We start from the raw sequence: 57,671 nt of genomic DNA, 5'->3' as shown, positions 1-57,671 counted from the left end.
ACCAAGTCGCCCTGATGCGTAAAAGCCGCCAGCTTCATGGCGTTAGGGTGGTGGGGCAAACTCTCTTCATGAAAATAAAGATCATTTTTCCAGTCGAAATCGACGTCTATTTGGCGGCCCAGCGGCAATAACTGGCTGTCTTTTAGCGCCTGGATGGCGGGGCCAATCATCGAAGGGTCTATCCTGTCAGGGCGCTCCCCCATTAGCCCCATAATGATCGCGTGATCGGTGGCGTGCCCGACCCCCGTCGCGGATAGCGACCCGTAAAGATGCACCTCCAGGCGTTCCACCTGATCAAGCAGGCGGTGTTCGCGCAGCGTGGCGACATAGTTAAACGCCGCCTGCATGGGCCCGACGGTGTGGGAGCTGGAGGGGCCTACGCCAATCTTGAAAAGGTCGAAGACACTGATAGGCATTGGAACACCTCGTATCGTACAAACAGGTAACCTCAGGCGTTGCCTGAAACGTTTTATGATGTATTGAGCGCAGGCTGACAAGGCATTAATTACTGAACACTACCGTACGCCCGGCGTAAAAAAACACGCGGCGTTCCAAGTGATAGCTGATCGCCCTGGCCAGGGTGAGGCACTCGATATCACGCCCCTTGGCAACCAGATCCTCAGGGTAATGGGTGTGGTCCACAGGCTCGACCCCTTGGGCAATAATCGGCCCTTCATCAAGGTCATTATTAATGTAGTGCGCCGTTGCGCCGACCAGCTTAACCCCTTTTTCATACGCCTGATGATAAGGCTTAGCGCCTTTAAAACCGGGCAGCAGCGAGTGGTGAATATTGATCGCCCGTCCAGCTAATAGCTCACACATGGAAGGTGAAAGCACCTGCATATACCTTGCCAGCACCACCAATTCAGCGTCGGTATCCGCGATGATTTCTCGTACCTGGGCTTCCTGCTGCAATTTCGTCTCGGGGCTGATCGGCAGATAGTGATAAGGCAGACCGTGCCATGTTGCCAACGGCTCCAGATCAGGGTGGTTTGAAATCACCGCTTTAATATCCAGAGGCAGTTGCCCTGTGCGATAGCGATAGAGAAGATCATTCAAACAGTGATCCGCTTTCGAGACGAGGATCACGGTTCCGGTACGTTTACCCGGCGCAGTCAGTTCAAACTGCATGTCGAATTCGCCTGCCCGCGCGGCAAAATCGGCCTGGAAGCTCTCTTCATGGAACCCGTCTAGCTCTGGGCGAAACTCGGCACGAATGAAAAAACGCCCGCCGAGCCGATCATCGAAAGAGTTGAGTTCAGTGATGTAGCACTGCTGCTCTTTTAGAAAGCGTGTGACGACGTCCACCGTCCCCAAGCGGCTTGGGCATTGGGCGGCAAGTATCCAGGTATCGCTCATTCGGCTCATAGTTCATGTATCTCGGTTAACCGCAGGTATAGCGGCCGGAACGCAGTTCCGGCCTGCCCGCTTATTGTTGTACGTTAATGCCGAATTCTGCCCCGGCATCCAGCAACCAGCGGTAGCAGTAGTCGGCAAAACTGCGCCGGATTACCAGCTCCCAGCGGTCTTCACTGGGACGACGAAGGATCGTGGTCGCCTTGGCGAAGACGGTAGTGACACCCTTGCCCACCGGGAAGTGGCTGGGATGCACGTCGTAGACCACCGTTTTCATCAGCAGCTCGCGGGCCGCCTCGCCGGAAAGCTCGATCAGGGTCTGGCCGCCGCTGACGTCGCTGATCGCAAAGTGGGCGCTGCCCAGTTGCTCGCGCAGCTTGGTCTCCAGCGGGAATTCCTCGCCGCCGGGCACTATCACCAGCCACTCGTCCGGGGAAAGCCACTGGATAGAACGTTCACCGCTGGCATCTTGCACCAGCGTCTGAGGCTGGCCGGGCAGGTTGAGCCCCAGCACGTCGCGCACCGCCTCATCGAGCACGATGGCGCCGCCACGCAGGATCAGATGCCCCAGCATCGCCCGCTCGCGCAGCTGAAGTCGGCTTGGGCCACCGGCCTGGGGCGCACCGCTGCGACGATAGCTATAGGCTAACGGGGACTCTACCGGGATAGCGGTTTCAGTACGGGTATCGAAGGTGGCCGCGTTAGACATTCTGGCGTTCTCCCTTGGGGTCATAGAAAATGGTACTGACGATTTCGGCCTCAAAGGTCTGGCCGTCCGCCATGGGCAGGTAGACCGTCTCGCCCAATTTCTGATGGCCGCCCTTGACCACCGCTAGCGCAAACCCTGAGTCCAGGATCGGGCTGTAGTAGCTGGAGGTCACGTGCCCCACCATCGGCATGGGGATCGCATGATTAGGATCGAACACGATCTGGGCCCCCTCTTCGAGAATCACCTTGGGATCCTTGGGCCTGAGTCCCACCAGCTGCTTGCGGTTCTCACGCTTGGTGTCACTGCGTGTCAGAGCGCGTTTGCCGATCCATGAGTAGGGCTTGTCGTAGCCGATCGCCCACTGCATACCCAGGTCTTCCGGCGTCACGGAGCCGTCGGTTTCCTGCCCCACGATAATGAAGCCCTTTTCAGCGCGCAGAACGTGCATGGTTTCGGTGCCATAGGGCGTCAAACCATACTTCTCGCCATGCTTGAACAGCGTCTGCCAGACGTGCATGGCGTAGTTGGCCTGGACGTTGATCTCGAAGGTCAGCTCGCCGGTAAAGGAGATGCGATAGACACGCGCAGGCACCCCCGCCACGTTCCCGGATCGCCAGTCCATAAACTTAAAGCTATCGCGGTCAAGATCGAGATCACTGATCTCAGCGAGCAGCTTGCGCGCTTCCGGGCCGGTAATCGTCATGGTGGCCCAGTGGTCAGTCACTGAAGAGAAGTAGACATCCAGTTCCGGCCATTCGGTCTGATGCCACAACTCCAGCCACTCGAGGATGGCCGCCGCGCCACCGGTGGTGGTGGTCATCAAAAAGTGATTCTCGGCTAGACAGCTGGTCACGCCGTCATCGGTGACCATGCCATCATCTTTGCACATCAGGCCGTAGCGGCACTTGCCGACTGCCAACTTCTCCCACTTGTTGGTGTAAATCCGCGCCAGGAATTCACGCGCATCTGGCCCTTGAATATCGATCTTGCCAAGCGTCGAGGCATCGAGGATACCGACCTTCTCGCGCACAGCCAGACACTCGCGAGCCACTGCCTCGTGCATCGTCTCGGTTTTGCCATTCACCTTCTGAGGATAGTACCAGGGGCGCTTCCACTGGCCGACGTCCTCGAACTCGGCGCCACGCTCCACGTGCCACTGGTGAAGCGCGGTGTAGCGTTCGGGATCGAACAAATCACGGCAGTGGCGACCGACGATGGCGCCGAAGGTCACCGGGGTATAGTTGGGACGGAACACCGTGGTGCCCACCTCGGGAATGGAGCGATTCAAGCAACGGGCGGCAATCGCCATGCCGTTGATGTTGCCCAGCTTGCCCTGATCCGTACCGAAGCCCATCGCGGTATAGCGCTTGATGTGCTCGATGGACTCGAAGCCTTCCCGGGTCGCAAGCTCGATGCCCGCCGCGGTGACGTCGTTCTGCAGGTCGACGAACTGCTTGGGGCCGCGCAGCGTGGGCTTCTCGTGAGGCACCTGGAAGAGCGCCACCGCAGGCCCTTGCTGCAGACGTTCAGCGCTCGGCAGAGTGACCGTCTGAACGGCATGCCCCATGGCGGCCGCTGCCTTGATGCCAGCCTCGACACCTTCTGCCAGCACGTCTCCCAGCGCATAGCAGCCGTTGGCACCGCCACACGCCTGAACGCCCTTCACCAGCCCCGGCACGAAGCCGAGAATATCGTCGCGCCAGGTCGGCCGCGCGCCAGTGTGGGACGCCAAGTGAATCACCGGGCTGTAGCCGCCGGAGCTGGCGATGGTGTCGCAGGCCAACTCCTGAACCGGGCCGGTCACTTTGAAAGCCTCAATATCGATCTTGGCAACCCGTGCTGCGGTGACCCGATTGCTGCCCTTCGCCTCGATAACTGCGCAGCCCGTAATAATCTTGATGCCCTGGGCGCGAGCGGCATCCACCCAATCGCCTGCCGGCACCTCGCGGGCGTCCACGATAGCGACGACTTTGCAGCCGGCCTCTTTCCAGTCCAGGGCAGCGCGGTAGCCGTAGTCGTTGCTGGTGGAGAGTACCAGCTTGCGGCCCGGTGCCACGCCATAGCGTCGGATGTAGGTCGACACAGCGCCAGCCAGTAGGTTGCCCGGCACGTCATTGCCCGCGTAGACCAGCGGACGCTCGTGGGTGCCCGTGGACAGAATCACCTGACCGGCGCGTACCCGGTGCAGGCGTGCGCGTACCTGACGGTGGCCATTTTCCACCGGCGCCGTATCGCCCAGGTGTTCGGTGCGCCGCTCATGCAGGGTAACGAAATTGTGATCGTGATAGCCGTTGGCCGTAGTACGCGGCAGCAGCGTGACGTTCTCGCAGCTCGCCAACTCGTCCAGCACCCGGGCCACCCACTGATCCGCCGGCTTGCCTTCTAGGGTTTCGCGGCTGGCCAGCAGCGAGCCGCCCATCTCTTCCTGCTCATCGGCCACCATCACCCGAGCGCCGCTGCGCGCGGCGGCCAGCGCTGCCGCCAGACCCGCGGCGCCTGCGCCGACGACCAGCACATCGCAGTGCTGATTGAAGTGATCATAGTTATCCGGATCGGCTTCCATGGGGCTGCGACCCAGCCCCGCCGCCTTGCGGATGTACTTCTCGTAGGTCAGCCACATCGAGGCCGGCGCCATGAAGGTCTTGTAGTAGAAGCCCGGTGGCATAAACTGCCCACCCAGCTTGCCGAACAGGCCCATCAGGTCGCGCTGTACGTTCGGCCAGCCATTGGTGCTGCTGGCGGTCAGGCCGTCATATAGCGCCTGCTGGGTGGCGCGTACATTGGGCACCTGGGCCGCTTCACTGCTGCCTAGCTGCACGATGGCATTGGGCTCCTCGGCGCCCGCAGCGACAATGCCGCGGGGCCGAGAGTATTTGAAGCTGCGGTTAACGATATCGATACCGTTAGCTAGCAGCGCCGAAGCCAGGGTATCCCCGGGGTGCCCTTGGTAACGCTGGCCGTTAAAGGTAAAGCTCAACGTGCGGGAGCGATCGATACGGCCGCCCGTGTTAAGGCGGTACACTTGTTGCTTGGACTGGCTCATGCCCGCACTCCTTCTTGTTGGCTTACCGCAGCGCCCTCGCGAGCCTGGCTTTGGCTGTCGGCAGTAATCGACGGCTGCTCGCCCATTTTGTAAGTCTCGAGAATCTCGTAGCTCACGGTGTGACGCGTCACGTTGAAAAACTTGCGGCAACCCACCGCATGCACCCACATTTCATGGTGAACGCCACGGGGGTTGTCACGGAAGAACAGGTAATCCCCCCACTCTTCGTCACTACACGCCTCGGGCTCCTTGGGGCGCTCGAGATGCGCCTGACCCTTGGGGTGGAATTCCTCTTCCTCACGGTGTTCGCCGCAGTAGGGGCAATAGATATAGAACATACGGATACTCCTCTCGTATAAACCCTAGTGGGCCACGCCGGCAGCGCCGTGTTCGTCGATCAGTGCGCCGCTATGGAAGCGGAACATGGAGAACGGCTCGGCGATGGGGTGCATCTCCCCCTTGGCCAGGCTGGCAGCGAATACATGCCCCGACCCTGGTGTGGCTTTGAAGCCGCCGGTACCCCAGCCGCAGTTGAAGTACAGACCCTTCACCGGCGTTTTGGAGATAATCGGACAGGCATCCGGGCAGGTATCAACGATACCGCCCCACTGACGGTTCATGCGTACCCGAGAGAAGATTGGGAACATTTCAACGATCGCCTGGAGCGTGTGCTCCACGGTGGGATAACTGCCGCGTTGACCATAGCCGTTATAGCCGTCGATGCCCGCGCCGATCACCAGGTCGCCCTTGTCGGACTGGCTGATGTAGCCATGCACCTGGTTCGACATCACCACCGTATCGAGAATAGGTTTGATCGGTTCAGAGACTAAGGCTTGCAGCGGATGGGACTCCAACGGCAAGTTAAAGCCGCCCATCTTGGCCAGCACGGAGGAGTTACCGGCAGTCACACAACCGACGGTTTTGGCTTCAATATCGCCACGGTTGGTGTGTACGCCGTAGATCTTACCGTCACGAATCTTGAAGCCGGTAACTTCGGTCTGCTGCAGAATATCCACCCCATGGGCATCGGCACCGCGGGCATAGCCCCAGGCCACCGCATCGTGGCGAGCCACGCCTGCACGGGGTTGCCAGGAAGCCCCCATCACCGGATAGCGAGCGCTCGCAGAGCAGTCCATAATCGGCACCAGCTCCTGCACCCCTTTGGCGTCTAATACTTCACCGTCAATACCATTCAGCCGGTTAGCATTAACCCGACGCTGGATATCGCGCATGTCCTGCAGGGTATGCCCCAGGTTAAGCACCCCCCGCTGGGAGAACATGACGTTGTAATTAAGGTCCTGGGAAAGCCCTTCCCACAGTTTCATGGCGTGTTCGTAAAGCGCAGCGGATTCGTCCCATAAATAGTTGGAACGCACGATGGTGGTATTACGGGCGGTATTACCACCACCCAGCCAGCCTTTCTCGATCACCGCCACGTTCTTGACGCCGAACTCTTTAGCCAAGTAGTAGGCCGTGGCCAAGCCGTGGCCACCACCACCGACGATGATCACATCGTACTGCTTCTTGGGTGTGGGGTTACGCCACTGGCGTTCCCAGTTTTCGTGGTGGCTCAGTGCGTGCTTGACCAGGCCAAAGCCAGAATAACGTTGCATAGGGGCCTCCTCTCAAGCAATGGATTCGACGGCTTCGGCGGCGGACTCAGCGTAGACAGGGTGCTGGGCACAGACATCGGCTACTTTGGCCTGCACCTCGGCTTCAATGGACGCCGTGTCTTTGCCTGCGGCCAACTCGTCCAAGATGTCGCAGATCCATCCAGCCAGCTCGCTACACTCCTCGGCATCGAAGCCGCGCGTGGTGACCGCGGGGGTTCCAATACGCAGGCCAGACGTCACAAAGGGGCTTTGCGGGTCGTTGGGCACCGTGTTTTTATTCACCGTAATATGCGCGCGGCCAAGGGCTGCATCCGCATCTTTACCGGTAATGCCTTGGCGGATAAGCGAAACCAAAAAGAGGTGGTCGTCGGTACCACCAGATACCACGTCATAGCCACGTTCAACGAACACACTGGCCATTGCTCGGGCGTTATCGATCACCTGCTGCTGGTAGCGCACAAACTCCTGGTTCATGGCTTCCTTAAACGCCACTGCCTTAGCGGCGATCACATGCATCAACGGGCCGCCCTGCTGGCCTGGGAAAACCGCACCATTAAGCTTTTTGTAGAGTGCTTCGTCGCCATGAGCGGAGAGAATCAAGCCACCGCGTGGGCCACGCAGCGTTTTATGGGTCGTGGTGGTGACCACATGAGCGTAAGGGAGCGGGCTCGGATAGAGGCCAGCGGCCACCAGGCCAGCGACGTGGGCCATATCGACCATCAGGTAAGCCCCCACCTCATCTGCGATGGCGCGGAAACGCCGCCAGTCCACCACACGAGAGTAAGCGGAGAAACCCGCGATGATCATCTTCGGCTGGTGCTCGCGAGCTAAGCGCTCAACTTCTTCGTAATCGATCTCGCCGGTTTCCGGCTTGAGGCCATACTGCACAGCGTTGTAATGCTTACCCGAAAAGTTGGGTGCAGCACCATGGGTTAAGTGGCCGCCGTGGGCCAAGCTCATACCCAATACTGTATCGCCCGGCGATACCAGTGCCATGAACACAGCGGCATTGGCCTGGGCGCCGGAGTGCGGCTGCACATTGGCATAATTGGCACTAAAAAGATGGCAGGCCCGCTCAATGGCCAAGGCTTCAACCTTGTCAACAAACTCACACCCACCGTAGTAACGGCGACCTGGATAGCCTTCTGCATACTTGTTGGTCAGCTGTGTACCTTGCGCTTCCATCACAAGTTTGCTGGTATAATTTTCGGAGGCGATTAATTCAATATGCGCTTCTTGGCGAACCGTTTCTTCAGCAATTGCTTCAGCAAGCAACGTGTCGTAACTGGCCAAACGTGCATTGGGGGAAAAATTATTCTGAAGCATTACCGCCTCCTGATGAGTCACTTTTTTATTAAGTGCTGGATATACTCTTTAATGTTGATAAACCCCGGCCGTTTTCAACCAAAGTCCCTATCAACGCTTTCTTACCGCGATACTATCGTTGGAGTCCGGGCCCAAGATGCTTGCCGACGTCACCACGCGATGTATTTGCGACATCGGCAAAATTTAGCCATTAACACGGCTGGCGCCGCCCAAAAAGCAAAGCGCCCTAGACGGGAAGTAGCCGTTTAGGGCGCTTAAAACTAGGCAGCAAGGTGCTTGACGGGGCTAAAAATCGACGACTAGATTCCCCTTAGGCCGACTGCAGCACGACAGGATGTAACCTTCTTCGACATCCTCATCGGTAATACCGCCGTTATGCTCCATTTCCACTTCTCCCGACTTGAGTTCCACTCGGCAAGTACCGCAAATTCCCATGCCACAAGCCTTGGGAATATGCAGACCCAGCTTGGCCGCCGCCGCATGAACCGTCTCACCCGCCTGGATACGCACACTTTTCCCTGAAGAGGCGAATTCGATGCTGTGCAGATCGCTGGTGTCGACATTTTCGGCGTCGACCTCTGCCTGTTCGGCCAGCTCAAGGACATCTTCACGTACCTCAACCGGCGTAGCGCCAAACGACTCCTCATGGTAGTGATCCATGTTGAAGTTGTTGGCACGAAGAATATTTTTGACGGCGTTCATGTAGGGGGTCGGGCCGCAGCAGAATATCTCCCGCTCCATAAAGTCCGGCACAATGAGTTCGAACAGCGGCTGGGTAAGGTAGCCACGGTAGCCGGCCCAGGCCTCGCCGATATCCTCTTTGTTCTCGCAAATAATATGCAGCTTGAACTCGGGAATACGCGAAAACATATGCACCAGCTCGCGGTGATAAATCACATCCCGGGGGGCTCTAGCGCTGTGTATGAACTCAACGTCAACAGCGGCGTTGGTATCAAAAAGCCAGCGTGTCATGGACATCAAAGGGGTAATGCCCACACCGCCCGAGAGAAACAGCACTTTTTCGGCAGGGAAATCGATAGAGTTAAAATTACCTACCGGCCCGTGCACCACCAGCTCGTCGCCCACCTTCAGATTGGCGTGTAGCCAATTAGATACTTTACCGCCCGGCACTTGTTTAACAGTGATGGAAAAGCTGTAAGGGATGGAGGGGGAGCTGGAAATCGTATAGGAGCGCATGATCGGCTGATTATCAATCTCAAGCTCGAGGGTCACGAACTGACCGGGCTTGAAGAAGAACAGCACGGGCTGCTCGGCCATGAAGCAGAATGTGCGCACATCCTGGGTTTCTTGGATCACCTTGACGCAACGCACCTGGTGGCGGCCGTTGGTCCAGGTTTGGGTCGTGACCGGATTGAAAAAATTAGTTGTCATTGTCGCCTCTGCCTGACCAGCCTTAATCACCATGCATCGCCGAACCATATTTGCGATACGGTCAGCACCTTTGAGCTGCATTTTGGGGACGCGCCTGCCAACCGACTTACCTGACAGCGACTCGCACTTACCTCGTGCCACTCTTTATCGTTTAGAAACCTCTTTTTTAGTCGCCACTACGCCATCTAATGTCGCGGGCAGATAATTGGCAAGACAGCGCCTGCAACACAATCGAAGCCTGACGTCAGGCCATATTTGAAATCAAACGCCAGGTTACGCAACAGAACAACAAGATACGCAATCTTGACTAACGGCCGATTCGCAGCCCTTGAGGGGGGAGCGGAGGTTTACGAGGATACTGGTAATGGAAAAAAGTGTTTCTAATCGGATGGGTGACCCACTCGCTGCAGCGCGTGAGTCAACGGTTCAGATGCTGCAAGAAAGAGGACATACCTTTTCGCTTCCACAGCCGTTTTACAACGATGCCCGCCTGTTTGCGCTTGATATGCAGGAGGTCTTCGAAAAGGAATGGCTGTTTGCCGGCATGGCGTGCGAGATCCCTACCAAGGGCAACTTCATGACATTGGATATTGGCAATAATCCCATCGTCATCGTGCGCGGCAGTGAAGGCGCGATTCATGCGTTTCACAATGTTTGCCGCCACCGCGGTTCGCGCCTTTGTGTAAAGGATAAGGGTAAAGTTGCCAAACTCGTCTGTCCTTATCACCAGTGGACCTATGAACTTGATGGCCGCTTGTTGTTTGCCGGTAGCGATATGGGCACTGACTTCAAACTCGATCAATTTGGCCTCAAACCGGTCAGCGTGCATACAGCCGGTGGCTTCATCTTTATCAACCTGAGCGATGAACCGCCGGCGATTGATGATTTTCTGCAAACGCTTGAGCATTACCTTGTGCCGTACCAAATGGACAACGTCAAGGTCGCCGTCGAGTCCAGTATCGTCGAGCAAGCCAACTGGAAGCTTGTCATCGAAAACAACCGCGAGTGCTATCACTGCAACGGTGCTCACCCCGAGCTGCTGAACTCATTGCAGGAGTTTGATGACACCGACGACCCGCGCGCAACACCCGCCTACAAGGCTCTGGTGGCCCGCAAACAGTCTGACTGGGATCGGGAGCAGGTTCCTCACCAATTGATGCGACTTGGCAAGCGCAACCGCTTAACCCGCACGCCGCTGCTGGATGGCATTGTCTCCATGACAATGGACGGTAAACCCGGCTGCAAGAAACTAATGGGCCGATTAACAAGCCCTGATATGGGCTCACTGCGCATTCTGCATCTGCCCAATTCATGGAATCACTTCATGGGCGATCACGCGGTGGTATTTCGCGTGCTACCGCTTGGCCCGCAGCAAACCGTGGTGACCACCAAGTGGCTGGTTCACAAGGATGCCGTGGAAGGCGTTGACTACGATCCCGAGCAGCTCCGCCGAGTATGGGATGCGACCAACGACCAGGATCGCCAACTCGCCGAAGAGAACCAGCGTGGCATTAACTCCAAGGCTTACCAACCCGGCCCTTACTCCGAGACCTATGAGTTCGGCGTTATCGACTTTATCGACTGGTACGCCGCCCGCATGCTCGAGAACCTAGGATATGATGCGCCGACGTTACACTTAGCCCAAGGTTAAAACTTGAAGGATCAAGGCAGCGACGTTTACCGTCACTAGGACTTAGCCAGAGTAGCTGACAACGTGTACACATAAGAGACACCTGTGTACACTTTGCCACACTATTCCTAGACTATTCTTAGAGACCTGCTCAATGCCATCCACCGATATTCCCGCTGCCAAGGGTTCTCAAGACGTCTGGCTAGATGCGGCGTTTGAGCTGCTACTGGAATCAGGCGTCGATAGCGTGCGCATTCTTTCCCTGGCCAAGCGACTAAAGCTTTCTCGAACCAGTTTCTACTGGTTCTTCAAGGATCGCGAGGCACTGCTGGAGGCACTGATCGCACGCTGGCGTGAAAAGAATACCCAAGGGCTAGTGCATCAGACCGAAGCCTATGCCGAGAATATCGTCGAGGCGATGCTCAATGTCTTCGACTGCTGGCTGGATCCTAAACTGTTCGACTCCCCGCTAGAGTTCGCCATGCGCAGTTGGGCGCTACAGTCAGCATCAGTAGTGAGTGAAATCGATGCGGCTGATGCCACCCGTATCGACGCACTGGCGCGAATGTTCCAGCGCTACGGCTATGATCCGCTGGCAGCCAACGTTCGTGGCCGCACCATCTACCTAACCCAGATCGGCTATATCTCGATGAAAACCCAGGAACCGCTCGAGGTGCGCATGCAGCGCATCCCCACCTATGTCGAAATCTTCACCGGCCAGCCACCTGGATCCAGGGAATTGCAACGTTTCCATGCCCGCCATGGATATTATTCTCCAACCGGCACTTACTAGCCCACAGCAAGCCTGATCGGCTAACACCACCTACCTCCCAGCCGTACCAGCGGTTAAACATGCTCGCCTCGAAATGTACATCAATGAACATTTAATTGACAACAATGAACATTAGCGCCTAAATTTATTAAATACACAATAAAATGGCGTCCTGTCCATGCTTAACGATCCGCTGCTGCAGCCCTTCCAGCTCAAACATCTAACCCTGAAAAACAGGCTTATGATGACAGCCCATGAGCCCGCTTACCCTGAGGATGGGATGCCCAAGGCACTCTACCGGGCCTACCACGTCGAGCGCGCCGAGGCAGGCCTTGGCCTGACTATGACTGCCGGATCCGCGGCGGTGGCCAAGGACAGCCCACCCGTGTTCAATAACATCCTCGCCTATAAGGATGAAGTAGTGCCCTGGATGCGTGAGCTGACCGACGCCTGTCACGAGCACGGCACCGCAGTGATGATCCAACTCACCCACCTGGGCCGTCGCACCCGTTGGGACAAGGGAGACTGGCTGCCAGCGGTGTCGCCTTCTCATCGTCGCGAGGCGTCCCACCGCGCCTTTCCCAAGCAGGTCGAGGATTGGGATATTGAGCGCCTGATCCGCGACTACGCCGATGCCGCCGAGCGAATGCATGCCGCCGGCCTTGATGGCATCGAGCTACAGGCCTATGGCCACCTGATGGATCAGTTCTGGTCGCCGCTGACCAATACCCTTGAGGAACCTTATGGCGGCGACCTCGATAACCGACTGCGTTTCACCTTCGACGTGCTGCGCGCTATTCGCCAGCGGGTGGGTGAAGCGTTTATCGTAGGCGTGCGCTACACCGGCGACGAGATGCTGCCGGGCGGGCTGACCTCCGGCGATGGGATGGAGATATCGCGACGCTTGAAGAGTAGCGGCCTGATCGACTTCCTCAACGTGGTTCGCGGCCACATCGACACCGATGCAGGGCTCACCGACGTGATTCCCATCCAGGGTATGCCCAGCGCCCCGCACCTGGATTTTGCCGGCGAAATACGTCGCGAGATCGACTTCCCCACCTTCCATGGCGCCAAAATCCAGGATGTCGCCACTGCCCGTTATGCCATCGCCTCAGGCAAGGTCGACATGATCGGCATGACCCGTGCCCACATGGCCGACCCGCACATCGTGCGCAAGATCGCCGAAGGGCGGGAGGAAGAGATCCGCCCCTGCGTTGGCGCAAACTACTGCCTTGATCGCATCTATCAAGGCGGTGCCGCCTACTGCATCCATAACGCCGCCACTGGGCGAGAAACCACCATGCCCCACACCATTCCCAAGGCGGCAAAGCAACGGCGAGTCGTCATTATCGGCGCAGGGCCAGCAGGGTTGGAAGCCGCTCGTGTTGCCGGTGAGCGTGGCCATTCGGTGGTGATATTCGAAGCCGCCAGCGATGCTGGAGGGCAGATACGTCTTACGGCGCAGAGTGAGCGGCGTCGCGAGATGTTGGGCATCATCGATTGGCGCCTGGCGCGCTGCGAAGCACTCGGCGTCGAGATCCGCTACAACGTCTGGGCCGAGGCCGAGGACGTGCTCACCGAAAAACCCGATGTGGTGATCGTGGCCACCGGCGGCTACCCCATGGAAGATCAGCCCGCGATGGGTAGCGACTTAGTCGTCAATACCTGGGACATTCTTTCCGGGCACGTGCCGCCGGGCAAACGGGTATTGTTGTTCGACGATGCAGGCGACCATGCCGCCCTGCAGGCGGCGGAGATCATTGCCGCCGCGGGGGCCGAGCTCGAGATTATGACGCCGGATCGCACCTTCTCCGCAGAGATCATGGCCATGAACCTGGTGCCCTACATGCGCTCCCTGCAGCGTGCCAACGTCACCTTCACCCCGACTTACCGGCTGAAGTCCGTGCAGCGCGACGGCAGCCAACTGCTCGCCGGAATCACCAGCGACTATGCCATTCATGGCCAGCAGGATAGGGATCATGAGCGGCGTATCGACCAAGTGGTCGTCAACTACGGCATCACACCGATGGCCGATATCTATTTCGAGCTAAAACCGCACGCCAGCAACCGCGGCGAGGTGAATTACGATGACCTGATCGTGGGCGCCCCCCAGACCGTGACTAGCAACCCGGATGGCCGCTTCCAGCTGTTCCGGATCGGCGATGCCGTCGAGTCCCGGAACACCCACGCGGCCATCTACGACGCGCTCAGGTTGGTCAAAGACCTTTAATACAAGCGCCGATCCACTATCTATATAGTTCCACCATCAGCGGGCAACTTTCCGCCAGAGGCAAGGCTGCAGGCCGCATATTTGAACTCCGGAATCTTGCCATAGGGATCCAGCGCTGGATTAGTCAATAGATTCGCTGCTGCTTCCCCGTAACAAAAGGGTACGAAGACCATACCCTCTGGCATGCCCGGATCCGTCCTTACTTTGAGGGTGATGGCTCCTCGCCGGGTGGTGATCGTCAGGTCATCGCCTGGCGCCATCCCAAGCCGGATAAGCTCAGCGGGCGCCAAGCTCGCCACGGCTTCCGGCTCCAGATCATCGAGCACTTTGGCACGGCGGGTCATGGAACCCGTATGCCAGTGCTCTAATTGGCGCCCGGTAGTCAGCACCGTTGGGTAGTCGTTATCTACCGGCTCATCCGGTGGCAGCGGGCGCGTGGGCGCGAATTTCGCCCGGCCGCTGGCGGTGGGGAAGGCATCGCTGAAGACTACGTCTTGCCCCGGCGCGTCTTCCGCTGGGCAGGGATAGGTCACCGACTGCTCGCGCTCCAGACGCTCCCAGGAGATATGGTCGAGTGAGGGCATGCCTTGTTTCATTTCGGCGAAGACGTCCCGTGGATGTTGATAGTTCCAGTCTAGGCCAAAGCGTTTGGCGATTTCCTGGATAATCCACCAGTCCGGCTTGGCCTGGCCCGGCAGCGGCAGCGCCGCACGCCCCATTTGCACCTGGCGATTGGTGTTGGTAACGGTACCATTCTTCTCAGGCCAGGCGGAGGCCGGCAGGATGACATCAGCGAATTGGGCGGTCTCGGTGACAAACAGATCCTGTACCACCAGATGTTCCAGCTTGGCCAGGGCGGCCCGGGCATGGGCCAGATCCGGATCGGACATCGCCGGGTTTTCACCCTGGATATACATGCCGCGAATAGTGCCCGCGGTGATGGCGTCCATGATTTCCACCACGGTGAGGCCGGGTGTGGGATCCAGTTTTGTATTCCATAGCTCTTCGAACGCCGCGCGTACCTGATCATCGTTCACCGGCTGGTAGTCCGGCATGACCATGGGTATCAGCCCCGCATCAGACGCCCCCTGAACATTGTTCTGCCCCCGTAAAGGGTGCAGGCCGGTGCCAGGGCGTCCAGTCTGACCACAAGCCAGGGCCAGTGAGATAAGACAGCGGGCGTTATCGGTGCCGTGGGTGTGCTGGGAAATGCCCATGCCCCAGAAAATCATTGCCCGCTCGGCGTTGGCATAGAGCCTAGCCACCTCGCGAATGGTCTCGGGCTCAACGCCGCACAGACCGCTCATCGCTTCGGGGGTCATGTCGACGGTATGAATTTTCAGGGCCTCGAAGCCCTCGGTATGCTCGGCGATATAAGCCGTATCATAAAGTTCTTCACTGATGACCACATTCAGCATGGCATTAAAGAGGGCCACGTCGGCGCCCGGTGAAAAGCGCACGCTCAGGTGGGCGTAGGCATCCAGCGACTGACCACGGGGGTCGATTATCACTATCTTGGTACCGCGCTTGGCGGCCTGTTTAAAGAAGGTGGCCGCCACCGGATGGTTTACCGCGGGATTACAGCCGGTAAGAATCACCACGTCGGCCTGGCTGGCCTGCATAAAGGAGGCGGTTACCGAGCCTGAACCAATACACTCCATGAGTGCCGCCACTGAGCTTGCGTGGCACAAGCGGGTACAGTGATCCACATGGTTGGAGCCAAAGCCGGTACGCACCAACTTCTGGAACAGCCACGCCTCTTCGTTGGAACACTTGGCGCTGCCGAACCCCGCCAGGGCATCAGGGCCATGGGCCGCTTTAAGGTTCACAAGCCCGCTGGCGGCAGCCTCCAGGGCTTCATCCCAGCTCGCCTCGCGGAAATGCGTCAGAGGTTTGGCGGGGTCGAAGTCTGGATCAATCCCTTTAGCGACACCTTCGCGGCGAATCAGTGGGGTGGTCAGCCGGGATGGATGGCGCGGATAGTCATAGCCGAAGCGGCCTTTAACACATAGCCGGTTCTCGTTAGAGGGGCCGTCGCGGCCCTCCACATAAAGGATCTCATCGTCCTTGATATGGTAGGTGAGCTGGCAACCCACCCCGCAGTAGGGGCATACCGAGTCGACCTTACGGTCGGCGACGGCAGAATCGCCGCGGCCCGCCTGATCGACCAGGGTGGCGGGCATCAGGGCGCCGGTGGGGCAGGCTTGAACGCACTCGCCACAGGCCACGCAGGTGCTATCCCCCATAGGGTCGTCGAAATCGAACACGATCTTGGACGCCGCCCCACGGTGAGCCAGGCCGATAACGTCGTTAACCTGTACTTCGCGACAGGCGCGCACACACAGGTTGCACTCGATGCAGGCGTCAAGATTGACGCGCATGGCAGAGTGGCTGCTGTCCTGCGCCAGGCTATCCGCCCGGGACGCCACATGGTGCACGGTGGGCGCCGCGCGCTCGTCGCGCCTGGGCAGCTTACGGCGCACCGCCGTGGCATCAATGGCCAGCTGGTCAACCATGGCCCAGAAATGGCTTGAGCTGTCGGGGCTCTCTTCCCGCACAGGCTGGTCGACCAGCAGCATCTCCATGACCATCTTGCGGGCCGTATAGGCTCGTTCGGAGTTGGCGCTCTTGACCACCATACCGGGGGCCGCTTCGCGCAGACAGCTGGCGGCCAACGCCCGCTCGCCCTCGATTTCCACCATACAGGCGCGGCAGTTGCCGTCGGCGCGGTAGCCGCTGGCATCCTTGAAACATAGGTGGGGAATGGTCTCGCCGGCGCGCTTGGCCACTTGCCAGAGGCTTTCACCTGGGTGGGCGCTGACTTCTACGCCGTCCAGCGTCAGCGTGAAGCTAGTGCCTAGAGTCTGTTCGCTCATGCTCATGTTCATCCCCCTACCCCTTGACGATTACGTTCTGGGCGGCAAGTTCACCGCGAAAAGCCTTGAGCAGCCCCAGCACCGGGTTGGGGGCCGCCTGGCCGAGCCCGCAAATGGAGGCATCGATCATCACCTGGGAGAGCTGCGTCATCAGCCCGGCATCCCATTCGTTGCGTTCGAGCAGGGTGAGCATTTTTTCCGTGCCCACCCGGCAGGGTGTGCATTGACCACAGGACTCGTCGGCGAAGAACGCCAGCAGATTGGTCGCGACCCCGCGTAGATCGTCCTGATCGGAGAGCACGATCACCGCAGCGGAACCGATAAAACAGCCATGCTCCTGAAGCGTATCGAAGTCGAGGGGGATATCGGCCTTGCTAGCGGGCAGAATACCGCCCGAAGCACCGCCGGGCAGGTAGGCTGCCAAGCGATGGCCATCGGCCATTCCACCGCAATACTCGTCAACCAATTCGTTGAGCGTGATGCCCGCAGGCGCCAAATATACACCGGGCTGTTTGACCCGGCCCGAGACCGAGAAGCTACGCAGCCCTACACGGCCGTTGCGTCCTTGGCTAGAAAAAGCCTCCGCGCCGCGCTGCCAAATCATGGGAATCCAGTAGACGGTCTCGACATTATTGACCAGCGTTGGACGGTCAAAGAGCCCCTTCTGGGCCACAAACGGCGGACGATGGCGGGGCTTGCCCGGTTTGCCTTCCAGGGACTCAATCATCGCCGACTCTTCGCCGCAGATGTAAGCACCCGCGCCGCGCCGCAGCACGATGTAACCCGGCGCCACTAGGCCGGCAGCTTCAAGCTCCCCAATCGCCTCGCGCACCACGCTATGCAACGCTGGGTACTCATCGCGTAGATAGATATACAGCGCCTCGGCATCTACAGCCCAGGCGCTGACCAGGGCCCCTTCAAGAAACTGGTGGGGTGAGCGCTCCAGGTAATAGCGATCCTTGAAGGTACCGGGCTCGCCTTCGTCGGCGTTGATAGCGCAGTAGCGGGGGCCGGTTTCCTGGCGCACGAACGTCCATTTTTTGAAGGTAGGGAAACCTGCGCCACCCAGGCCGCGCAGATTGGCCTGCTGCATCGCCTCCATCAGCGTTTCTACCGTAACGCTGCCGCTGTGGCAGGCCTGAAGCAAGGCCATACCGCCTTCGCCGCGATAGTCGTCCAGTCGCTGCCAGTCGACAGGGTCGGGGTGAAAGTGTGCCGTCTCAATCACCGACGCGATACGCGCCTGGGTGGCGAACAGCACATGATGGTGCCCTACTTCGGCTACCGGCGCCGTGTCACAGCGCCCCATGCAGGGCGCCCGCAGCACCCGTACCTGTTCGATATCCACGTTCGCTTCAAGCTGTGCTTTGAGCGTCTCGGCACCGGCTAGCTGGCAGGTTAGGGAATCGCAAACGCGAATAGTCACTGCCGGCGGCGGCAACTGATCGTCGTGGATGACGTCAAAGTGAGCATAGAAAGTGGCCGTTTCGTAGACGGTCGCCATGGGCAGGTTCATGTAAGTCGCCAGGGCACGCAAATCCGCCAGCAGTAGATGGCCCCGGGAGTCCTGAATGGTATGCAGGTGTTCAATGAGTAGGTCGCGGCGGCGCAGCGTGGCGTTCTGTCGTTCGTCGCCCAGCAGGTCACGCAACCCCTCAAGAAGACTGGGATCGAGATCACGGCCACGGGGCTTGCCGCGAAAGCGGCGCTTGGGGGTCACGGTCTGGACGGTCATGGGGTACTCATTATTATCTTGATCGGTTTTATACCGGATGAACAAAAACGGCACCCCTCGGGGCGCCGTCTAGGGTCGCACTAACCTGCCCTCAGGCAGGGATTAGGGCTTGTTGCTCAGGCCTTGTTACTCAGTACATATTAAATAAGTTATTAAGCCAAGCTGCCATGGGGGTCAATGACGAATTTCTTGGCAGCGCCGCCATCGAAGTCGGCGTAGCCCTGGGGGGCCTGATCCAGAGTGATCATCTGGACATTCACCGCATCGGCAATATTGACCTTGCCAAACAGAATAGCCTGCATGAGTGGTCGATGGTACTTCATCACCGGGCACTGTCCAGTATGGAAACTGTGTGATTTGGCCCAACCAAGACCAAAGCGCATGCTCAGAGCACCCTGCTTGGCAGCATCGTCAGCCGCGCCGGGGTCTTCCGTAACGTACAGCCCCGGAATACCGATCTGGCCGCCCGCGCGAGTCAACGACATCGCCGAGTTCAGCACGGCCGCGGGCGCTTCTTTGCCGTGATTGCAGCCACAGGCGTGGGCTTCGAAGCCCACGCAGTCGACAAAGGCATCGACCTCACGCTCGCCGAGGATCACCTCGATCTTGTCGGCCATATCGCCGTCCTGGGTCAGATCGATAGTCTCGCAGCCAAAGCTGCGTGCCTGGGCAAGACGCTCTTCGATCATGTCGCCGACGATCACACAGGCCGCACCCAGCAGTTGAGCGGAAACCGCGGCTGCCAGACCTACTGGGCCAGCACCGGCAACATAGACAGTGCTGCCGGGGCCGACACCGGCAGTTACGCAGCCGTGGAACCCCGTGGGGAAGATATCGGAGAGCAGGGTCAGATCCTTGATCTTCTCCATGGCCTGATCGGCATCCGGAAACTTCAGCAGGTTAAAGTCGGCATAGGGAACCATGACATATTCGGTCTGGCCGCCGACCCAGCCGCCCATATCCACATAGCCATAGGCGGCGCCAGGGCGAGATGGATTGACGTTGAGGCAGATACCGGTGCGGCCTTCTTTACAGTTGCGGCAACGACCACAGGCAATATTGAACGGCACAGAAACCAGGTCGCCGGGTTGAATAAACTCGACGTCACGCCCGCACTCGACGACCAGGCCAGTGATTTCGTGGCCAAGCACCAGGCCCGATGGTGCGGTGGTGCGGCCGCGTACCATATGCTGGTCGCTGCCACAGATGTTGGTGGTAACTACCTTGAGAATCACGCCGTGATCGCACTTGCGATTGCCGAGGGCGAGTTCAGGATAGGCGATGGACTCAACGGCGACCTCTCCCGGCCCCTTGTAGACCACTCCGCGGTTGGCTGCATTCATGGCTGGCTCCTGTGGCTTATTGTTCTGTTCGTGATGGTTGATTGCGCTGTCCCACCCTATCCCCTCCGCACCTTGGGACTTACCCCAAAAAGGCACTCACGTATCTATTCAAGACATCCTAACCAAGATGGATAGATAGAGGTCGCTTTCACGACACTCCTCCTCCACAACAGGGCCAACAATCCATAGCGTCGGCGATGGTGACGCATATCCGATACCTAACAAGAGCCACCAAGGAAACCCAATGAATAACAACGACGACCCGGTTCTGTCGCCCGGACAGGACAATACTCAGATCTTGGGGTTGGACTTTCATAACCCCGTCTTTCCGCTTTCCGCTCTAGCCATCCTACTGTTTATTATCTACGCGCTGGTCTATCCAGATGCTGCTAATACTCACTTAGGGCTTGCCAAAAACTGGTCGATTGAACACTTCGACTGGCTGTTTATGATTGCTGGCAATATTTTTGTGGTGTTTTGCCTTGTACTGATCTGCCTGCCACTCGGGCGGATTCGTCTAGGCGGCAAAGATGCAAAGCCGGAATACTCGCGCACCTCCTGGTTCGCCATGCTGTTTGCAGCGGGCATGGGTATCGGCCTAATGTTCTGGAGCGTTGCAGAGCCAGTAGCCTACTACACCGACTGGTATGGAACGCCCTTGAATGCACCGGCGGGGACGCCAGAGGGCGCCAGCGCCGCCATGGGAGCAACCATGTTCCACTGGGGACTGCACCCCTGGGCCATTTATGGCGTGGTGGCACTCTCACTCGCTTTCTTTGCTTATAACAAAGGCTTGCCACTGACGCTTCGCTCCGCCTTTTACCCGATCCTTGGCGACCGAACCCGCGGTTGGGCAGGCCATATCATCGATATTCTTGCCGTTCTGGCCACCATCTTTGGCCTGGCCACCTCGCTTGGCTTTGGCGCTACCCAAGCAGCTGGAGGCCTCGCCTATTTGTTCGGCATTCCCAATACCATCGGCACACAGCTGGCGATCATCCTAGTGGTCACGGTGATCGCGCTGTTCTCGGTATGGCGGGGAATCGACGGTGGCGTTAAGCTGTTCTCGAATATCAACATGGTCATTGCGGCGGCGCTGCTTCTGTTTGTGGTTATAGCGGGGCCTACCTTGATGATTCTGACAGGCATTGGCACCACGGCGCTGGACTACTTGGGCCACCTTCTGCCGCTGTCGAACTGGATTGGCCGCGAGGACGACACCTGGTACCACGGCTGGACGATTTTTTACTGGGCGTGGTGGATCTCCTGGTCTCCGTTTGTCGGCATGTTCATTGCCCGCGTATCCCGGGGACGCACGGTGCGTGAATTTCTGATCGCCGTACTGCTGGTGCCAACGCTGGTCACACTGGTATGGATGAGCGCCTTTGGCGGCACGGCACTTTTTCAAGCCTCAAACGGCGTAGGTGAACTGGCCAACGGCATTGGCGACGTTTCGCTTGCCATGTTCCATATGCTGGAACAGCTGCCCCTGACCAGCATAACGTCGACGCTGGCGATTATTCTGGTGCTGGTCTTCTTCATTACCTCATCAGACTCAGGCTCGCTGGTCATCGACAATATCACCGCAGGCGGCAAAACCGATGCGCCCAAGGGCCAACGGGTATTCTGGGCCGCACTGGAAGGTGTGATTGCCGGTGCGCTGCTTTACGGCGGGGGAAGCACGGCACTCAGCGCACTTCAGGCGGGCGCAGTAGCCACAGGGTTACCCTTTACGCTAGTGCTCTTGCTAATGTGTTTTAGTCTTTATATGGGGCTTCACAAGGAGTGGCAGCAGCTCAACGCGGTGCCAAAAACCGCCAGTTAATCACCTCTAAACCGCCCGCCTACTCAGCGGGCGGTTTTCTGCTTGTTTATCCAGGCTTTGCTGGCCAATAGACAATAAAAACGTGAGCAACCGTTCAGGCCCGTCACAAAGGGCGGGCCTGAACGGTGGTTAAAAGCCTAAAGTTCAAACAACTTCAGCGCAGCACATCCTCTTCCTTGAGCAGCTGGTAGATCGCCTCGGCGCCCTGCTCAGGGGTAACGTCGGTAAGCACCTGCCCGCCTTTACCCTCCGACTTGGAAGCTGCCGCCTTGAATCGATCTCTTGCCGACGCAGCTTTGACAATTTTCAGACGCTTAGGCCGTTTACGTGCAGGGGCCAGATGCCACTGGGCCAGCTCGCTGTCGGCTTCAGGGGTAGTCGGTGTGATCGCAAAGGTGGCTCGACGCGCCGGGCCGAAGGCGCTCTGACGCGCCGCCGGCGCTGCTTCATCCACGCTGATGATGGCGGGCAAGCGCACCTTGAGACGTCGACGCTGGCCCCTTGGCAACGCCTGAAGCAGCGTTACCACGCCGTTTTCCACCTTTTCTACCGACGCCAAGCTATTAACCAATGGCCAGCCGAGATGTTCTGCCAACGCATAGGGCAAAAGCCCAGAGCCTTCACCGCGCTCTGCCCGGGCGCCGGTGATTACTAGCTGGGGCGAGGTAGCGGCTAAATGTTTCGCCAGGGCCGGAATGGCGTCGCTGCCCTCGGGCTGCTCGAGCAGGGTCATGGACTCGAGCCCCATGCCGACGCCTGTGGCCATACCTAAGTAGCCGCGCAGAGCTGCTTCGCTGCTATCGTCCTGGGAACCCGCGTGGAGCATGCTGATCCGGGTGCCCGGCAGCTCGGCCTCTATGGCCAGCGCAAGCTCCAGGCCCCGGGCATCCTGTTCGGCGCGCCTCGCACGACCGGTGGTAGGGTGACGGCCTATGGAGACCAGCACCGCCACATCGATCCCCTGTTGTTGTTGCTTCTGCTGTAGATCAGGCTGCATCGCGCTGCCCTCCCCGCTGCTGTTCCACCATGGCCACCAACGCGGCCAGAATTTGCGTGCTGTCGCCAATCACCGCCAGATCGGCGCGCTTGATGATGTCGCACCCCGGATCGAGATTGATCGCCACCACCTTGTCGCAGCGCTGAATGCCCTGCAGGTGCTGGATAGCGCCTGAAATACCCACCGCCATATAAACTCGGGCGGTTACCCAGGTGCCGGTCGCGCCCACCTGACGATCGCGGGCCATAAAGCCGTCGTCCACCGCGACACGCGAGGCCCCTTCGGTAGCGCCCAACACTTTCGCGGCATGGTGGAAGGCGTCCCACTGCTTGACGCCGTTGCCGCCGGAGAGGATGAACTCAGCCTCGGCCAGCGCCACGCCGGCGGGATCCACCGCCACCTGCCCCAGGTCTTCAATGCGCGATAGAGTGGTGGGAATTGACGCTGCCAGGGCCAGGTGCTCGGCCGCATGCCGGGTCTCATCCACCGGTTCGGCACACTCAGCCAGCGCCAGAGCAACCCGCGGCAGAGGGCGCTGGATATCCAGGCTCCCAGCGGCGCCACGGGCAGTACAGCGCCAACCCAAAGGGGCCTCGTTATCAGCTTCCACCTGCCACACCCCGGTGGCAGCGCGTTCACCCAGGCGTAAGGCAAGCCGCCGCCCCAGATCAGCTCCGCCCAGGGGTGAGTCCGGCAATAACCAGAAGCGCGGTGTCATCTCCCGCTCGACGGCACTTAAAGCCGCCAGACGTGCCTCGGGAGCAAACCCTGCGTAAAACTCATCATCAAGATGCACGACGCGATCGATCCCAGCTTCGCCCAGCGCCTGCTCCTTAAGCTCGCCGCCCCCCTCGCCCTTATGCTCCCCAAACAGGATCGCCACCACGGCGCCGGGCTGTTCGGCGTCGGCATCCGCCACACGCCGGGCCAGGCCCAGCAGATCCTTGTCATGTCCGGAGAGACGCCCACCGGTTAGGTCGGGCACCACAACCACCAGGAAGGCAGGTTGATCAATGGTCACCGTGCGGCGGCTATCGCGGGCCGCCGTGGTGGTCGCGGTGGACTGCCCTCCTTGCTGGAGGCCACTACGATCAATCCGTTTGACGCCATTGGGGCCGATAAAGCCGATAGCACGAGGATTCTTGCGCACCACACCATTGGGGCCTAGCCACTCGCTGACGGCCCCACCGTCGCCGCCCCTGTTTACACCAAGAGCGGCAAGCACACTGGCGTGCTCAGGATGCAGACGATTCCGGGCGATCCACTCGCGACGCGGATCGCGGCGAATAATCTCACTCATAAGATCACCTCTTCAGCAGCCGTCGATGCAGTGGTTTGGCGGGATGCGCCGGACACATCGTCAGCGGAACGCTCAACCAGCGCATCGGCCACCAGTTCGGCGATATCGCGCACTTCGGCGCTGGCATCCACCACGCCTTCCAGCATGGCGGTACACTGCGGACAGCCTACCGCCACCAGCTCGGCGCCGCTCTCTTTGACATCGTTCATGCGCATATCGGGAATCCGCCGTTCACCGGGAATATCGGTAATCGGTGCCCCACCCCCGCCCCCGCAGCAGCGCGAGCGGAAGCCGGAGCGTTCCATCTCCTTGACCTCAATGCCCAGCGCCTTAAGCACGTTGCGTGGTGCCTCGTATTCACCGTTATAGCGGCCCAGGTAACACGGGTCGTGATAGGTGACGCTGCCGCCTTTCCAAGGGGCAAAGGTCAAGCGACCAGCATCAAACAGTTCGGCAATAAAAGTGCTGTGGTGGCGTACATCATAAATACCACCTAGTTCGCCGTACTCATTGCCCAGCACATGAAAACTGTGGGGGTCGCAGGTCACGATCTGCAGGAAGCGATACTGAGCCAGAGTGGCAATATTGCGCTTCGCCAGGGATTGGAACGTCGCTTCATCGCCCAGGCGCCGCGCCACATCGCCGCTATCGCGCTCTTCAGTGCCCAATACCGCGAAATCGACTTCAGCGGCGCGCAGCACTTTGACCAGTGCGCGCAAGGTGCGCTGGTTGCGCATATCAAAGGCGCCGTCCCCTAGCCATAGCAGCACATCGACCTGCTTAAGATCTGCCATGAGCGGTAGGTTAAGATCCGCCGCCCAGTTGAGCCGCGAGCCTGGATCGAAACCGCCGGGATTGTCGGTGGCGATCAAATTGTCGAGCACCTCGGCGCCTTTATTGGGCGTTTTGCCACGCTCCAGGGTAAGGTGGCGGCGCATATCGACGATCGCATCCACGTGCTCGATCATCATCGGGCACTCTTCCACGCAAGCGCGGCAGGTCGTGCACGACCAGAGCGTATCGGCGTCGACCAGGGCCTTCCCCTGCAGCGCCACAATGGGCCCATGGGGAGAGCCTGCGTGTTCACCTACCGGCTTGCCCCCAAGCCCTTGTGAAGGGTGCGGGGAGCCAGCATAGGCAGCATCGCTGCCCCCGGCCATACCCACCACCATGTCCTGGATCAGCTTCTTGGGGTTGAGCGGCTGACCGGCGGCAAACGCCGGGCACACCGCCTCGCAGCGACCACACTGCACACAGGCATCGAAGCCCAGCAACTGGTTCCAGGTAAAGTCGGCAGGCTTTTCCACGCCTAGAGGCGTCGCTTCATCCTCAAGGTTTAGCGCCTTTAGACCCGTTGAGCGGCCGCCACCTTTTTTCGTGGAGAAGCGCTCGGCGCGGCGGTGGAAGGCCAGATGTAAGGCACCGGCGAAGGCATGCTTCATGGGCCCGCCCCAGGTCATGCCGAAAAACATTTCACCCAGCCCCCAGGCCACGACGCCCGCTAATACCAGCGCCAGCAGCCAGCTACTACTGCCTTCAAGCAAACCTTCGGGCAGCAGACCTACCGTGGGCAGCGTGATCAGAAAGACGCTTATCGAAAACGCCATCAGACTCTTGGGCAGGCGCATCCAGGGGCCTTTGGAGAGCCGGGCAGGAGGGTTAAGCCGCCGCCGCGCCACGAAGAGGCTACCGACGAACATGGAGGCGCTAGCCAGTAACAGTAACCCGCCTAGCAATGGGTTGGCGATACCCAAACCGTGCACCAGGATCATCAGCACGGCGGCGGCCACAAAGCCACCGGCGGTGGCCACGTGGGTGTTGGAGATCATTTTGTCACGCCCCACTACATGGTGCAGATCCACCAAATAGCGGCGCGGCAGGGCCACCAACCCCTTAAACAGGTTCACCCGCGAGGGGCGCCCCTGACGCCACAGGCGTATACGGCGTAGAGCGCCGATTACTGCCAGGGCCAGGGCAGTAAAAATCAGTATCGGCAAGAGCGTTTCGAGCATGGTACTCACCTCATCTTTCGCGGCGGGGCTGCTCCGGCAGCAGACCTCTGCGAGGGCGCTGTAAACCCATCCCTGGGCGCTACTTTTGACATCTGCCCGCCATGGATGGCGGAAATGCCGGAATTGTTTGGAACATTTTCCGGCCCTGGCAAAAGACCCTCGCTACGGTCTGCTCCCGGCGCCCCGGCTCTCGCTCAGGTCAAAAGTCCTTGCAGATTCGCAAGGCGTCGTAAATGGCCGCATGGGTGTTACGCGGTGCCGTGCAGTCGCCCAGGCGGAACAGCAGGAAGCCATCCCCTTCGTCGCCTCTCTCCTCAACCAGGCAAGGCTGCGGCTGAATAGCGTAAAGCGCTTCCAGATCCACCTGCCCCTTGTTGCGGGACTGTTCTTTAAGTGCGTAATAAAGCGCTTCATCAGGACGTACGCCGTTCTCGACCACCACCTGATCCACCACGCGCTCTTCCAAAGCACCGGTGTACTCATTTTCGAGTACCGCTACCAGTCCGTCGCCCTCGCGGTAAACCTTATGCAGCATCAGGTCGGAGGACATGATCACCTCCTTCTCGTAGAGGCTGCGGTAGTAGGTGGGAAAGGTGGTACCGCCCACCGCCGCGCCGGGCTTGATATCGTCGGTGACGATCTCCACCTTGGCGCCCTTATCGGCGATAAAATCCGCCGCCGAGACGCCGGAGAACTCGCAGATGGCGTCATAAATCAACACGTTTTTACCGGGCGCCACTTTGCCTGAGAGAATATCCCAGGTACTGACCACCAGACTCTCCTCGGCATTCTCCGAGTAGCCCCACTCGGGGTGCTGGCTAAGGAAGGGCTGGCCACCGGTGGCTAGCACCACGATATCCGGACGCAGGTCGAGCAGCGTTTCCTCATCGGCACGAGTACCCAGACGCAGATCGACTTTTAGCCGCGCCAGCTCCAGTTGAAACCAGCGGGTGATACCGGCGATCTGATCGCGCTGGGGCGCTTGGGCGGCAATCGTGATCTGCCCTCCCAAAGCGTCAGCAGCCTCAAACAGAGTGACATCGTGACCGCGCTCAGCGGCTACCCGTGCTGCCTCCATACCGCCGGGGCCGCCGCCCACCACGACGACTTTGCGTTTGGTGCCCTCTGTTTTCTCAATGATGTGCGGCAGGCCCATGTACTCTCGGGACGTCGCGGCGTTTTGAATGCACAGTACGTCCAGGCCCTGGTATTGGCGGTCGATGCAGTAGTTAGCGCCCACACACTGTTTGATCTGATCGATCTGGCCCATCTTGATCTTGGCGATCAGGTGAGGGTCGGCAATATGTGCCCGGGTCATACCCACCAGGTCTACATAGCCCCCTTCGAGGATACGTTGGGCCTGATTGGGATCCTTAATGTTCTGGGCGTGGATCACCGGCACGTTCACCACTTCCTTGATCCCCGCCGCCAGGTGTAGGAAAGGCTCCGGCGGGTAGGACATATTAGGAATGACGTTGGCGAGGGTGTTGTGAGTGTCGCAGCCAGAACCGATAACGCCGAAGAAATCCACCATACCGGTGGCATCGTAGTAGGCGGCGATCTGCTTCATATCGTCGTGAGAAAGACCGTCCGGGTGGAACTCGTCGCCGCAAATGCGCATGCCGACGCAGAAGTCGTCGCCCACTTCAGCACGCACCGCTTTAAGCACTTCCATACCGAAGCGCATACGGTTCTCGAAGCTACCGCCCCACTCATCCTCACGCTTATTAACTCGTGGGCTCCAGAACTGGTCGATCAGGTGCTGGTGCACGGCAGAGAGCTCAACACCATCGAGGCCGCCTTCCTTTGCCCGGCGCGCGGCCTGGGCAAAGTCGCCGACAATACGCCAGATCTCTTCTTCCTCAATGGTCTTACAGGTCGAGCGGTGCACCGGCTCGCGGATACCGGAGGGTGATACCAGGGTCGACCAGTCGAAACCATCCCAGCGGGAGCGGCGCCCCATATGGGTAATCTGAATCATGATCTTGCCGCCATGCTTATGCACGGCATCGGCCAAATTCTGGAAGTGCGGAATAATGCGATCAGTAGACAGGTTTACCGAGCTCCACCAGCCCTGAGGGCTATCGATGGACACCACCGATGAGCCACCGCAAATACATAGGCCACAACCACCTTTGGCCTTCTCCTCGTAGTACCTGACGTAGCGCTCAGTGGTCATACCGCCGTCGGTGGCATGCACCTCAGCGTGAGCGGTACTGACCACACGGTTGCGGATGGTCAGCTTGCCGATCTCGATCGGCTCGAAAATTGCGTCGAATGCCATGCTTGTCTCTCCTCGTACCCCAGTTAGCGGGCAGCGTCGGTCAGCGGCTGGACGGCGAAGACGCCTACATCACAGCCAGGCTCGGCGGCACTCTGCGTCTGCTCAGCAACGGTACGCAGTGAACTTCCGCGGACAGCGAGGATTTGATCCATGGCGCCGGCAAACCAGCCGGTGAACATGTACTCCTCTTTTTTACCGGTCTTGCCCAATTGGTAAACGAAAGCGCTGTGTTCGAGACGCACCTGAGCCGTGCCCGATTCGAGATCGATCTGCTCAGTGAGGAAAAGCCCCCAGCCACGCTGGGAGAGGCGATTCATGTAGTGTTCGAAGACGGCCACACCTTCGATGCCGTGGCATTCGGCCTCTTTTTCACACCAGTGCCAAGCACTCTTGTAGCCAGCGTGATAGAGAATCTCAGCATACTTCTCGGCACCCAGCGCCTCTTCGACGGCCACATGGTTGTTGATGAAAAAGTGTCGCGGCACATACAGCATCGGCAGGGCGTCACTCGTCCATACGCCGGTCTCGCTATCTACTTCGATGGGCAGTGCGGGGGCCAGTTTGGTCACGGTTGTATTCCTCAAATCTTGATTGTTATGGAGTAGCTAAGCAGCCGTTCTGCAAGGCGAGCGGCGCCGGGGATAGGCCGTAGAGGGGGTCTTTTGCCATGGATGGCAAAAGTAGCGTCCAGGGAGGGATTCACAGCGCCCCCTCGTAGGCCTATCGCCGGTAAAGCCGCGTGTCAGGGCACTACTGCGGCTTTACCTCTGGCGCCCGTCCCTCGCTATGGCGGTATCCTCAGGCGCCCCACACGTCCTTAAGCACACGCACCCAGTTCTCGCCCATGATCTTGCGCACCTGGGTCTCACTTAAGCCGCGCTTGAGGAGTGCCTCGGTGAGATTGGGGAACTCCCCAATGGTGCGAATTCCTTTGGGATTGATGATCTTGCCAAAGTCAGTGAGGCGGCGGGCGTAACCCTTGTCATGGGTCAACCACTCGAAAAACTCTTGACCATGCCCTTGGGTGAAATCGGTACCGATGCCGATAGCGTCCTCACCGACGATATTCATGACGTACTCGATCGCCTCGCAGTAGTCTTCGATGGTTGAGTCGATGCCCTTTTTGAGGAACGGCGCAAACATGGTGACACCCACAAAACCGCCGTGGTCGGCAATGAACTTCAGCTCTTGATCAGATTTGTTGCGCGGATGCTCTTTAAGGCCGGAGGGCAGACAGTGGGAGTAGCAGACAGGCTTTTTGGACTCGAGAATGACCTCTTCGGAGGTCTTGGCACCGACGTGAGAGAGGTCGCACATGATGCCGGCCCGATTCATCTCGGCAACAATCTCGCGGCCAAAGCCAGACAGGCCGCCGTCACGCTCGTAACAGCCGGTACCTACCAGATTCTGGGTGTTGTAGCACATCTGCACGATACCCACGCCCAGCTGTTTGAAGATCTCGACATAGCCGATCTGATCCTCGAAGGCATGGGCATTCTGGAAGCCGAAGATAATGCCGGTCTTGCCCTCTTCTTTTGCGCGAGTGATGTCAGCAGTCGTCCGTACCGGGCGCACCAGGTCGCTGCACTCCGCCATCAGCTGGTTGGACTTGACGATATTATCGACCGTGGCCTGAAAACCTTCCCACACAGAGACAGTGCAGTTGGCCGCGGTAAGACCACCGCGCCGCATGTCTTCGAGCAGTTCACGGTTCCATTTGGCGATGATCAGCCCATCAATAACGATGGCATCATTGTGCAATTCAGAGGGGGTCATGGCTAAGCTCCAACATTGGTTAATGTAGCGAGCATAGCGCTGACGTTAGGTTGGACTGCTCTTGGAAACGACGGTGGAAATTCCAAAAGCGTCATTGTGTCGTGAACACGACAACGACTCATGCTCCTGCAAACATGTACCTGCAAACATGGCAACGGAGTAATATTAAAATAGTGAGTAGTATTCATAAAAAAACGTGCTCCCCGTAGGCGGGCAGCACGTTTAGAATGTTGGTTATCCCAATGGGTATCAGTTCAAGAGCGGCACGCTGGCAAAGGTAGGCTCGCCCTGGGCATAGGCAAGCGCCTGCTGGGCACTCGAAAGAGGTTCGCTTTTGTAAGGCTCGCCCCCCCATCGTTTGATTAACGATGGGGACTTAGTGTGGTTATTTCCTTGGCGGTCATGCACACCCAAGCGCTCATTTCTCGGCGGCACACCAAAGTATTCACGATAACACTTGGAAAAATGGGGCGTGGACACAAAACCGCAAACAGAGGCAATCTCGATAATCGATAAGGGCGTTTGCTTGAGCAATTGCCGAGCGCGCACTAAACGCAGCTTGAGGTAATAGCGAGACGGTGAGCAAAGCAAATAGCGCTGGAACAACCGCTCCAACTGGCGCCGTGAAACATTCACATAGCTTGCCAGTTCATCGAGTTCAATGGGTTCTTCAAGGTTGGATTCCATCAACGCCACAATCTCTAACAACTTAGGCTGAGTGGTGCCCAGCACGTGCTTAAGAGGTACCCGCTGCTGATCCTGCTCGTTACGCACGCGTTCATAGATAAACATCTCGGAGATGCCTGCCGAAAGCTCGCGCCCATGGTCGTGAGCAATCAGGTTGAGCATCATATCGAGCGGCGCAGTGCCGCCTGAAGCGGTGAAACGGTCACGATCAATAGAGAAAAGATGCGGGGTCAGAATAACGTTGGGGAAAGCTTCCTGCATGGAGGCCAGACATTCCCAATGCACACTGGTCTCATAGTGATCCAGCAACCCGGCCTGCCCTAGTGCCCAACTGCCCGTACATACCGAGCCTAATCGTTTTAACTGGCGTGACTGTGACTGAAGCCAACGTATATGTTCACGGGTAACGCTGTGCTGCGGACCTACCCCCCCACAAACGACCACCCACTCAAGCGAGAGCGGGGTCTGCATAGAGGCATCAGGAGTCACCTGCAGCCCATCGCTGGCGCGTACGGGCAGACCGTCTTGGGTCAGGGTAAACCAGCGATACAACTCACGACCGGCCAGTTGATTGGCCATCCGTAAAGGCTCTATCGCCGACGCCAGGGAAATCAGTGTGAAATTATCTAATAGTAGAAAACCAAGGGTTTGCGGTTCGCCCGCACGATTGGTATTTGCTGCCGGGTCTTTTGCTAGATTTGATGTCATGGTTTTACCCTCCGTCACCTTTTAATCATCTTTTTTTTTCTTATTAGTATGTAGGCGTCGCTGGCGTCTTTTAGTTTCCCTTTACTAGCGTGAACACTCACTAGTTCAGGGGTGGCATTGCTCTTTGGTCGTATATTGGCACGAATAGGGCGGATAGCGACAAAACGATTGCGCGAACTTGGCTCTCCGTCGCAAATGCAACACTGGAGGTCGCTTCCGAAACCTTTGTAAGGGCATGGAAGATAATGCAATGCAGCCTCTCGCCAAGCGCCTAAGCTGGCTAGCCGCTTACGTCAGCTAAGAGGTCTCGGCATCTTCAGCAACAGGTTTGATGGGGTCACCGTTCTCATCCAACAGTTGATGATCGTAAGCGGCCTGGAGGCCAGTATCTTCAGCCTCTGCCGGTTGCGGCTCTTCTTCCTCTGCCAAATAGTCGATGTGGCCCGGATAAAGCGGTGATAGCACCGCGACCAGAATGCCGACCACCGAAAAGATCGAAAACGCATCCGCATACTCAAGCCTGTCGACAAGGACACCAATCACCGGCGAGCCCACCGCTTGCCCAAGTGCGCAGGCCATAAAGGGTAACACCGGCCCCATCGATAACCGCCCAGGCAGCAGCCGGATGCCGGTCATCAGGTAAAGCCCCGTTAAGCTCATGTAAGCAAGGCCGAAAACCATCGCGGAAAACATCGCCAGCGCTAATTGACCAGGGCTAGCGGCCAGCAACACCAAGCTTGAAGACAGCATCATCAACATCAATGCCTGTGTAATGGGTGGGTTATTACGGTCGGCCAAATCACTTATTACGGCGCCGCCGAGCCCGGCGACCCCTACCGCGAACCATAGCCAACCGGTGTGCCCTGGAGACAGTGCGCCAAGGGACACCGCCAGATCGGGAGCAAAAAGCCAGTACGGCGCAGATACAAAGCCCATCGCGAAAGCAAAAACCGTAAGCCGAATGAGGCGCGACCAGTGTGGAAAGCACAAAGCTAATAAACGGCAGCGCCCCGATAATGCCGACCAGGTAAGACGTCAGCGAAAGCTCGGCACTGATAGAAGGTACAAACAGACCAAAGGCAAAACGTGCAAGCCCGTAACTGATCGCCACCAACGCGGCTCCAAATAGGGCAAACCCCATGTTCGACAACGCTTTCATGCGGAGCCCTCCACTGCCATTGGCTGCATGTATACTAAGGTCGCTATGAGCATTGTCTTCGCAACTTCCGCGATGAGCAATGCAGAACCACTACTCCCCCCACAACATGCGAATAGGGACGGCAAAGCAACCGGGCACATTCAGCTTTACGCAATGCCGTCCGGTATAAATCAACATGCCACCCTGGAACTGCTGGCCCGCTTGATCAGCGAGTCGAGCGAGACCTGCAGCATCCTTGGACTGCACGGTAGCGGAACGCTTGACCTCGACTCCCCAAAGCGCCTGCCCACGTTCAATAATGAGATCCACTTCAACCTGATCTTTGTCGCGGTAGTGAGAAAAGCGCAGCTCTGGTTCGACCCAAGAGGCTTGAGCCATAAGTTGCTCAACCACATGGGTTTCCAGCAGGGCTCCGAAACGCTCCGCTTCCGTCAACCACTGCTCTGGGGATAGCCGCCCCAGAGCAGCCGCAAGCCCGGTATCGACCAAGTGTAGCTTAGGGCTCTTGATAAGCCGCTTAGCTTGATTGCGATGCCAAGCGGGTAGCTGGCGAATCAGAAAGAGGCGCTCCAGAATGCTCAGGTATTTGGTAACCGTGCCGCGCTCTAACCCTAGCTCTTTGCTCAAGGTGCTAACGTTGAGCAGGCTAGCAGTTCGGTAAGCCAGCAGTTCCATCAACCGCAGCATGCCATCCTCATCTTGAATGGCTGCGATATCCTTTACATCGCGCTGGATAATGGCATTGAGGTATTGGCGATACCATTGACGAGCGCGGCGGGGCGTTCGCCGGTTGGGCTCAGGGTAGCCACCCTGGCAGATGGTCTCGGGTGTGGCAGGCAGCGGCCTGTGGTCTGGCACTATCTTGGCGGCAAGCTGCCCCGTGATCAGCTTGGCCAGCAAGGTCGACTCACTAACACGCTTCTCCTGCTCAGCCAGCGGGTGCAGATAGATGACCTCCATACGACCTGCTAGTGATTCTTGGGCCTGGGGAAGCAACAGCAAATTGGCAGACCCCGTCAGCAGCAAACGCCCTGGCTGGCGGTCGCGATCAACCATCGATTTGATCGCCAGCAGCAGTTCGGGGGCACGTTGCACTTCGTCCAGCGTGCTACGCTCTGGCAGGCTCTCGATAAACCCCAATGGATCCTGCTGCGCGGCCGCCAGTAGCGTCGGATCATCCAGATTGAGGTACGCACGCTTAGGGTCTATGCGTTGCGCGAGCGTTGTTTTACCCACCTGCCTAGGCCCTAGCAGACACACCACAGGCGTATCTGCGAGCGACTCGACCACTCGGTCACGGATCAACCGCGGTAGATAAGAGGTATCCATAGTTTGCCTCTGGCAACGTCCAATTGCGGATTATAGTAGCGTCTAATTGTAGGTTATTCCATCGTCCAATTGTAGGTTATTCCATCGTCCAATTGCAGGCTAGAAGACTGACCAATGCCCCTGGATAGCGATCACTTGGGGCGCCACTTCGCGGTGATCCCGTGTGATGAAGAATATTCTCGCAGAAAATTACGCGCAAAACCGGCGGGCAAAATCGAGACAATAGACACTGAACATAATTGCCACGCGACGTTCCAGGGCTTACAACTATACGGCGAGATAAAGTTAATAATTCAACAACAGGAAGACTAACGCTATGTCGATTGAGCTTTGGCTATCGTTTGTGTTGGCTTCGTTTTTAGTTATCGCATCCCCCGGCCCAGCCGTTGCACTACTGGTAGTGACCGGCATCAATCAAGGCCGCAATGCTGCTCTGGCGATGTTGCCTGGCTTTTTCTTGGGTGACCTGGTGGCGATGTCTCTTTCGTTTGCAGGCGTAGGCGCGCTGCTGATGGCATCGGCGGAGCTATTCGCCATGGTTAAATGGCTAGGGGTTCTCTATCTGCTTTATCTAGGCATCAAGATGTGGTGTGAATCCGGCCAATTGAATGACCTGGAAGCCTCGGGGGCGAACGTTCAGCAAGGCACCGCAAAAGCATTTTGGGTGACGCTGCTAAACCCCAAAAGCATTCTATTCTTCATGGCATTCATGCCGCAGTTTATTAACCAAGCCCAACCTCTGCCGCCCCAGTTGGCGATTCTGTTTGCTACGTTTCTTGTGATAGGTGTCATCTCAGATCTCGGCTACACACTGTTGTCGACCACTAGCCGACAACTGATGACCGCCAAATTTCGCCGCCTGCTACACCGCTGCGGTGCCGGTAGTTTGATTGGCGCTGGTGTGTTGATGACTGTGATGCGCCGTCCGGCTGCCTAACTCATCTAATCGGAGATTATTTATGCCACACCCGATAGCAAAGAAGGACTTTCCTGTTACCAACGTCAGACACTTTCTTGAACCTGGCCCCATTGTGCTGGTGTCATCACAATGGCAACAACAAACCAACATCATGACCATGGGGTGGCACATGGTCATGGCGTTCTCCCCCTCACTCCTAGGCTGCGTTATTGATGCCGGGAATCATTCCCATGCGCTGGTGTGCAACAGCGGCGAATGCGTGATCAATATTCCTTCGTCATCACTTGTTGATAAGGTCGTGGGTATCGGTAACTGTTCAGGAAGCGAGCTCGACAAGTTCAAAGCGTTTGAGCTAACCCCAGGCAAGTCAGAAAAGGTCAAAGCGCCACGGATAGAGGAGTGCTATGCGTCTTTCGAGTGCCGCTTGCACGATGACGCCATGATTGAACGCTATAACTTGTTTATTTTTGAGGTTGTTAAAGCCCACGCAGCGCCTTCGGCAGATGAGGAGGAATCGCTGCACTACCGGGGTATGGGAGAGTTCATGCTGTCGGGTCAATCCATCGACCGTACGGAACTGTTTAAGCCATCAATGCTTATTTAAGAACTGCCATCGAGGCTTTCGCCACTCCCTCTCTATTAATTTAGCCAGTTAGGTTGACTCATTAACTTGCTGCAATAGCGTCCAATGGCAGGTTATTACAGCGTCCAGTTACGGACTATTAGACTGACCAATGATCTCGAATAGAGATCAACAGGGATAACATTTCGCAGTAATCCAGTGTAATGAGGAGCATTGATGCGGACGATGCCGCAGAAAAGATATTGATGACCGTGATGCGCCGCCCGGCAGGGTAGTATCAAATTGGTGTTAGCCCTACGACAACGCTCTCTCTGTTATCGCAGGGCGGAGAGGGTTACAGGGTAAGGCCGAGCAATAGATAAGCAGCCAGGGAAAGCAAGGCGACGGCTAACGCAAAAGGAATTTGCGTTTTGATATGGTCGATATGGTCAGAGGCGGCCCCGGTCGAGGCGAGCACAGAGGTATCCGACAAGGGTGAGCAGTGATCTCCGAAGACACCGCCTCCCGCCACGGCGGCCACTGTGGCGTACACCAGCGGTGTAACCATATCGCCGCTGAAGTTAAAGGCGAGCGGCACGGCGAGTGGCATCATGATAGCGAAGGTGCCCCATGAAGTACCTGTGGAAAAAGCGATAACGGCGGCAATAAGGAACGTCATGGCTGGGAGCAAAGCAGGTGTTAGCCAGCCAGCGGTGGCTTCGACGATATAGTTGGCCGTGCCCATGTCTTTGGAAAGTTGATTCAACGAGTAGGCTAACGCCAGAATGATAATGGCTGGCATTACTCCCTTCATTCCCGCCATCGAGGTTTTCATAATGTCGTTGAAGGGAATGCCCTGAAGGCGCATAACGATACCGAGAAACACGGAAGCCGCCAGAAATGCCTCCATGGTCTTGGCCGAGTCCATAACGATAAAGGTGCCCACCGCAACGCCGATCACTACCAGTACCGGGGCGAAAAAATTCCAAAACAGGCTGGTACGTGCTCCTTCATAAGGCGGAATTTCCGTCAGTTCCTCACCCACCAGAGGCTCTGCCCCATCGCGCAGCACTTTGCCCTCTTCCTGAGCCCGACGCTCAGCTTCACGCATCGGCCCGAAGAGCGGAATGATGCCCACGATCACCAGCCCGACAACCAGCACAGAGAGCCATGCATAGAGATTGAAAGGTATGGCATGCAGAAATACCCCCATCGCCTGGGCAGCATTTTCGATGGGGCCCATGCCGATCAACAAACCGGAGATAAACACTGCCCAGCCAGTGATAGGCACCATTACACTCACCGGGGCCGAGGTGGAGTCAGCGATATACGCCAGCTTTTCCCGCGAGACCCGGTAACGATCCGTCAGGCCACGCATGGTGCTGCCGACAAACAGAGGGCTAAAGTAGTCGCTGAAAAAAACGAACATGCCCATCACCCAGGCAACCAATTGAACCCGTACCCGCGATAAGGCACGGCGTTCCACCCAGGCGGTAAAGTTCTGAATTGCCCCGGTGCGTTGGAAAAAAGCGATCACCGTGCCAATGAATAGCTCTAACAGCAGTATCCAGGAGAAACTGGTGGTACCCAGGGTTTCCTTTAACAGCGTCGGAAACCCCATCAGCCCATTGCCCAGGGTAATCACCCCAACGAAACAGGCAACAGCCAGCGAGAAAACCGTATTACGGGTGACAAACGCCAGCACGATGGCCAATGCCGCCGGCATGACGGACAGCAGCCCTATATGATCTTGAGGATCCATTGTCATCTCTCTTTTTTTATAGTGGTGGGTGGAGTCAGGTTTCGTTTTTTGCCTTACGGCGCTCCATTTCACTGGTCAGGTAGAAACCCAACCGACGTACGGGATCGGGCGGCATCCAGCTCGCTTTGCCGAATAAAGACGCAATATTCTCAACTGGCTGGCCGAGCGCGTGGCGAGCCAAGGCATCACCCAGGAAGGTACCCTTGACGATACCGCCGCCATTGCACCCCGCTGATACATATAACCCGGGCTGGATCTCGCCCCATAGCGGAGCACCGTTATGAGTCAGCCCAGTGGTACCTCCCCAAACCTTGTCGAAGCGCACTGGGGTAAGCTCGGGGTAGCGGGCCTCAAGGCTCACTTTCAGTTCGGCCTCGATACGGGCGTTATCGGCTTCGCGCTCATAGCTGTAACGCGAGCGGATCATCAAACGTCCGTCAGCGGTGGTGCGCAGCGTACAGCCTAAGCGGTGTGCAGGTAGCAGCCCCCACGTCGTCTCGGCGATGCGTTGGCGCTCTGGCTGCGGTAAAGGCTCGGTAATAGCGGCATAGGTATAAATAGCGGTTAGCCGCGAACTGTCTGCACCCAACGCCCTAGAAAACGCGTTATTAGCCAGAATCACCTGACCAGCCGTCAGTTCGCCTTCGGGTGTAGTGACACGCCACCTCTTGCCATCTGGCACTATTTGAGTCGCTGGCGAGTGCTCATGCAGTTCGATTCCGGCTTCCAATGAATCCGCCAAACCAACAATCAATGCTGCAGGCTGGACGAGATAGCAGTCCGATGAATAAATACCCTGTGTGTAGTAGCGCGTACCGATTCGCTCAGCGAGTTGGTTACCGTTCAAAGTCTGGTAAGACAGACCGGCAGCCTTAAGAAACGCTTCATACTGGTTCAATGCACGTTGACCTATGGTGCTACGGGCAGCGCGATAGGTGCCGCTACGCTCGAGTTGGCAGTCAATGCCCAGGCGTTCGACACGCTCGCGCAGTAACGCCATGGTTTGTCGGCTTAACGCGTTCAGCTTCTCCATGCGTTCAAGCTCTTCAGGGCGAGCATCGTTGGCCAGAGCAATTTCCAGCATAAAGCCGGAGTTACGCCCTGGGCTCCCTTCACCTATCTGGTCAGCTTCGAGGATTTTGATGCGGTCTTCAGGGCGCGCCTGCTGCCAGGCCGAGGCTGCCGCAAAACCGGTATAACCAGCCCCGATGATGACGACATCTGCCTCAGATTGGCCACGTAAGGCGGGGCTCGGCTGGCGCTCGGTTAGCCAAGCGTTCCAGCCGCAGGGGCGCTGATGGCTCGGGTGCGTAGTGTGTGGCATAGCGAGTTAATCCAGATACAGCAGGCCATGGGCCTGATTGACCATGGCAGCCACTTCTTCCTGCATGCCTTGGAGTACTTCCAGCTTATGGCTCTTCGTCATACGCGATTTAAGCATCGAACAACTCATGGCACCCAGGGGGTGGCCGCTATGATCGAGGATAGGAATGGCCAGGCCGCTGTATTCCGGGAGTAAAGAACCTTCTACGCCACGGGCGTAACCATGTTTCAGTTGATGGGCAATTTCGGCTTCGATGCCATCAATGGCAATCGCGTATTCGTCCATCAGTTGTTCAGCGTTATGGTTGAGTATTTCGCTTCGCTCATCAGCCCCCAGGTAGGCAAGCAAGGCAATCGACGCTTGGCCAACGCCTAGCGGCAAACGTCCACCCGTGGCCCTAACGAAGCTGCCCACGGGATAAGCGCCGTTCTGCACTTCCAGGCAAACGGCATTGACGCCATCGCGAGCGAACAGATAGAAGCTGTCTCCCCAGCGCTGCGCGAGTGTCAGCAACCTTGGCCGGGCCAAATCACGCAACCCAGCACCATTTCCCGCTTGGGCGCCAAGCACCAGCAGCTCATAACCCAGCAGGTAACGCCCACGAATGGGAGAAGATCGTAAAAATCCCTGCTGCTTGAGACCTTTTAACAACCGATAGAGCGTAGGACGGCTGAAACTCAATTCATTTAGATAATCGTCTACACTCGCACCCCGGTGGCCGCCACGTGCGGTAACCTGCAATATCTGCATGGCATGCACGAGAGTGGTAGGGCCTGATGAGGTGATGCTTTCATTTACCGGCATTATGTTTATCGTTATTTGTCTATGTGAGCTAAAACATAACAAGACAAATTCACGAGTTCATCTCACTAAATGAGACAAAGCCACTTTAGCGCATACGAGGTAGAGGTTGGCATAGGTCAACATATGACGACATTAAGAACCAAAAAACTCATACAAAAGCTACCGATAATTGTACAAAACTGATCTTCTATAGCCTTGCGCCCAACGGATGAAGGGCGACAACCGGCTGAGTGTTAGACTGGTGTTAGCTAACCCGGCTTCTTCTAATAGGTTCCTGAAAAGGCGAATTGATGACCACCGTTGCCGTATTTGTTGATATTCAAAACGTCTATTACACCGTGCGCGAAGCATATGGAAAAAACTTTGATTACAACAAATTCTGGGCACGAGTAACCGCTAACAGAGAGGTTATTAAAGCTGTTTGCTATGCCATCGATCGAGGTGACCAAAAGCAGCGAGAGTTTCAAAACATACTCAGAGCGATTGGTTTTGATGTGAAATTAAAGCCCTTTATTCAGCGGTCAGACGGTTCCGCAAAAGGCGATTGGGATGTAGGCATCGCGCTTGACGCCATGGAGTACGCAGAACAGGCAGATGTGATCGTGCTGGTATCCGGCGATGGCGACTTTGATCTACTAGTCCAAAAAATCCGTGCCAAGCATGGCAAAAAAGTCGAAGTTTATGGCGTTCCCCAACTGACGGCGGCGTCGCTGATAAATGCGGCCAGTGAGTTTATAGCGATAGATAAAGCGCTTCTATTAAATTAATTATAGTTCGAAAAGAGTCTACACTGCTGTTGATAGCTATTTCGATAGATGGCTCTCGCGAAGAAATGGGGATTGACCAGGTTTCCGGTCGGCAGCACACCTAGACGCTATAAAAAACCTCAACCAATTCAAAACGTTTATCCATCGTTTATTAGATTGTGGAAAATAAGCGAGTCGAACCTTTCAGGCGCATACTTTAGTCTAAAACCCTGATCATATTTACCCATACCGAACCGGCATAGGCTATGCACAGAAGCATGCTGCCAGTTAAATATTCTAACGCTCTGGCCAGCCAATACTCTGTTGAATAACCATGATGATATGCTCCGATGCCCTACGTTCACGATACGCTGACACGCCTTAATAAAAGTAGCCCTGCACAGTCAGAATTTTATCAAGCCACTGAAGAAGTGCTCGAATGCCTGCGCCCGCTACTCGAGCAAAGTGATTACTATCATCACCACAGCATTATTGAGCGAATAGTCGAGCCCGAACGGCAAATTATGTTCCGGATAAGCTGGGTAGATGATGCTGGGAAAGTACGGGTCAACAAAGGCTATCGCGTACAGTTCAACTCTGCCCTTGGCCCTTACAAGGGCGGCTTACGATTCCATCCCAGCGTTACCTCGGGCACCATTAAGTTTCTCGGCTTTGAGCAAATTTTCAAAAATGCGTTAACCGGTTTGCCAATCGGCGGCGGTAAAGGAGGCGCCGATTTTGACCCCAAAGGAAAATCAGATAACGAGATCATGCGCTTTTGTCAGGCATTTATGAGCGAGCTCTACCGCCATATTGGCCCTCACTGCGATGTACCTGCAGGCGATATCGGTGTCGGTACGCGGGAAATTGGCTATCTCTTTGGTCAGTACAAGCGACTCACTGGCCACTATGAGGGCGTGCTAACAGGTAAGGGGCTTAATTGGGGAGGCTCGCTAGGCCGTAAAGAGGCCACTGGGTACGGTGCAGTGTACTTTGCCCAAAACATGCTGGCAGCCCGCGGAGAAGAGCTGCGCGACAAGACCTGCCTCGTTTCCGGCGCTGGCAATGTAGCCATCTATACCATTGAGAAGTTATACGAACTGGGGGCTAGGCCCATCACCTGCAGCGATTCACGTGGCACCATTCACGATGAAAACGGTATTGACTTAGGCTTACTCAAACAGCTCAAAGAAGTGCAGCGCACCTCTTTAGAAGCCTACTTACATGAGCACCCTGACGCGCACTACATTTCTGCACGTGACTACCCCCAGGGCGGGAATGCCGTATGGCGTATTCAAGCCGATGTTGCGCTCCCCTGCGCGACGCAGAATGAGCTGACCAAAAGCGATGCAGAAATTCTGCTCGCTAATGGCATAACGTGTATCAGTGAAGGGGCCAACATGCCTTCTACCAAGGAGGCCGTCGACCTGTTTCTAGACGCTAAAATTGCCTATGGGCCCGGCAAGGCGGCCAATGCAGGTGGCGTTGCTACCAGTCAGTTAGAAATGGCACAAAATAGCAGCATGGAGCAGTGGCCACTGGAGAAAGTCGATCAAAAATTAAAACAGATTATGACCAATATTCACCGCCAGTGCGCCGACACAGCCGAAGAGTTTGGTGATAAAACCAATTTGGTACTAGGCGCCAATATTGCAGGTTTCAGAAAGGTGGCTGATGCCATGATTGAACAAGGCGTCACCTGATCGTCTTTATTTTATAAATCGCTTATGCTGTAAAAAGCACGCAGTCCTTCCTTTATTGGGGAAGGGCTGTTTTTTATTGGTTTAAACTTATTGCTTTCTAAGGAGAGTAATCATGGGACAACGTCCTGCTATTATTATTAATCGTCTTGATGCCGAACGCCTTCAGCGCTTGATCGACAATGCATCTGATAAAGACATGGCCGTGGCTCAGCTACTTGAGGAAGAGTTAGCACGAGGTGAAGTCTGTGATCCCGAGGATATTCCGGATGACGTGGTCAGCATGAATAGCCAGGTTCGCTTCACCGACCTCACCCGCGGGCTTAAGATGATTCGAACGCTGGTTTATCCGCACTCCCTGGAAAGCGTAGCGGACGGCATTTCGGTCATGGCGCCTATTGGCGCTGCATTGATCGGCCTCAAAGTGGGCGACATTATTGAATGGCCGTTACCCAACAATACCGAAGCACGGCTCCGTATCGATGCTATCTACTGGCAACCCGAACGCGAAAAGCAATTCCACCGATAAGTCGCGCTAAAGAGTGAGCTGGCTCCGCTAGCTCATGATTAAGTCAGCTATTTTCTTCGCCCACTTAATCCACATAAAGGGAGTCTATTCAGGGCGCCCCCAGCTTTCACATACCCCCTTCGGAAGACTATAACTAAGCGGCTCTTTATCGCATTAAACACACCGTCCCTGCTACTAGTCATGGCCATGGTACTTTTCACAATTCTTCCAGTGATAATGTACACCTTGGACGGTTACCTTAAAAACTAACGAATAAACCATCCACCTCGCCACCATGCACAACCACCTGTAAAAATGTGTGAATGGCAGTTGGATGGCATCTTAGTCGTTGGAAGATGGTAGCTAGAACATGGCAGTTGCACGAAGAAGATGCGCGCTACTTCGTGCACGATTAGCTAGCCGATAGATTGCATACCACTTACAACAGTTTGGTCTCTATTTTGCCTGCTGCACTACACCAAGCCAGCGTCACTGCATAGCGAACGGATACACTCCAAGATACGCTGCTGCCCATCATCGGGTAATCGGTAGCGTGGCACGCTGACACTGATGGCCCCTTCAACTCGGCCATCGGCGCCGCGAACTGCCTGACCGAAACAGATGATGCCTAATTCATTTTCCTCGTCATCGACTGCAAAGCCACGTTCGCGCGTCACCGCGAGTTCCTTGCGCAACGCCCCAAGCGTCGTGCAGGTGCGATGTGTGACAGGCTCTAAGGTCAATTGAGCCAGATACTGCTCACGGGTGGCCTCGTCAAGGGCGGCGAGATACGCCTTACCTACCGAGGTAGAGTGCATTGGCACTGGCATACCGATATACGAGGCCATGCGCACCGCTTCCGGCGACTCAACCTTGTCAACGAAGGTCATATGGCAGCCAAACGGTACGCCCAAATGCACCGTTTCCCCGGTTTGTTTACCGATGGCGCGTAAAGTGGCCCGAGCGCGTTCCTGCAAGCTGCTCCGCGCCAGCGATTGATGAGTGAGACGCAGCAGCTCGCGACCTAGCACGTACTCTCCCCCTAGGGGGTTACGTTCGACAAACCGCTCCTGCTCAAGCGTGTTCAGCAACCGGTAAACCGTAGGCCGGGGCATCCCCAGGTGTGCCTGGATGTTACGGATGGTCGCGTCAACACCAAGCTCAGCGATCACTTGCAGCAGGCGTAGTCCTTTGGTCACCGCGGCGGCACCCTGGACGTTGGGCCGCGGCACTCGCTCTTCGTCGTCAGCCGTCATCAATCGCCTCTTCAAATAATACGAATGTCTAATCAGTAATCCGTCACGGTCAATTGACGCATCTCGCCCTGGCTCTTACCTTGAGAACATATTGTCCATATTATGATCTTTATGTCCACATTATGGACGGAGGAAATATGCCGGTTCAAGCTGATGAACATCAGCGGATGCCTTACCAATATCCGCAACCCGCTGAGGCTGCTCTTGAAATTGTCGAGCCGCACGCCCTCCCCCAGGACGAACGTATCTGGGTGCCGCAAGCGGAAAACGTTGATTTCCGTCCGCTGTGCCTGAACGTGTCCCAGGGCTACTGGGTCAACCTACTGCGCGTTCGCAAGTCTGGCGTGCTCAGCCGCCACCGTCATCCCAACCCAGTGCATGGCATGGTACTCAAAGGCAAATGGCGGTATCTCGAGCATGACTGGGTGGCTACCGAGGGTAGCTATGTCTACGAACCTCCAGGTGAGACTCACACCCTAGTCGTCGACGAGGATGTCGAGGAAATGATCACGCTCTTTCAGGTCAACGGCGTCATGTATTACGTTGACCCATGGGGCAAGCACCTCGGGTTCGAAGATGTCTTCACCAAGGTCGACATGTGTCGCAAGCATTATGAAAGCTGCGGGCTTGGCCGCGACTATGTCGACCGGTTCATTCGCTAAAGCGAGATGTTCCCTTAAAAACCAAACGCATGAATTAAGGCCCTAACGCCAACAACAAAAACACGACAGGAGCACCCTTATGATGTTTAACAAACCCCCGCTAGCCGTATCCATCAGCCTGACCGCCTTCGCCTTATCCATCGGCACTGCCCAAGCCGACTACCCCGAAAAACCGATTGAACTGATCGTCCCCTGGTCAGCGGGCGGCGGCACCGATGCGGTGGCCCGCCAATTGGCCAACGGGTTGCAGGAAGAGCTTGGTCAAACGGTCAATGTGGTCAACCGCACCGGCGGCGCCGGTGTGGTGGGTCATACGGTCATGGCCAACGCCGAGCCGGATGGCTATACCCTTGGCTTGGTGACCGCTGAGATCACTACCTATCGACATATTGGCAGTTCTCAAGTCTCGTATGAGGATCTGTCGCCGATTGCGTTGATCAACCTCGACGCCGCGGCGTTTAACGTCAGCGCCGAATCAGAGTGGGAAGATCTAGACAACGCCCTGCAGGACATTGAAGCCAACCCCAACGAATACACTGTTTCAGGCTCTGCGCCAGGTGCTGCCTATCACTTGGCATTCGCTGGTTTTCTTAACCAGCAAGGCATTGATCCCAACACCGTTTCACTCGTCCCCAGTGAAGGCGCTGCACCGGGGCTCCAGGAACTCGCCGCCGGTGGCGTGGATTTCGTGTTCTCCTCGCTGCCCGAAGCTGAATCCATGCGCGACGCCGAGCGCGTGAGAACGCTTGCAGTGTTCGCTAACGAGCGCCTTGATGCCTTCCCTGACATTCCCACTGCTGAAGAAGTCACTGGCGATGAGTGGGCGGCAGGCACTTGGCGTGGCTTGATCGGCCCCGCAGGACTGCCCGATGATGTGGTCGATACTCTGGCCGAGGCCGCAGAAGCCGTCTATAAATCTGACCAATTCCAGGAGTTCATGACCAATCAGGGCTTCGGCATGCAGTGGGAAGGCCCGGAAGGCTTTCGCGACTTCATGGCTGAAGCCGACGAAAACAACGGCGAGATAATCGATAAGTTGGGCCTGGCAGAATAACCCCATGCGCATCAACGACCTCTTGATGGGGCTGGTAATGGCGCTGCTTGGCGCCATTACTATATGGGCCTCCAAGGATTTCCCGCCGTTGGCGCGCCAGCCCTACGGGGCCGGCACTTTTCCCACCATCATCGGCGCCTTTCTGGTTGGGCTTGGTCTGCTACTGTCACTTCGCGGCTGGCAGCAGCGTGGTGCCCTGTTCCTTTGGCAGGGGCAAGTGACTCTGTCGCGCACCTTGATATGCCTGCTCGCTGTTATTGCCGCCGTTGCTGGTTACGTGTTGCTAACACCGCTGCTCGGCTTCCCGCTGGTCGCGCCGTTAATGCTCACCTTGCTGATTGGCTGGCTGTCTGACGGCCGCTGGGGGATGGCCGTTATCGTCGCCATCGTGGCAAGTGCGGTGGTGTGGAGCGTTTTCGCGCTGTTGCTGCACGTGCCGCTTGATCTGGGCATTCTCGAGGAGGTGATCTACTGATGGCGGAACTACACGCAGCGTTAGGCATGGTGTTCGCCTGGGATGTCCTCGCGGTGATCCTCGGAGCGTCGCTATTCGGCCTGCTGATCGGTGCCATTCCTGGCCTGACCGCGACCATGGCCACCGCCTTACTCGTCCCGGTAACCTTTTTCATGGAGCCCTTACCGGCAATCAGTGCCATCGTGGCCGCCACGGCGATGGCCATCGTGGCCGGCGATATCCCCGGTGCCTTGCTACGTATCCCCGGCACCCCCGCCTCGGCTGCTTACACCGAAGAAGCCTACCTGATGGGACGTAAGGGCAAGATCGGCCAGGCGCTCGGCGTCAACTTGGTGTGTTCGGTCGTCGGCGGGCTCATCGGGGTGGCAATTCTGGCGTTTTTCGCTCCACTGGTCGCCGATTTCGCCCTTCGTTTCACCAGCGACGAATACTTCTGGCTGGCCCTGCTCGGGCTTTCATGCGCCGTGCTGGTATCCGGTGCAGATCCCCTCAAAGGCGCAATCTCGATGTTGATCGGTCTGCTGATCTCCATGGTGGGCATGGATTCGGTCTCAGGCCAGATCCGTTTTACCTTCGGTATCTCTGATCTGCTCAGCGGCATCTCAATTCTGCCAGTGCTGATTGGCCTGTTTGCCGTCGCTGAGCTGCTGCGGCGAATGCCAGAAATCGGCCACACCCACTTTCCACCACCCCCGCCGGTAGAGAAGCCATTTAGCGGCGTGGGCAGCCTGATGTGGCAATACAAGGGTGGGATCGCGCGTAGTGGCGTGCTCGGCACGCTGATTGGCGCACTACCCGGTGCGGGTGCCGATATCGCTTCGTGGATCAGCTACGCCTTGTCGCGCAAGCTCTCGCGCACGCCCGAGAAGTATGGCACCGGGCATCCCGAAGGGCTGGTCGCGGCCAGCTCGGCGAATAATGCAGCACTCTCGGGTGCCTACATTCCCGCCCTGGTGTTCGGCATCCCAGGCGACACTATCACCGCCATTATTATCGGTGTACTGATGATGAAAGGCATCACGCCAGGGCCAGACGTTTTCACTTCCAACGCCACCTTGGTCAACGCCATTTTCATCGTGTTTATCCTGGCTAATCTGCTGTTGTTACCCCTTGGTCTGCTCGCTATACGCGGCGCGCGCCATATCCTCGCGGTGCCCTCCAGCGTGCTTTACCCGCTGATTTTGCTGTTTTGTATCGTGGGCGCCTTCGCTGCCAACAACAGCCTGCTAGATGTCTGGCTGATGCTTGGGCTGGGCCTGCTGGCCTATTTTCTTGTTGAGAACGATTTCCCTATCGGACCCATGATCCTGGCAGTGATTCTCGGCCCGGTGGTGGAGAGCAACTTTATGCGCTCAATGATCAAAGCCAATGGCGAACTGCTGGTGCTCTTCGAACGCCCCATCGCTGCCATGTTGGGTGGGCTCGCATTGCTGGTGTGGCTGGCCATTATCGTCTCCAGCGTGCGCTCCGCCTGGCAGACGCGCGCGTCAGCTACCTCATCTTAAGCGACCCATTTCGCGACCTAACCCCCTTTTCACGTTCTAAAGAGGAGCGATATGAACACTGTTATCGTTATTGGCGGTACTAGCGGCATTGGTCGGGCGATTGCGCTGGCGTTTGCCGCCCAGGGTGACGAAGTCCACGTCACCGGCATCGAGCCTAAGAGCGAACAGCAAGCCGAAGACGTAACCGACCGACACCAACTCGATGTGCGTGACCCGGCCCAGGTTGAGCGCTTCTTCGCGGCGTTCCCAAAATTGGATGTGTTGGTGAACTGCGCCGGCGTCATCCAGCGTGACGGCAAGGAGTTTACCCCTGAGGGCTTTGCTGAGGTCATCGACATCAACCTCAACGGTACACAGCGCTGTTGCCATGCCGCGCATGCAGCCCTCAAGGCAACGGGTGGCTGCATTATCAACACCGCCTCTATGCTGTCGTTTTTTGGCAGCGGCCATGCCCCGGCCTACTCTGCTTCCAAGGGCGGCGTGGCCCAACTCACACGGTCATTGGCGATCGCCTGGGCCAGCGATGGTATTCGCGTCAATGCCCTTGCGCCGGGCTGGATTGCCACCGACCTGACTGCAGCACTCACCCAGAACAGCGAACGCTCGGCGGAACTCGTCGGGCGCACACCCATGGGCCGCTGGGGCAAACCTGACGACCTTGCCGGGCCAGCGCTGTTCTTGGCCTCGCCGGGCGCTAACTTTATAACGGGCGTACTATTACCGGTAGACGGTGGCTATTCGTCACGTTGAGCCCAAATATCGAACACACAGGAGTACATGGTATGGATCTTGGAATCGCGGGACGCTGGGCCGTAGTATGCGCAGCGAGCAAAGGGTTGGGGCGAGGCTGCGCCGAAGCGCTGGCCAAAGAGGGCGTCAACCTGGCCATTAATTCACGCAATGCCGAGGTGCTCGAAAAGACCGCCGACGCGTTGCGGGCCCTTAATCCAGCTGTTCAGGTGCACCCCGTGGCTGGGGATATCGGACGCGAGGAGGTACGCGAGGCGTTGCTGGCCGCCTGCCCGCAAGTCGATATTCTGATCAACAATAACGGTGGGCCACCGCCAGGGGATTTTCGCGACTGGAGTCGTGAAGAGTGGATACAGGCCGTGGATGCCAACATGATCACGCCTATTGAGCTGATCAAGGCCACGGTAGACCGTATGGCCGCCAACGGCTTTGGCCGCGTGGTCAATATTACCTCGGGCGCGGTAAAAGCCCCCATCGACATTCTCGGGTTATCCAACGGTGCGCGCAGTGGGCTAACCGGCTTCGTCGCGGGGCTTGCTCGCCAGCCGCAACTCGCCTCGCACAACGTCACGATCAACAACCTACTGCCCGGCTCCTTTGATACCGATCGCCTGCGCGGCAACTTCAAAAATGTCGCCGAGAAGAGTCAGCAAACTATCGAACAGGTACGCGAGCAGCGAGCCCAGGGCGTACCGACCCGACGATTCGGCACCGCCGAGGAGTTTGGCGCCTTCTGCGCCTTTATGTGCAGCGAGCATGCAGGTTATCTAACAGGGCAGAATATCCTGCTAGACGGCGGCGCCTACCCCGGTACCTTCTAATCGATTGCGGCTCAATCAACCGTTAGACAACGTAATGGCTATCCTCCCCGAGTGCGCTGCTGGGCGGGCGCTGCACAGCAGTATTTCCCCCTCTGGCGCTGATATGCCATCTGGGTAGGTAACCTCCCCCTGCACCAGCGTGCAGGCGCACTCGCCACAGCTACCGCTGCGGCACCCATAGGAAGGTTGAAGCCCCGCTTTTTCAGCGGTTTCCAACAGGCTTTCACCCGGCTGCCAATGGGCCAACGCGCTGGGATTGGCAAAGCTGACTTCTACCGGCTGTTCGGCGGTGGGGGCAGTATATGTTTGCGCCAGCGCCGAGGGGCCAAACGCTTCCGTGTGTATCTGCCCATGCGATACCCCCAACGACAGCGCCTCCTGATGGTAGCGATGAACAAAGGCGGCGGGGCCGCACAGGTAAAGGCGCACCTCCTCCAGAGCCTCTCCGGTGTGCACCTGTGCCAGCGATACCCGGCCAGCCAGCCATTCATTGGGTGCTGCCTTTGAGCCCGTCACATGGCGTTGTAAACGTAGCCCTCTCGCTTCCAGGTCACGTAGTTCATCACTGAAAGGAGCCTCGGCCACATCGCGCACGCTCTGAACTAACGTTACCGGCCCCCGTCCTGCGCCGGTCAGCTCATGGGCCAGGCTCACCAGTGGTGTAATACCGATACCGCCACCCAGCAGTACCCAGTGGGCACGCTCTGAGCCGCTAGCCTCTGCCGTGAATGATCCCGTTGGCATACTCACAGCTAGTTCAGTACCCACCTTAAGCGCGCTATGCACGTAGTGCGAGCCCTCACCATCGGCCTTCACACTGATACGATAACCGGCCTGCTGGCTGTCACCCGAAAGTGTGTAGCTGCGTACTAGCGCCGTGTCATCCAGGCGCGGCACGTGTAGCGTAATGAACTGGCCCGCGTTAAAGGGCGCCAGCGCCTTGTCTTGTCGGGCACTCTTCAAATAGAAAGAGCGGATCTCAGGTGTCTCCTGCACCACGGCGGCCACCTGAACACGCTGTTGAGTGGAAGGCGCAAGCGCCTGCCAGGGCCCATGGGGCGCCGCCTCAACGGCCACGGCACCGGCATGGCTACGCCAGCGCAAGGTCCTTGGCCGCCAAACGATATGTCGTGGGGTCAGGCGCCAGTAGCGTTCAGCGCCAGGATAACGCGCCCCAGCGGCCTTCTCGTCCACCAGCCGCGCTTCACCAGAGAGATGCAGCAAACCCCCGCTGGCAAAGTCCGGTATCACCAAGGCCGCGCGCCCGCTGGCCAGCACGTTGCCCAGGGTGTTGAAGAATCGATTGCCTGCAAAATCAGGCAGAATCAGATCACTTCCCTGTCGTCGAATGAACCCCGGTTGCCCTCCTCGATGAGAGGCATCCACCTGAACACCCTGGTCGGTATGCGCGTAACTACCCACGAAGGCCGTGATCGCCTGGTCGATATGCGCCAACACCGGCTCTGGCAGCTGATCGAGGGTCGCGTCACTCTTGGTTAGCACAGGGCCCGGCTGGGGCTGCACCGACCTCATCGCCGACCAGTCGTGAATATACTGGGGGCAGTTACCGAAGGCGTGAACGACTTCTAGCTGCCATCGGCCTGCTGAGCCCCGCAATACACCGTTGACCCTGTTACGACGACGCGTAGGTAGCTCGATTCCCAGCAGCCCCAGGTTAGCGCCGCTGGTAAGCAGCGGCGTAACGGGATCATCCGCAGACGGCGTTAATGTTAGATCGAGCCGTGACTCGTCCGGCGCATGAACAAATCCTGGTGCGCCCTCCAGCAGTGTGACCCAAGGCCATCCGTCATGGTCCACCGCTGCTGCTGCCACAAAGGGCAACTGGGGAAAGAAGTGCTGCAACTGCGGCGTTAGAAAGGGACGCATCACCTTGCGGCCCACCTCCGCCATTTGTTGTTCCACGCCGGCCACACGCTGCAAGGCAAGCTCGCCTTCATGCCATGGGCTACTGGTGACGTCGTTATTCACCCTCGACTCCTCGCGGGCAGTTCGCCCACACCGATTTGAAATGCTGCATCGGCTGGCCTAACGCACCAGCCCCACCTTGGTCACCCTCATGGGTACAAACCCTTCCAGCGCCTCGATACGCTGCAGCCAGGTACGGATATGCGGGTAGGGTTTCAGCGAGACATTCCCTTCAGGCGCATGGGCGATGTAGCTGTAGAGCGAAACCTCCGCCAGCGTGGCGTGCACACCCGCCAGGAAGGGCTGATGCGCCAAGTGGGCATCGACAATCGCGAACAGCTCATGGGCATCAGCAATCAGCGGTTCAGGGTCGAAAGGGGCATTAAAGACCGTCACCAGCCGGGCCTTCATCGCGGAGTTCGCCAAAGGCCCTGCCGCCACGGACAACCAGCGCTGTACCTGCGCCTGAATCAATGGGTCGTCCGGCAGCCAACGACCAGCGCTCTGCCCAGAACCATAGCGGCGTTCCAGATAGATCAGAATGGCATTGGAATCCGCCAGAATAACTCCTTGTTCATCGAGCACCGGCACCTGTGCGAAGGCGTTCAGGTTCAGAAAAGGCGACGCTTTGTGTTCGCCCGCGGCAAGATCGACATCGATAAAAGTGGCAGGCAAACCGAGCAGCGAAAGCATCAGCTCGATGCGATGGCAGTGGCCGGAAAGAGCGTGGCGGTAAACCTTGATAGCGTGTGACATGTGATTATCTCCTTGAGTGAGCGCCTCGATAGATGAGCGTCACAGGTGCTAAGCGACGTTATCCATCCTGCGCTAAATCAAGGAGTGCAAGAATAGCGATACTGAACAATACAAAATTGCGCTGAATGAAATAATCAGCCGAATAACTGCGTTCGCAACCAGGGTGTTGCCAGCTCCAGGAAGGCCATAACGCTGGCGGGCGCCCGGATGCCAAGGGTATAGGTTAGCGCCAGAGGGTGCCCCGCAGACCAGAGGGGTTCCGCAACGGGTTCAAGCAGCCCCCGCTCGCAGGCGCGACGCGCCTCCAACTGGTAGCAACACACGACACCCGCACCTTCTATGGCAGCCCGCAGCGCAGCAGCACTGGTGCTGATGGTAAGCCTGGGCTCAAAACGGAGAGGGTAGTCTTCAGCCAAGCGCCAGACAGGCGCCTGTCCTTCACTGGAGCAGTGTATAAGCGCATGACGGGCCAAGCTTTGCAGGCTACCGGGGCGCCCAGTCTTGTCCAAGTAACGGGGGCTAGCAAACAGACCAACGCGCAAATCACCCAGGGGTCTGGCATAAGCGGAGGTAGGTAGCGGCCCGCGCATCAGACGTAGGTGCGCCGGTGCGTCGCTTTCTATACGGATGGGGTATTCATCAGCCAGCAGGCAGATCTTCAGCGCAGGATGCTGCTCTTGCAGCCGCAACACTAACGGCATCAGCAGTGGCTCCATCAACGCCTGGGGCGCCTGCAAACGTAGCGTGCCGTTGAGTTTGCGGTGCTCCTGGCGTGCACTGGTGTCGGCGTCGGTGGCTGCGTGGATCAGCGTATCGGCGTAGTCGCGCAATCGCTCGCCCGCCGCCGTCAACGTGCTGCCTCTGACAGAGGTAATGACCAAAGCAACCCCCAGACGCTGCTCCTGAGTGCGCAGCAGACGGTGGAGCTTCGCCGCCGACTGGCTGCTCGCTTCAGCCGCGGCTTGCACGCTGCCGAGCTTGGCAACGGCAGATAGCGCCGTTAAGGCCTCAAAGTGCAGCGGCGATTCAGGGGGGAGCGCCATGGTCAGCCGCGGCAGCCGAGCGCCGGGTCGGCACGCAGCCGCTCGGCAAGAAAATCAACGAAGGTTCGCACGCTGGCGGCGCGTCCACGGCCCGCCGTCACCCAGATATTGATGGGAATGGCCACTGGTTCGAAACGCGTTAACACGCGCCGTACTCGACCTTCTGCTTCACTGGCAGCCACCTGGTAAGACAGCAGCCGAGTAAGCCCCGCACCCGACTCCACCGCCGTTAACGCCGCGTGAATAGCGCTGATGCGCAGCCGGGGGGATGGCGTAACCTCGATGCGCTTGCCCTCCTCCTCGAACCACCAGTGGCCGCTCAAGTTGCCGCCTTCGGCCACTACCGTAGGCAATGCTTCCAGTTCTTGCGGGTGCGTTGGCTCGCCTTGTTCGGCCAGCCACGCGGGGCTCGCGCAAACTACCTGCCGCACCTCACCGACTGGCACGATCAAGTGCTGACAATCCTGCGGCACATGGCCAATGCGCACCGCCACATCGATGCCCTCCTCCTGCAGGTTGACCGGCCGATCGATCAGTTCAGCGCGAACCTGCACGTCAGGGTACTGCTCCAGATAATCGACGATCTGCGGGGTAACGAAGTACTCGCCGAACAGCACCGGCGCGGTCACCTGCAAAAGGCCACGTGGGGTGAGGTAACTGCCGGTCGCAGCGGCCTCGGCCTCCGCAAGCTGCGCAAGCACCTGCTGGGCATCCTCCAGATACCGGCGCCCCGCCTCCGTCACGCGCACCTGCCGTGTGGTGCGCTGTAACAAGGCAACGCCCAAGCGCGCCTCAAGCGCCGCCACCGCACGGGTCACCCGAGGCGGCGATAGCGCAAGCTGCCGTGCGGCGTCCGCAAAGCTCTCCAGTTGCGCCACCGCCGCGAACACGCGCATCTCTTCGAATCTATCCAAGGCAGCTCCAGAGTCAGTGGGAGTAATCACTATGAATACAAAGCAATGGAGCACTGAGTTTCATTGCCCGTAAATTGCAATCACGTCGTAACAGAGGACGTTCCAATCACTTGCTCTAAACGTCTCCTTACCTCGTATAGCGATGTTTGATATTCCAGGCGCGTGGGTTGCTCACCCAGGATAATGCGTCGCCCTTGAACGAGAGGATCAACAGGCCGGTCATCCACTCTCACTTCATAATGCAAGTTGGGGCCAGTTACGACGCCGGAGGCCCCTACTTCACCTAGGGTTTCTCCAGCATTGACCAAGTCCCCGACCACAAGGTGTGGGGAAAATCGGCTTAAGTGCGTGTAACGGCTGATAGCCCCCGTATCGTGTTCTACTTCCATCACGCGCCCATAACCGCCTTGGCGGCCGATGAAGGAAATGCGTCCAGGCGCGGTGGTTATTACCGGCGTGCCATAAGGTGCGGCAAGGTCAATGCCATTATGAGGCCGAACGCCTCCGTAAACGGGATGCCGCCGATTTCCAAAGCGAGAAGTCAAGCGTGCGCCAAGAACCGGTAGCTGCAAAGTGTCTAAAAGCGTTTCGTTCTTGAAGAGCATCACGCTGCCTTTGTTAGCTACCGGCCATACCACCTCTAGTCGTTCTGCCTGATTAGACAATCCCGCATAACTTAGACGCGGAGGCCCCACGCGGGAGCCATCCTGACGTCGATCTTCTTCCCACAATAACTGGATACGTTCACTACCTGAAAATTCAAGCGGCGTCGCCATGAACTCGCCCAGCAACGTTTCCAGCTTGGTAGCGAAACATGCGGGAATCCCCTCCGCCAATAAGGCATCATAAAGCGAGGTTTCCACAATCACATCACGCCCAAAGGTCAAGGTATCGAGGCGAGGCCGAGTAGTGGAGCGCCCTTGTTCGGTAGCTGCTTGCAACCCTTTTAATGTAGGCTCTAACGGCGAGAGCAGGAGATGCTCTCGCCAACTGCCCTCAACCAGTGCGGGGCTTAAACTCATAAGCCCTATCAGCAACCAGCGCTGATTCATTGGGCTTCTTCCTCTTTAGATATCTCCTCGACTTCACTCTTTACGACATCAATCAACTCCTGCATACCAAAGGGTTCTAGCAGCTCACCGTTGACAAAAAAGGTTGGCGTCTGGCGAATCTGATTCGTTTTGACGTCTGCCATGTCTTGGTCAATCACCGCTTGCACTTCAGCTGAGTTGAGTTGCTCCTCAGCGGCAGCTCGGTCAAGACCGGCTTGGCTGGCAATCTCCAAGATAGCTGATTCATCGAAACGGCCATGAGATGCCCATTGATCCTGACGAGAGAGCAGAGCTTCGAGTACCGGTTCGAATACGTCCTGGTTTCGAGCGACTTCCAGCACGCGAATGGCCATATCAGAAACCTCACCGTGGAAAGGGGTGTAGCGCACGATTAGCTGCACTTGCTCAGGATAGGTTTCCAGAATACTTTTGGTGAGAGGATAGAAAGCACGGCAGGCTTCGCAGGCCGGGTCGAAAAATTCCACAATGGTGACAGGTGCCTCTTTCGGCCCCAAGATCGGTGAGTGTGAACGCACCAAGGAGCTCTCGGCCTGTCCAGGATCCTCACTCGCCGCCTCAGCTTGCATGTCCAATAGTGCAGGTTTCGATACCACCACGATGGCAGCTGTCAGCATCAACGTACCCGCAAGCATAAAAGTCGCTTTTTTGAACATTTTTCTCTCTCGATTTCAGTGATTATTTGGAAAATTAGGCCAAGATTTTATTGCACAAACCAAGCTAAATGGCTGCCTATGTATCCCAGCGTGAGCGTGTATCACTCATGTCCATAAAGGTTGGCATCCTGATGTGCGTGATCAATATGCTCAAACTCTAGGCTGGAATGGACAATATTGAAGCGCGTTTTTAACTGATTTTTGATCTCTGTCTTAATTGACTCGAGCCGCTGCCAGCCTGCCTCCGTAATGACCACATGGCAGTCAAGGGCGGCCATGTTTTCCTGCATCTGCCATAGGTGCACATGATGAATATCGTGGACACTTTCGACACCACGCACGGTTTCAATGACGAGTTGACCGTTAATATCTGGGGGAGAGCCCAGCATCAGTGTGCGGATAGGGCCACCAATCTCCGAAAAGGCGAGGTAAAGAATATACAGCGCAATACCTATCGTAATCGCAGGGTCTACCCAGCGCATGTCGTAGAGCAGAATTAATGAGCCGCCGATAATCACGGCAATGGAGGCGAACGCATCAGACAGGTTATGCAGAAAAAGGGCGCGAATATTGACGCTACCTTTTTGCATTGACCAAGTAAGCATGGCGGTGAGGGCATCGACAACAAGAGCGACGCCACCAATGATGACGACCAACCATCCCTGGATCTCCGGCGGTTCAATCATGCGCATGGCGCCTTCGTAAATCAGATAGAGGCCAACGAGAATGAGCGTGGTGTAGTTAATCAGTGCCGCCACTATCTCGATTCGGCCATAGCCGAAGGTCATTTGCGCATCGGCGGGCCGTCTTGCGATCTTGCGCGCCGCAAAGGCAATAACAAGCGCCGCCATATCAGAAAAATTATGCAGCGCATCAGCGATCAGCGAGAGGCTTCCCGCCATAATACCGCCGACGATTTGGGCGATGGTTAATAAACCATTTGCCCAAATGGAAATACTGACACGCCGGTCGCCAGAGGCAGGATCAATGTGGGGATGATCATGATGATGTCCCATATATTAACCTCGTTAAGTTTTTTCATTCCCGTTACTATAAAACCTCTAGTAACTAAAGCTTCAACCCCTGAATGTCGTCCGTTGGCACTCGACCCGGTAGGGTAAAGCCTACCTTGGCTATGGCTGGTACGCGCTTGCCATTGTGGAAGTGACCTTTCCCCCCAAATTTACAGAATTATTTATCGCCCGCTTCGCGATTGCTCTATAGTCGAAGGACGCTAACCGGATTATCCCAGCCTATGGCCGTTGACCTGCAAGCGCTCTACCCCAAACTGATTCACCTGATGCTGGACACCGTCTTCGTGGTCGATAAAGACAACCAGATCGTCTTCGTGAGTGATGCCTGTGAGTCGCTGCTCGGTTACCTTCCTCAAGAGTTGATCGGCACTCTAATCACGAACTACATGCACCCTGACGATCTAGCGGCCACGCGGGACTCCATTGTTCGTGTGATGGGCGGTAAGCCCCATATCGATTTCCGCAACCGCTATATCCGCAAAGACGGCAGTATCGTGCATATCCTGTGGTCTGCCCGCTGGTACGAGGAAGAGAAAGTGCGGGTCGGTGTCGCACGCAACGTCACGGCTCTTATGCAGGCCGAGGAAGAATTACGCTTCCTCGCCCACCATGATCCACTGACAAAGTTGACCAACCGAGCGCTCTTCTATGACCGCCTTACCTTGGGCCTAAGTATGGCCCATCGCTACCAGAGCAACTTGGCATTGCTATTTCTGGATATTAACGACTTCAAAAGCATCAACGATGTTCATGGACATGCGGCGGGTGACCGAGTGCTCTGCACGGTAGCCAGACGATTAGAAGGCTGTGTACGCGAGACAGACACGGTGGCCCGCATGGGCGGTGATGAATTCACTGTGCTGTTAACGGATATCAAGTCGAAAAATGCCGTAGCAGAAAAGGTGGGGCAGATACTCACGGTCATGAACGAGCCACTAAGCGCTGAATTCGGAGAGCTCAGAATGCCATCCTGCAGCATCGGCGTGGCTTGTTATCCCGAAGATGGGAAAGACGCCGATACCCTGCTGAGCCGCGCAGATAGCCATATGTATCAGATCAAAAGGCGCAGCCGTTAGCGGGCGACGAGCGAGCAGTTGCCACCATAGATGCTCTAGGCCAGCGCTGCTTAGTGCGTTTGTATAGTTGGCCTTAAAACGGATGCGCATTATATCCGGCGTCTGGCCTTTTTCGACGTTCTTGAAGCGCCAAATAAGCCGCTCTCGCGCGGGACAGCGATATTCATTACGTTCACGGCACATACCGGAACGCTTCCCTGGGAAACATACCTTTGGCCTGGTTCGGCGAGGTTTTAGGCTTGGGAA

Annotated in this window: 46 protein-coding genes and 1 pseudogene (1 of these 47 running past the window's edge); 16 read left to right on the top strand and 31 right to left on the bottom strand. The window is 57.3% G+C overall.

Translation table 11 applies throughout. The features are described from left to right. From HZU72_RS00235 to gbcB, 8 genes are all read right to left on the bottom strand, one after another. Window positions 1–416: the beginning of an L-serine ammonia-lyase gene (locus HZU72_RS00235; RefSeq protein ID WP_180089492.1), read on the bottom strand. It extends 967 nt beyond the left edge of the window; only the first 416 of its 1,383 coding nucleotides appear in the window; its start codon is at window positions 414–416; its stop codon lies off the left edge, out of view. Window positions 417–501: 85 nt separating this feature from the next. Then, complete coding sequence (gene purU / locus HZU72_RS00230; RefSeq protein ID WP_180089490.1) at window positions 502–1,368, bottom strand: formyltetrahydrofolate deformylase; 867 nt, start codon at window positions 1,366–1,368, stop codon at window positions 502–504. 61 nt (window positions 1,369–1,429) lie between these two features. Next, window positions 1,430–2,065 (bottom strand): sarcosine oxidase subunit gamma, encoded by a 636-nt coding sequence (locus HZU72_RS00225; protein WP_180089488.1) that lies wholly within the window; start codon window positions 2,063–2,065, stop codon window positions 1,430–1,432. After that, complete coding sequence (locus tag HZU72_RS00220; RefSeq protein ID WP_180089486.1) at window positions 2,058–5,108, bottom strand: sarcosine oxidase subunit alpha family protein; 3,051 nt, start codon at window positions 5,106–5,108, stop codon at window positions 2,058–2,060. The genes HZU72_RS00225 and HZU72_RS00220 overlap by 8 nt, the downstream gene beginning before the upstream one ends. Then, on the bottom strand, window positions 5,105–5,446 hold the full coding sequence (locus tag HZU72_RS00215; protein WP_180089484.1) for a sarcosine oxidase subunit delta: 342 nt from the start codon (window positions 5,444–5,446) through the stop codon (window positions 5,105–5,107). The genes HZU72_RS00220 and HZU72_RS00215 overlap by 4 nt, the downstream gene beginning before the upstream one ends. A gap of 24 nt (window positions 5,447–5,470) precedes the next feature. After that, on the bottom strand, window positions 5,471–6,721 hold the full coding sequence (locus HZU72_RS00210; RefSeq protein ID WP_180089481.1) for a sarcosine oxidase subunit beta family protein: 1,251 nt from the start codon (window positions 6,719–6,721) through the stop codon (window positions 5,471–5,473). A gap of 12 nt (window positions 6,722–6,733) precedes the next feature. Then, on the bottom strand, window positions 6,734–8,047 hold the full coding sequence (glyA, locus tag HZU72_RS00205; RefSeq protein WP_180089479.1) for a serine hydroxymethyltransferase: 1,314 nt from the start codon (window positions 8,045–8,047) through the stop codon (window positions 6,734–6,736). Between the two features lie 285 nt (window positions 8,048–8,332). Continuing rightward, a complete protein-coding gene (gene gbcB / locus HZU72_RS00200) occupies window positions 8,333–9,439 on the bottom strand; it encodes a glycine betaine monooxygenase reductase subunit (RefSeq protein WP_180089477.1) in 1,107 nt (368 codons plus the stop codon). 364 nt (window positions 9,440–9,803) lie between these two features. On the opposite strand from gbcB, the gene gbca reads away from it, so the two are divergent. The 3 genes from gbca (at window position 9,804) to HZU72_RS00185 (ending at window position 14,071) form a co-directional block, all read left to right on the top strand. Then, a complete protein-coding gene (gbca, locus tag HZU72_RS00195; protein ID WP_180089475.1) occupies window positions 9,804–11,090 on the top strand; it encodes a glycine betaine monooxygenase oxygenase subunit in 1,287 nt (428 codons plus the stop codon). Window positions 11,091–11,223: 133 nt separating this feature from the next. Then, entirely contained in the window at window positions 11,224–11,862 is a 639-nt protein-coding gene (locus HZU72_RS00190) for a TetR/AcrR family transcriptional regulator (protein ID WP_180089473.1), read from the top strand. 157 nt (window positions 11,863–12,019) lie between these two features. Next, window positions 12,020–14,071 (top strand): NADH:flavin oxidoreductase, encoded by a 2,052-nt coding sequence (locus HZU72_RS00185; protein ID WP_180089471.1) that lies wholly within the window; start codon window positions 12,020–12,022, stop codon window positions 14,069–14,071. A gap of 20 nt (window positions 14,072–14,091) precedes the next feature. On the opposite strand, the gene fdhF is transcribed toward HZU72_RS00185, so the two are convergent. From fdhF to fdhA, 3 genes are all read right to left on the bottom strand, one after another. Continuing rightward, entirely contained in the window at window positions 14,092–16,947 is a 2,856-nt protein-coding gene (gene fdhF / locus HZU72_RS00180) for a formate dehydrogenase subunit alpha (RefSeq protein WP_180089469.1), read from the bottom strand. A gap of 16 nt (window positions 16,948–16,963) precedes the next feature. Further along, window positions 16,964–18,682 carry an NAD(P)H-dependent oxidoreductase subunit E gene (locus HZU72_RS00175; RefSeq protein WP_180089467.1) on the bottom strand — a complete coding sequence of 573 codons (1,719 nt, stop codon included), beginning with the start codon at window positions 18,680–18,682 and terminating at the stop codon, window positions 16,964–16,966. A gap of 152 nt (window positions 18,683–18,834) precedes the next feature. After that, window positions 18,835–20,025 carry a formaldehyde dehydrogenase, glutathione-independent gene (gene fdhA / locus HZU72_RS00170; protein ID WP_180090113.1) on the bottom strand — a complete coding sequence of 397 codons (1,191 nt, stop codon included), beginning with the start codon at window positions 20,023–20,025 and terminating at the stop codon, window positions 18,835–18,837. Window positions 20,026–20,269: 244 nt separating this feature from the next. Between fdhA and HZU72_RS00165 the strand changes: the two genes are divergently transcribed. Next, entirely contained in the window at window positions 20,270–21,850 is a 1,581-nt protein-coding gene (locus HZU72_RS00165) for a BCCT family transporter (protein WP_180089465.1), read from the top strand. Window positions 21,851–22,004: 154 nt separating this feature from the next. Here HZU72_RS00165 and etfB read toward each other — a convergent pair whose 3' ends face one another. The 9 genes and pseudogenes from etfB to HZU72_RS00120 all read right to left on the bottom strand — a co-directional run bounded on the left by etfB (window position 22,005) and on the right by HZU72_RS00120 (window position 34,102). Continuing rightward, window positions 22,005–22,847 (bottom strand): electron transfer flavoprotein subunit beta, encoded by an 843-nt coding sequence (gene etfB / locus HZU72_RS00160; RefSeq protein ID WP_180089463.1) that lies wholly within the window; start codon window positions 22,845–22,847, stop codon window positions 22,005–22,007. After that, window positions 22,837–24,147, bottom strand: coding sequence for an electron transfer flavoprotein subunit alpha (gene etfA, locus HZU72_RS00155; RefSeq protein ID WP_180089461.1), 1,311 nt, complete (start codon window positions 24,145–24,147; stop codon window positions 22,837–22,839). Before etfA ends, etfB begins: the two co-directional genes overlap by 11 nt. Continuing rightward, a complete protein-coding gene (locus tag HZU72_RS00150) occupies window positions 24,144–26,159 on the bottom strand; it encodes a (Fe-S)-binding protein (RefSeq protein ID WP_180089459.1) in 2,016 nt (671 codons plus the stop codon). The genes etfA and HZU72_RS00150 overlap by 4 nt, the downstream gene beginning before the upstream one ends. Window positions 26,160–26,358: 199 nt before the next feature. Beyond that, a complete protein-coding gene (gene dgcA / locus HZU72_RS00145) occupies window positions 26,359–28,443 on the bottom strand; it encodes a dimethylglycine demethylation protein DgcA (protein ID WP_180089457.1) in 2,085 nt (694 codons plus the stop codon). Window positions 28,444–28,466: 23 nt separating this feature from the next. Next, window positions 28,467–29,012, bottom strand: coding sequence for a DUF5943 domain-containing protein (locus tag HZU72_RS00140; RefSeq protein ID WP_180089455.1), 546 nt, complete (start codon window positions 29,010–29,012; stop codon window positions 28,467–28,469). Window positions 29,013–29,241: 229 nt separating this feature from the next. Continuing rightward, window positions 29,242–30,219: a dipeptidase gene (locus HZU72_RS00135; RefSeq protein WP_180089453.1), complete on the bottom strand. Its 978-nt coding sequence runs from the start codon at window positions 30,217–30,219 to the stop codon at window positions 29,242–29,244. A 249-nt stretch (window positions 30,220–30,468) separates the two neighbouring features. Further along, a complete protein-coding gene (gene gbdR / locus HZU72_RS00130; protein ID WP_180089451.1) occupies window positions 30,469–31,614 on the bottom strand; it encodes a choline metabolism transcriptional regulator GbdR in 1,146 nt (381 codons plus the stop codon). A 297-nt stretch (window positions 31,615–31,911) separates the two neighbouring features. Beyond that, window positions 31,912–32,773: pseudogene (locus HZU72_RS00125) on the bottom strand (MFS transporter). Between the two features lie 90 nt (window positions 32,774–32,863). Then, the gene (locus HZU72_RS00120; protein WP_180089449.1) at window positions 32,864–34,102 is read right to left on the bottom strand and encodes an ATP-binding protein; all 1,239 of its coding nucleotides are present in this window, start codon (window positions 34,100–34,102) and stop codon (window positions 32,864–32,866) included. Between the two features lie 316 nt (window positions 34,103–34,418). Between HZU72_RS00120 and HZU72_RS00115 the strand changes: the two genes are divergently transcribed. Together HZU72_RS00115 and HZU72_RS00110 are read left to right on the top strand one after the other, a co-directional pair. Beyond that, a complete protein-coding gene (locus HZU72_RS00115; RefSeq protein ID WP_180089447.1) occupies window positions 34,419–35,039 on the top strand; it encodes a LysE family translocator in 621 nt (206 codons plus the stop codon). 22 nt (window positions 35,040–35,061) lie between these two features. After that, window positions 35,062–35,625 carry a flavin reductase family protein gene (locus HZU72_RS00110; protein ID WP_180089445.1) on the top strand — a complete coding sequence of 188 codons (564 nt, stop codon included), beginning with the start codon at window positions 35,062–35,064 and terminating at the stop codon, window positions 35,623–35,625. A 313-nt stretch (window positions 35,626–35,938) separates the two neighbouring features. Here the strand turns inward: HZU72_RS00110 and HZU72_RS00105 are convergent, their stop codons facing one another. Genes HZU72_RS00105 through HZU72_RS00095 form a run of 3 tightly spaced genes read right to left on the bottom strand, consistent with a single transcriptional unit; the run spans window position 35,939 to window position 39,473 of the window. Beyond that, window positions 35,939–37,345 carry a Na+/H+ antiporter NhaC family protein gene (locus HZU72_RS00105; protein WP_180089443.1) on the bottom strand — a complete coding sequence of 469 codons (1,407 nt, stop codon included), beginning with the start codon at window positions 37,343–37,345 and terminating at the stop codon, window positions 35,939–35,941. A 34-nt stretch (window positions 37,346–37,379) separates the two neighbouring features. Beyond that, complete coding sequence (locus HZU72_RS00100; protein ID WP_180089441.1) at window positions 37,380–38,669, bottom strand: NAD(P)/FAD-dependent oxidoreductase; 1,290 nt, start codon at window positions 38,667–38,669, stop codon at window positions 37,380–37,382. A 6-nt stretch (window positions 38,670–38,675) separates the two neighbouring features. Beyond that, on the bottom strand, window positions 38,676–39,473 hold the full coding sequence (locus HZU72_RS00095; protein ID WP_235975834.1) for an IclR family transcriptional regulator: 798 nt from the start codon (window positions 39,471–39,473) through the stop codon (window positions 38,676–38,678). A 290-nt stretch (window positions 39,474–39,763) separates the two neighbouring features. Between HZU72_RS00095 and HZU72_RS00090 the strand changes: the two genes are divergently transcribed. From HZU72_RS00090 to rnk, 3 genes are all read left to right on the top strand, one after another. Then, the gene (locus tag HZU72_RS00090; protein ID WP_180089437.1) at window positions 39,764–40,240 is read left to right on the top strand and encodes an NYN domain-containing protein; all 477 of its coding nucleotides are present in this window, start codon (window positions 39,764–39,766) and stop codon (window positions 40,238–40,240) included. A gap of 329 nt (window positions 40,241–40,569) precedes the next feature. Beyond that, window positions 40,570–41,922 carry an NADP-specific glutamate dehydrogenase gene (gene gdhA / locus HZU72_RS00085; protein ID WP_180089435.1) on the top strand — a complete coding sequence of 451 codons (1,353 nt, stop codon included), beginning with the start codon at window positions 40,570–40,572 and terminating at the stop codon, window positions 41,920–41,922. Window positions 41,923–42,034: 112 nt separating this feature from the next. Continuing rightward, on the top strand, window positions 42,035–42,448 hold the full coding sequence (gene rnk, locus HZU72_RS00080) for a nucleoside diphosphate kinase regulator (protein WP_133731972.1): 414 nt from the start codon (window positions 42,035–42,037) through the stop codon (window positions 42,446–42,448). 452 nt (window positions 42,449–42,900) lie between these two features. On the opposite strand, the gene HZU72_RS00075 is transcribed toward rnk, so the two are convergent. After that, the gene (locus tag HZU72_RS00075) at window positions 42,901–43,683 is read right to left on the bottom strand and encodes an IclR family transcriptional regulator (protein ID WP_180089433.1); all 783 of its coding nucleotides are present in this window, start codon (window positions 43,681–43,683) and stop codon (window positions 42,901–42,903) included. A gap of 137 nt (window positions 43,684–43,820) precedes the next feature. Between HZU72_RS00075 and HZU72_RS00070 the strand changes: the two genes are divergently transcribed. The 6 genes from HZU72_RS00070 to HZU72_RS00045 all read left to right on the top strand — a co-directional run bounded on the left by HZU72_RS00070 (window position 43,821) and on the right by HZU72_RS00045 (window position 48,950). Continuing rightward, entirely contained in the window at window positions 43,821–44,345 is a 525-nt protein-coding gene (locus HZU72_RS00070) for a 2,4'-dihydroxyacetophenone dioxygenase family protein (RefSeq protein WP_180089431.1), read from the top strand. A 79-nt stretch (window positions 44,346–44,424) separates the two neighbouring features. Beyond that, on the top strand, window positions 44,425–45,399 hold the full coding sequence (locus tag HZU72_RS00065; protein ID WP_208457895.1) for a Bug family tripartite tricarboxylate transporter substrate binding protein: 975 nt from the start codon (window positions 44,425–44,427) through the stop codon (window positions 45,397–45,399). Window positions 45,400–45,403: 4 nt separating this feature from the next. Beyond that, window positions 45,404–45,874 carry a tripartite tricarboxylate transporter TctB family protein gene (locus tag HZU72_RS00060; protein ID WP_180089429.1) on the top strand — a complete coding sequence of 157 codons (471 nt, stop codon included), beginning with the start codon at window positions 45,404–45,406 and terminating at the stop codon, window positions 45,872–45,874. After that, window positions 45,874–47,379 carry a tripartite tricarboxylate transporter permease gene (locus HZU72_RS00055; RefSeq protein WP_235975832.1) on the top strand — a complete coding sequence of 502 codons (1,506 nt, stop codon included), beginning with the start codon at window positions 45,874–45,876 and terminating at the stop codon, window positions 47,377–47,379. The genes HZU72_RS00060 and HZU72_RS00055 overlap by 1 nt, the downstream gene beginning before the upstream one ends. 51 nt (window positions 47,380–47,430) lie before the next feature. Then, on the top strand, window positions 47,431–48,129 hold the full coding sequence (locus HZU72_RS00050) for an SDR family NAD(P)-dependent oxidoreductase (protein WP_180089426.1): 699 nt from the start codon (window positions 47,431–47,433) through the stop codon (window positions 48,127–48,129). A gap of 32 nt (window positions 48,130–48,161) precedes the next feature. Further along, complete coding sequence (locus tag HZU72_RS00045; protein WP_180089424.1) at window positions 48,162–48,950, top strand: SDR family oxidoreductase; 789 nt, start codon at window positions 48,162–48,164, stop codon at window positions 48,948–48,950. A gap of 15 nt (window positions 48,951–48,965) precedes the next feature. Here HZU72_RS00045 and HZU72_RS00040 read toward each other — a convergent pair whose 3' ends face one another. From HZU72_RS00040 to HZU72_RS00010, 7 genes are all read right to left on the bottom strand, one after another. After that, complete coding sequence (locus tag HZU72_RS00040) at window positions 48,966–50,939, bottom strand: 2Fe-2S iron-sulfur cluster-binding protein (RefSeq protein ID WP_180089422.1); 1,974 nt, start codon at window positions 50,937–50,939, stop codon at window positions 48,966–48,968. Between the two features lie 57 nt (window positions 50,940–50,996). After that, on the bottom strand, window positions 50,997–51,632 hold the full coding sequence (locus tag HZU72_RS00035; RefSeq protein WP_180089420.1) for a glutathione S-transferase family protein: 636 nt from the start codon (window positions 51,630–51,632) through the stop codon (window positions 50,997–50,999). A 134-nt stretch (window positions 51,633–51,766) separates the two neighbouring features. Further along, window positions 51,767–52,675, bottom strand: a complete 909-nt coding sequence (locus HZU72_RS00030; RefSeq protein WP_180089418.1) for a LysR substrate-binding domain-containing protein — start codon at window positions 52,673–52,675, stop codon at window positions 51,767–51,769. Between the two features lie 2 nt (window positions 52,676–52,677). Continuing rightward, a complete protein-coding gene (locus HZU72_RS00025; RefSeq protein WP_180089416.1) occupies window positions 52,678–53,589 on the bottom strand; it encodes a LysR family transcriptional regulator in 912 nt (303 codons plus the stop codon). A gap of 80 nt (window positions 53,590–53,669) precedes the next feature. Then, on the bottom strand, window positions 53,670–54,641 hold the full coding sequence (locus tag HZU72_RS00020; RefSeq protein WP_180089414.1) for a M23 family metallopeptidase: 972 nt from the start codon (window positions 54,639–54,641) through the stop codon (window positions 53,670–53,672). Then, window positions 54,638–55,315 carry a DsbA family protein gene (locus HZU72_RS00015; RefSeq protein WP_180089412.1) on the bottom strand — a complete coding sequence of 226 codons (678 nt, stop codon included), beginning with the start codon at window positions 55,313–55,315 and terminating at the stop codon, window positions 54,638–54,640. The genes HZU72_RS00020 and HZU72_RS00015 overlap by 4 nt, the downstream gene beginning before the upstream one ends. Window positions 55,316–55,416: 101 nt before the next feature. Then, window positions 55,417–56,331 carry a cation diffusion facilitator family transporter gene (locus HZU72_RS00010; protein WP_180089410.1) on the bottom strand — a complete coding sequence of 305 codons (915 nt, stop codon included), beginning with the start codon at window positions 56,329–56,331 and terminating at the stop codon, window positions 55,417–55,419. Window positions 56,332–56,570: 239 nt separating this feature from the next. Between HZU72_RS00010 and HZU72_RS00005 the strand changes: the two genes are divergently transcribed. Next, window positions 56,571–57,425 (top strand): sensor domain-containing diguanylate cyclase, encoded by an 855-nt coding sequence (locus HZU72_RS00005; RefSeq protein ID WP_180089408.1) that lies wholly within the window; start codon window positions 56,571–56,573, stop codon window positions 57,423–57,425. Window positions 57,426–57,671: the final 246 nt, after the last annotated feature.

Origin of the sequence: Vreelandella sedimenti (genome assembly GCF_013416325.1) — a bacterium.
Lineage (GTDB): Bacteria > Pseudomonadota > Gammaproteobacteria > Pseudomonadales > Halomonadaceae > Vreelandella > Vreelandella sedimenti.
The sequence above is the reverse complement of the archived record's forward strand: the minus strand, read 5'-3'. Positions and strand labels throughout refer to the sequence as shown.

Coding starts and splice junctions, on each gene's coding strand:
- purU (WP_180089490.1), bottom strand. CDS start 1,368: ATGAGCCGAATGAGCGATACCTGGATACTTGCCGCCCAATGCCCAAGC.
- HZU72_RS00225 (WP_180089488.1), bottom strand. CDS start 2,065: ATGTCTAACGCGGCCACCTTCGATACCCGTACTGAAACCGCTATCCCG.
- HZU72_RS00220 (WP_180089486.1), bottom strand. CDS start 5,108: ATGAGCCAGTCCAAGCAACAAGTGTACCGCCTTAACACGGGCGGCCGT.
- HZU72_RS00215 (WP_180089484.1), bottom strand. CDS start 5,446: ATGTTCTATATCTATTGCCCCTACTGCGGCGAACACCGTGAGGAAGAG.
- HZU72_RS00210 (WP_180089481.1), bottom strand. CDS start 6,721: ATGCAACGTTATTCTGGCTTTGGCCTGGTCAAGCACGCACTGAGCCAC.
- glyA (WP_180089479.1), bottom strand. CDS start 8,047: ATGCTTCAGAATAATTTTTCCCCCAATGCACGTTTGGCCAGTTACGAC.
- gbcB (WP_180089477.1), bottom strand. CDS start 9,439: ATGACAACTAATTTTTTCAATCCGGTCACGACCCAAACCTGGACCAAC.
- gbca (WP_180089475.1), top strand. CDS start 9,804: ATGGAAAAAAGTGTTTCTAATCGGATGGGTGACCCACTCGCTGCAGCG.
- HZU72_RS00190 (WP_180089473.1), top strand. CDS start 11,224: ATGCCATCCACCGATATTCCCGCTGCCAAGGGTTCTCAAGACGTCTGG.
- HZU72_RS00185 (WP_180089471.1), top strand. CDS start 12,020: ATGCTTAACGATCCGCTGCTGCAGCCCTTCCAGCTCAAACATCTAACC.
- fdhF (WP_180089469.1), bottom strand. CDS start 16,947: ATGAGCGAACAGACTCTAGGCACTAGCTTCACGCTGACGCTGGACGGC.
- HZU72_RS00175 (WP_180089467.1), bottom strand. CDS start 18,682: ATGACCGTCCAGACCGTGACCCCCAAGCGCCGCTTTCGCGGCAAGCCC.
- fdhA (WP_180090113.1), bottom strand. CDS start 20,025: ATGAATGCAGCCAACCGCGGAGTGGTCTACAAGGGGCCGGGAGAGGTC.
- HZU72_RS00165 (WP_180089465.1), top strand. CDS start 20,270: ATGAATAACAACGACGACCCGGTTCTGTCGCCCGGACAGGACAATACT.
- etfB (WP_180089463.1), bottom strand. CDS start 22,847: ATGCAGCCTGATCTACAGCAGAAGCAACAACAACAGGGGATCGATGTG.
- etfA (WP_180089461.1), bottom strand. CDS start 24,147: ATGAGTGAGATTATTCGCCGCGATCCGCGTCGCGAGTGGATCGCCCGG.
- HZU72_RS00150 (WP_180089459.1), bottom strand. CDS start 26,159: ATGCTCGAAACGCTCTTGCCGATACTGATTTTTACTGCCCTGGCCCTG.
- dgcA (WP_180089457.1), bottom strand. CDS start 28,443: ATGGCATTCGACGCAATTTTCGAGCCGATCGAGATCGGCAAGCTGACC.
- HZU72_RS00135 (WP_180089453.1), bottom strand. CDS start 30,219: ATGACCCCCTCTGAATTGCACAATGATGCCATCGTTATTGATGGGCTG.
- gbdR (WP_180089451.1), bottom strand. CDS start 31,614: ATGACATCAAATCTAGCAAAAGACCCGGCAGCAAATACCAATCGTGCG.
- HZU72_RS00120 (WP_180089449.1), bottom strand. CDS start 34,102: ATGGATACCTCTTATCTACCGCGGTTGATCCGTGACCGAGTGGTCGAG.
- HZU72_RS00115 (WP_180089447.1), top strand. CDS start 34,419: ATGTCGATTGAGCTTTGGCTATCGTTTGTGTTGGCTTCGTTTTTAGTT.
- HZU72_RS00110 (WP_180089445.1), top strand. CDS start 35,062: ATGCCACACCCGATAGCAAAGAAGGACTTTCCTGTTACCAACGTCAGA.
- HZU72_RS00105 (WP_180089443.1), bottom strand. CDS start 37,345: ATGGATCCTCAAGATCATATAGGGCTGCTGTCCGTCATGCCGGCGGCA.
- HZU72_RS00100 (WP_180089441.1), bottom strand. CDS start 38,669: ATGCCACACACTACGCACCCGAGCCATCAGCGCCCCTGCGGCTGGAAC.
- HZU72_RS00095 (WP_235975834.1), bottom strand. CDS start 39,473: ATGCCGGTAAATGAAAGCATCACCTCATCAGGCCCTACCACTCTCGTG.
- HZU72_RS00090 (WP_180089437.1), top strand. CDS start 39,764: ATGACCACCGTTGCCGTATTTGTTGATATTCAAAACGTCTATTACACC.
- gdhA (WP_180089435.1), top strand. CDS start 40,570: ATGCCCTACGTTCACGATACGCTGACACGCCTTAATAAAAGTAGCCCT.
- rnk (WP_133731972.1), top strand. CDS start 42,035: ATGGGACAACGTCCTGCTATTATTATTAATCGTCTTGATGCCGAACGC.
- HZU72_RS00075 (WP_180089433.1), bottom strand. CDS start 43,683: ATGACGGCTGACGACGAAGAGCGAGTGCCGCGGCCCAACGTCCAGGGT.
- HZU72_RS00070 (WP_180089431.1), top strand. CDS start 43,821: ATGCCGGTTCAAGCTGATGAACATCAGCGGATGCCTTACCAATATCCG.
- HZU72_RS00065 (WP_208457895.1), top strand. CDS start 44,425: ATGATGTTTAACAAACCCCCGCTAGCCGTATCCATCAGCCTGACCGCC.
- HZU72_RS00060 (WP_180089429.1), top strand. CDS start 45,404: ATGCGCATCAACGACCTCTTGATGGGGCTGGTAATGGCGCTGCTTGGC.
- HZU72_RS00055 (WP_235975832.1), top strand. CDS start 45,874: ATGGCGGAACTACACGCAGCGTTAGGCATGGTGTTCGCCTGGGATGTC.
- HZU72_RS00050 (WP_180089426.1), top strand. CDS start 47,431: ATGAACACTGTTATCGTTATTGGCGGTACTAGCGGCATTGGTCGGGCG.
- HZU72_RS00045 (WP_180089424.1), top strand. CDS start 48,162: ATGGATCTTGGAATCGCGGGACGCTGGGCCGTAGTATGCGCAGCGAGC.
- HZU72_RS00035 (WP_180089420.1), bottom strand. CDS start 51,632: ATGTCACACGCTATCAAGGTTTACCGCCACGCTCTTTCCGGCCACTGC.
- HZU72_RS00030 (WP_180089418.1), bottom strand. CDS start 52,675: ATGGCGCTCCCCCCTGAATCGCCGCTGCACTTTGAGGCCTTAACGGCG.
- HZU72_RS00020 (WP_180089414.1), bottom strand. CDS start 54,641: ATGAATCAGCGCTGGTTGCTGATAGGGCTTATGAGTTTAAGCCCCGCA.
- HZU72_RS00015 (WP_180089412.1), bottom strand. CDS start 55,315: ATGTTCAAAAAAGCGACTTTTATGCTTGCGGGTACGTTGATGCTGACA.
- HZU72_RS00010 (WP_180089410.1), bottom strand. CDS start 56,331: ATGGGACATCATCATGATCATCCCCACATTGATCCTGCCTCTGGCGAC.
- HZU72_RS00005 (WP_180089408.1), top strand. CDS start 56,571: ATGGCCGTTGACCTGCAAGCGCTCTACCCCAAACTGATTCACCTGATG.